Source organism: Streptococcus sp. Z554, assembly GCF_053010305.1.
In genome coordinates this window covers 1-48,863 of sequence record NZ_JBRKNV010000011.1, presented here as the reverse complement: position 1 = coordinate 48,863, position 48,863 = coordinate 1, and the positions used below count along the sequence as shown (strand labels likewise).

40 protein-coding genes, 1 tRNA gene and 1 pseudogene are annotated in these 48,863 nt (G+C 40.6%); 37 read left to right on the top strand and 5 right to left on the bottom strand.

Going from position 1 to position 48,863, the window contains the following annotated elements:
* The first annotated feature begins 1 nt into the window (after position 1).
* A tRNA-Pro gene (locus ACVC7R_RS08320) sits at positions 2–75 on the top strand.
* A gap of 77 nt (positions 76–152) precedes the next feature.
* Here the strand turns inward: ACVC7R_RS08320 and ACVC7R_RS08315 are convergent.
* Positions 153–1,214 (bottom strand): annotated as a pseudogene (locus ACVC7R_RS08315) (transposase).
* A 329-nt stretch (positions 1,215–1,543) separates the two neighbouring features.
* Here ACVC7R_RS08315 and ACVC7R_RS08310 point away from each other — a divergent pair.
* From ACVC7R_RS08310 to ACVC7R_RS08225, 18 genes are all read left to right on the top strand, one after another.
* Entirely contained in the window at positions 1,544–2,695 is a 1,152-nt protein-coding gene (locus tag ACVC7R_RS08310; RefSeq protein WP_447264322.1) for an iron-containing alcohol dehydrogenase, read from the top strand.
* A gap of 186 nt (positions 2,696–2,881) precedes the next feature.
* Positions 2,882–4,156, top strand: a complete 1,275-nt coding sequence (locus ACVC7R_RS08305; RefSeq protein ID WP_447264321.1) for a glycosyltransferase — start codon at positions 2,882–2,884, stop codon at positions 4,154–4,156.
* Positions 4,153–5,133, top strand: a complete 981-nt coding sequence (locus ACVC7R_RS08300) for an NAD-dependent epimerase/dehydratase family protein (protein ID WP_447264320.1) — start codon at positions 4,153–4,155, stop codon at positions 5,131–5,133. The genes ACVC7R_RS08305 and ACVC7R_RS08300 overlap by 4 nt, the downstream gene beginning before the upstream one ends.
* Positions 5,108–5,923: an MBL fold metallo-hydrolase gene (locus tag ACVC7R_RS08295; RefSeq protein ID WP_447264319.1), complete on the top strand. Its 816-nt coding sequence runs from the start codon at positions 5,108–5,110 to the stop codon at positions 5,921–5,923. Before ACVC7R_RS08300 ends, ACVC7R_RS08295 begins: the two co-directional genes overlap by 26 nt.
* The gene (locus tag ACVC7R_RS08290) at positions 5,901–7,163 is read left to right on the top strand and encodes a F390 synthetase-related protein (RefSeq protein WP_447264318.1); all 1,263 of its coding nucleotides are present in this window, start codon (positions 5,901–5,903) and stop codon (positions 7,161–7,163) included. Before ACVC7R_RS08295 ends, ACVC7R_RS08290 begins: the two co-directional genes overlap by 23 nt.
* A 14-nt stretch (positions 7,164–7,177) precedes the next feature.
* On the top strand, positions 7,178–8,122 hold the full coding sequence (locus ACVC7R_RS08285; RefSeq protein WP_447264317.1) for a 3-oxoacyl-[acyl-carrier-protein] synthase III C-terminal domain-containing protein: 945 nt from the start codon (positions 7,178–7,180) through the stop codon (positions 8,120–8,122).
* Between the two features lie 171 nt (positions 8,123–8,293).
* On the top strand, positions 8,294–9,826 hold the full coding sequence (cls, locus tag ACVC7R_RS08280) for a cardiolipin synthase (protein WP_447264316.1): 1,533 nt from the start codon (positions 8,294–8,296) through the stop codon (positions 9,824–9,826).
* Positions 9,827–10,270: 444 nt separating this feature from the next.
* Positions 10,271–10,561, top strand: a complete 291-nt coding sequence (locus tag ACVC7R_RS08275) for a thiamine-binding protein (protein WP_447264315.1) — start codon at positions 10,271–10,273, stop codon at positions 10,559–10,561.
* On the top strand, positions 10,524–11,282 hold the full coding sequence (locus tag ACVC7R_RS08270) for an ABC transporter permease (protein ID WP_447264314.1): 759 nt from the start codon (positions 10,524–10,526) through the stop codon (positions 11,280–11,282). Before ACVC7R_RS08275 ends, ACVC7R_RS08270 begins: the two co-directional genes overlap by 38 nt.
* A gap of 36 nt (positions 11,283–11,318) precedes the next feature.
* On the top strand, positions 11,319–12,326 hold the full coding sequence (locus ACVC7R_RS08265) for an ABC transporter substrate-binding protein (RefSeq protein WP_447264313.1): 1,008 nt from the start codon (positions 11,319–11,321) through the stop codon (positions 12,324–12,326).
* A complete protein-coding gene (locus ACVC7R_RS08260) occupies positions 12,326–13,054 on the top strand; it encodes an ABC transporter ATP-binding protein (RefSeq protein WP_447264312.1) in 729 nt (242 codons plus the stop codon). Before ACVC7R_RS08265 ends, ACVC7R_RS08260 begins: the two co-directional genes overlap by 1 nt.
* A gap of 103 nt (positions 13,055–13,157) precedes the next feature.
* Complete coding sequence (locus ACVC7R_RS08255) at positions 13,158–13,373, top strand: hypothetical protein (RefSeq protein ID WP_447264311.1); 216 nt, start codon at positions 13,158–13,160, stop codon at positions 13,371–13,373.
* A gap of 22 nt (positions 13,374–13,395) precedes the next feature.
* The gene (locus ACVC7R_RS08250; protein ID WP_447264310.1) at positions 13,396–13,623 is read left to right on the top strand and encodes a hypothetical protein; all 228 of its coding nucleotides are present in this window, start codon (positions 13,396–13,398) and stop codon (positions 13,621–13,623) included.
* Positions 13,624–13,667: 44 nt separating this feature from the next.
* Positions 13,668–13,907 (top strand): hypothetical protein, encoded by a 240-nt coding sequence (locus tag ACVC7R_RS08245; protein WP_036757984.1) that lies wholly within the window; start codon positions 13,668–13,670, stop codon positions 13,905–13,907.
* Between the two features lie 27 nt (positions 13,908–13,934).
* Positions 13,935–14,237, top strand: a complete 303-nt coding sequence (locus ACVC7R_RS08240) for a DUF7675 family protein (RefSeq protein ID WP_447264309.1) — start codon at positions 13,935–13,937, stop codon at positions 14,235–14,237.
* A 223-nt stretch (positions 14,238–14,460) separates the two neighbouring features.
* Positions 14,461–14,919, top strand: coding sequence for a CtsR family transcriptional regulator (locus tag ACVC7R_RS08235; RefSeq protein ID WP_447264308.1), 459 nt, complete (start codon positions 14,461–14,463; stop codon positions 14,917–14,919).
* A 6-nt stretch (positions 14,920–14,925) separates the two neighbouring features.
* Complete coding sequence (locus ACVC7R_RS08230; RefSeq protein ID WP_447264307.1) at positions 14,926–17,358, top strand: ATP-dependent Clp protease ATP-binding subunit; 2,433 nt, start codon at positions 14,926–14,928, stop codon at positions 17,356–17,358.
* Between the two features lie 73 nt (positions 17,359–17,431).
* Entirely contained in the window at positions 17,432–18,205 is a 774-nt protein-coding gene (locus ACVC7R_RS08225; RefSeq protein WP_447264306.1) for an NUDIX domain-containing protein, read from the top strand.
* 38 nt (positions 18,206–18,243) lie between these two features.
* Here the strand turns inward: ACVC7R_RS08225 and ACVC7R_RS08220 are convergent, their stop codons facing one another.
* Positions 18,244–18,474 carry a hypothetical protein gene (locus ACVC7R_RS08220; protein ID WP_447264305.1) on the bottom strand — a complete coding sequence of 77 codons (231 nt, stop codon included), beginning with the start codon at positions 18,472–18,474 and terminating at the stop codon, positions 18,244–18,246.
* Positions 18,475–18,743: 269 nt separating this feature from the next.
* On the opposite strand from ACVC7R_RS08220, the gene ACVC7R_RS08215 reads away from it, so the two are divergent.
* Positions 18,744–19,439 (top strand): hypothetical protein, encoded by a 696-nt coding sequence (locus tag ACVC7R_RS08215; protein ID WP_447264304.1) that lies wholly within the window; start codon positions 18,744–18,746, stop codon positions 19,437–19,439.
* A 75-nt stretch (positions 19,440–19,514) separates the two neighbouring features.
* Here ACVC7R_RS08215 and dusB read toward each other — a convergent pair whose 3' ends face one another.
* Both dusB and hslO read right to left on the bottom strand, forming a co-directional pair.
* Positions 19,515–20,495 carry a tRNA dihydrouridine synthase DusB gene (gene dusB, locus ACVC7R_RS08210; protein WP_447264303.1) on the bottom strand — a complete coding sequence of 327 codons (981 nt, stop codon included), beginning with the start codon at positions 20,493–20,495 and terminating at the stop codon, positions 19,515–19,517.
* Positions 20,482–21,354: an Hsp33 family molecular chaperone HslO gene (gene hslO / locus ACVC7R_RS08205; RefSeq protein ID WP_447264302.1), complete on the bottom strand. Its 873-nt coding sequence runs from the start codon at positions 21,352–21,354 to the stop codon at positions 20,482–20,484. The genes dusB and hslO overlap by 14 nt, the downstream gene beginning before the upstream one ends.
* Before the next feature lie 341 nt (positions 21,355–21,695).
* Between hslO and dltB (ACVC7R_RS08200) the strand changes: the two genes are divergently transcribed.
* The 14 genes from dltB (ACVC7R_RS08200) to ACVC7R_RS08135 all read left to right on the top strand — a co-directional run bounded on the left by dltB (ACVC7R_RS08200) (position 21,696) and on the right by ACVC7R_RS08135 (position 36,403).
* A complete protein-coding gene (gene dltB / locus ACVC7R_RS08200; protein ID WP_447264301.1) occupies positions 21,696–22,850 on the top strand; it encodes a D-alanyl-lipoteichoic acid biosynthesis protein DltB in 1,155 nt (384 codons plus the stop codon).
* Positions 22,851–22,895: 45 nt separating this feature from the next.
* Complete coding sequence (gene dltD / locus ACVC7R_RS08195) at positions 22,896–24,068, top strand: D-alanyl-lipoteichoic acid biosynthesis protein DltD (protein ID WP_447264300.1); 1,173 nt, start codon at positions 22,896–22,898, stop codon at positions 24,066–24,068.
* Between the two features lie 450 nt (positions 24,069–24,518).
* Entirely contained in the window at positions 24,519–24,650 is a 132-nt protein-coding gene (locus tag ACVC7R_RS08190) for a teichoic acid D-Ala incorporation-associated protein DltX (protein ID WP_000813667.1), read from the top strand.
* A 20-nt stretch (positions 24,651–24,670) separates the two neighbouring features.
* A complete protein-coding gene (gene dltA / locus ACVC7R_RS08185) occupies positions 24,671–26,221 on the top strand; it encodes a D-alanine--poly(phosphoribitol) ligase subunit DltA (protein WP_447264299.1) in 1,551 nt (516 codons plus the stop codon).
* Positions 26,218–27,462 carry a D-alanyl-lipoteichoic acid biosynthesis protein DltB gene (dltB, locus tag ACVC7R_RS08180; RefSeq protein WP_447264298.1) on the top strand — a complete coding sequence of 415 codons (1,245 nt, stop codon included), beginning with the start codon at positions 26,218–26,220 and terminating at the stop codon, positions 27,460–27,462. The genes dltA and dltB (ACVC7R_RS08180) overlap by 4 nt, the downstream gene beginning before the upstream one ends.
* A gap of 13 nt (positions 27,463–27,475) precedes the next feature.
* Positions 27,476–27,715, top strand: coding sequence for a D-alanine--poly(phosphoribitol) ligase subunit DltC (gene dltC, locus ACVC7R_RS08175; protein WP_006153996.1), 240 nt, complete (start codon positions 27,476–27,478; stop codon positions 27,713–27,715).
* Positions 27,708–28,976, top strand: a complete 1,269-nt coding sequence (dltD, locus tag ACVC7R_RS08170; protein ID WP_447264297.1) for a D-alanyl-lipoteichoic acid biosynthesis protein DltD — start codon at positions 27,708–27,710, stop codon at positions 28,974–28,976. The genes dltC and dltD (ACVC7R_RS08170) overlap by 8 nt, the downstream gene beginning before the upstream one ends.
* A gap of 295 nt (positions 28,977–29,271) precedes the next feature.
* A complete protein-coding gene (gene nt5e / locus ACVC7R_RS08165; RefSeq protein WP_447264296.1) occupies positions 29,272–31,332 on the top strand; it encodes a cell surface ecto-5'-nucleotidase Nt5e in 2,061 nt (686 codons plus the stop codon).
* Between the two features lie 138 nt (positions 31,333–31,470).
* On the top strand, positions 31,471–31,911 hold the full coding sequence (gene adcR / locus ACVC7R_RS08160) for a zinc-dependent transcriptional regulator AdcR (protein WP_447264295.1): 441 nt from the start codon (positions 31,471–31,473) through the stop codon (positions 31,909–31,911).
* Positions 31,911–32,615: a metal ABC transporter ATP-binding protein gene (locus ACVC7R_RS08155; protein WP_447264294.1), complete on the top strand. Its 705-nt coding sequence runs from the start codon at positions 31,911–31,913 to the stop codon at positions 32,613–32,615. Before adcR ends, ACVC7R_RS08155 begins: the two co-directional genes overlap by 1 nt.
* Entirely contained in the window at positions 32,608–33,414 is an 807-nt protein-coding gene (locus ACVC7R_RS08150; RefSeq protein WP_447264293.1) for a metal ABC transporter permease, read from the top strand. The genes ACVC7R_RS08155 and ACVC7R_RS08150 overlap by 8 nt, the downstream gene beginning before the upstream one ends.
* Positions 33,415–33,423: 9 nt before the next feature.
* Complete coding sequence (locus tag ACVC7R_RS08145; protein ID WP_447264292.1) at positions 33,424–34,926, top strand: zinc ABC transporter substrate-binding protein AdcA; 1,503 nt, start codon at positions 33,424–33,426, stop codon at positions 34,924–34,926.
* Positions 34,927–35,210: 284 nt separating this feature from the next.
* On the top strand, positions 35,211–36,065 hold the full coding sequence (locus tag ACVC7R_RS08140) for a VOC family protein (protein ID WP_447264291.1): 855 nt from the start codon (positions 35,211–35,213) through the stop codon (positions 36,063–36,065).
* 62 nt (positions 36,066–36,127) lie between these two features.
* Positions 36,128–36,403, top strand: coding sequence for a metal-sensitive transcriptional regulator (locus ACVC7R_RS08135; RefSeq protein ID WP_447264290.1), 276 nt, complete (start codon positions 36,128–36,130; stop codon positions 36,401–36,403).
* A 94-nt stretch (positions 36,404–36,497) separates the two neighbouring features.
* Here the strand turns inward: ACVC7R_RS08135 and ACVC7R_RS08130 are convergent, their stop codons facing one another.
* Complete coding sequence (locus ACVC7R_RS08130; RefSeq protein WP_447264289.1) at positions 36,498–36,803, bottom strand: rhodanese-like domain-containing protein; 306 nt, start codon at positions 36,801–36,803, stop codon at positions 36,498–36,500.
* 549 nt (positions 36,804–37,352) lie between these two features.
* On the opposite strand from ACVC7R_RS08130, the gene rpoB reads away from it, so the two are divergent.
* The 3 genes from rpoB to ACVC7R_RS08115 form a co-directional block, all read left to right on the top strand.
* On the top strand, positions 37,353–40,955 hold the full coding sequence (gene rpoB / locus ACVC7R_RS08125) for a DNA-directed RNA polymerase subunit beta (protein WP_447264288.1): 3,603 nt from the start codon (positions 37,353–37,355) through the stop codon (positions 40,953–40,955).
* Positions 40,956–40,987: 32 nt separating this feature from the next.
* Positions 40,988–44,635 (top strand): DNA-directed RNA polymerase subunit beta', encoded by a 3,648-nt coding sequence (rpoC, locus tag ACVC7R_RS08120; protein WP_447264287.1) that lies wholly within the window; start codon positions 40,988–40,990, stop codon positions 44,633–44,635.
* A gap of 257 nt (positions 44,636–44,892) precedes the next feature.
* Positions 44,893–48,863, top strand: a 3,971-nt coding sequence (locus tag ACVC7R_RS08115; protein ID WP_447264286.1) for a CshA/CshB family fibrillar adhesin-related protein, incomplete at its 3' end; no start/stop codon positions are given.

Below are 48,863 nucleotides of genomic sequence, written 5' to 3'. Positions count from 1 at the left end.
TCGGGAAGTAGCTCAGCTTGGTAGAGTACTTGGTTTGGGACCAAGGTGTCGCAGGTTCGAATCCTGTCTTCCCGATTGATATTACGAAAACAAGAACACTGGTTGTTCTTTTTTTGTTGGCTCTTTGTCAACTGTAGTGGGTTGAAGTAAAGCTAGGCTCGAGAAAAGACAAATTTCGTCCTTTCTTTTTTGATGTTCAGAGCGATGAAAATTCGTTTCTTAAAGTTATCAAAGTTTCGAAAACCTAAAGCATTTAGTTTGATAAGTTTGATGAGATTATTCGTAGCTTCCAGTTTTGCATTTGAATAGAGTATCTGAAGGAAGTTGACGATTTTCTATTTGTCCTTTAGAAAGGTCTTAAAGACAGTCTGAAAAAGCAAGAGCTGATAGAGATTATTGTGGTATTTCAAGTCTTCTGAATAGCTCAATAGTTTGTCTAGAATCTCTTTATTGGTTAAGTGCATACGAAAAGTAGGACGATAAAATCGCTTATCGCTTAGTTTACGACTATCCTGTTGGATTAGTTTCCAATAGCGCTTGATAGGCTTGTATTCAGGAGATTTTCGTTCAAATTGATTTATTACTTCAACATGAATGAGACTCATAGCACGGCTTAAGTGTTGGAGTAAAACAGTCCAGTGGAGTATTTTAGCCTGAGTTTAGAAATATAATAACGAAGGGTGAATGCGATCCAGAACGATTTTAGCTTTTGGGAGTGAAACAGTCTGAGAGACTGTTTCAACATCTCAGGACATAAGCACAGGAAGACGAGAAAAATTATGCTTAAAGTGAAAATCATTGAGCTTTCGAATGACAGTTGACGTTGAAATGGTTAGCTGTTGAGCAATGTCGGTCATAGACGTCTTTTCAACCAGCTCCTGAGCAATTTTTTGATGAATAATACGAGGAATTTGATGTTTCTTTTTGACGATAAAAATCTTAGCGACTGACATTTTCTAACAATGATAGCACTTGAAACGACGCTTTCTAAGGATGATTCTAGTAGGCATGCTAGTTGTTTCAAGGTAAGAAATGTTAGAAGGTTTTTGGAAGTCATATTTCCTCATCAGACGTCCACAATCAGTCCAAGCTGGGACCTCATAATCCAGCTTAGCGAGGATTTTCTTGTGTGTATCTCTATTGACAACATCCATAAATTGGATATTAAGGTCTTTAATGTCAATGAGTTTTGTAATAAAACGTAATGGTTCCATATGATTCTTTCTAATGATGGTTTGATCGCTTTTCATTATAGGTCTTATGGGATTTTTTTCTACAACAAAATAGGCTTCATAATATCCATAGGGGATTTACCCACTACAAATATTATTGAGCCTTTTTGTTTATCATGAAGTTTCTATGTAACCTCTCAATAAAATAATTTCTCTCAGTTTTGGCTGACTTTTATTTACTTATAAATCTTTGCTGAAATATTTAAAAAAATTATTATTTGTTAAAAAAATCACAAATATTTGAAAATATAGGAAATATATTATATAATTAACCTAAATATATAGCGTGAAAAACGCAAGGAGGAAAAAATATGGCAACATTTTACGTTCCAGCAGTCAACCTTATTGGTAAAGGTGTGGTAAATGAAGTTGGGCCTTATGTTAAGGAGTTAGGCTATACTAAGGCTCTTTTGGTGACAGATAAGTATATAGAATCAAGTGATATCTTGCCAAAAATTTTAAAACCTTTAGATGATGAAGGGATTGCTTACGTTATCTTTAGTGATGTTGAACCTAACCCTACTTGTAAAAATGTTATGGATGGGGTCGCTGCTTTGAAAGAGCATAACTGTGACTTTATCATCTCTGTCGGTGGTGGCTCTCCACAGGATGCAGCTAGCTGTATTTCTATAATCGCTACTAATGGCGGTAAGCCACAGGATTATGAAGGTTTGCATAAGTCTGCTCAAAAAGGCCTTCCTGTTGTAGCTATCAATACTACTGCAGGTACATCAGCAGAAATTACCATCAACTACGTTATCACTGATGAAGAGCGTAAGGTTAAAATGGTAATGGTTGATAAGAACAGTCTTGCTCTTATCTCTGTTAATGACCCTGAATTGATGATTTCAAAACCTCAAGCTTTGACTGCTGCTACTGGTATGGATGCTCTTACTCACGCTGTTGAAGCTTTGGTAACACCAGGTGCTTATGATGTGACCAAGAAACTCTCTATCGGAGCTATCGAGTTGATCAAAGAATATCTTCCACGTGCAGTAGAAAACGGACACGACATCGAAGCTCGTGAAGGTATGGTTAATGCTATCTTCCTTGGAGGAATGAGCTTTAACAATGCTGGACTTGGCTATGTTCACTCAATGGCTCACCAATTGGGTGCTGTCTATAACTTGCCTCATGGCGTTTGCTGTGCTATGCTTTTGCCAGTCGTTGAGCGTGAAAATGCCAAACGTGTACCTGTAGCCTTCCGTAATGTTGCTAAGGCCTTGGGTATGCAAATCGAAGGAAAATCAGATGAAGAATGTGCGGCTTATGCTATTTCTGAAATTGAAAAACTTTCTGAAACTGTCGGTATTCCTAAGAAATTGACAGAACTTGGTATCGAAGAAAAAGACTTTGACTTTGAATACCTTTCTAAGAATGCCTTGATTGATGCTTGTGCACCAGGTAATCCATTCATGCCAACTTTGGAAGAAACTATTGCTTTCTATAAGGAATTGTTCTAAGCAAAGCTCATTTGGAAAATCTTTTAGGGATTGTAAATTTAAGATTCTTACATTAGGAATTCCTCCCGAATATTCAATTAATGTATTAGGAAACCAAATACTATTCCTATGATTTAAAACCAATAATATTTAAGAAGAACTATCCTTGTGATAGTTCTTTTTTGGAAAATTTGATATGCTAGGGTTATGAAGAAAATCAAAATCGATGTAGTGGCTGTTCCCTTAAGTGGGCATCTCTATCCTACTTTGAATTTACTTGCACCACTATTACAAAATCCTCAGTATGAGATTCGTTTATTCACTGGTCCTCAGAAAAAGGCTGTTGCAGAGGCGGTTGGTTTTCAGGTTCTTCCCATTTTAGAGGGACACGTAAAGGAATTTGAAAAAGCTGCCAACAATAAGGAGCAGTTAGGAATTATTTCAGCCTATCGGCAGTTGTCTGCTAGTCTTGATTTAATAAACCTAGTTTCGGACCAATTAATCCAAGAATGGACAAATCACCGTCCGGATATTGTCATAGTGGACTTTATCACACTATCTGGCGGACTTGTAGCTGAGCAGATGGGGATTCCGTGGATAACAACTATGGCGACCCAGTTTGCGATTGAAACGACAGAGGGACCTCCTTGTTTCTTTGGAGGAATGGGGTCTCCCCGGAATAACTGGCAAGTTTTACAACAGTTTCTTGGAAGAAAAATAACTCATTTGGGAAAACGGATAGTAACTTTTTTATTACGAGACCGCTTAAGGCGTTATCATTTTAAACTTTACAATCAGAAAGGCCAAGAAACTATTTATTCTCCCTATTCTATCTTAGGTGTTGGGATGAAAGAAGTGGAGTTGAAGAAAGGGTTTCCTAAGCATTTTCGTTGGGTGGGCCCATCAGGGGCTTCAGTTGAGGCTGGAGAGGATTATCCTTTAGATTTAACTCCTTTTATAGAGCGAAAGAAAGTTTTGGTAACTTGTGGGACACAGCTAGCTTGGGCTAAAGAGAACCTTATCTATCAAGCTAAGCAACTTGCGAAAGCTCATCCGGAATGTCACTTTTTTGTGACTCGTGGAGTTGGTGGGGAAGCTTTTCAATGTGAGAATCTCATGGAGAATCTGTCCCTTGTTTCTTATCTCCCTTATAAGGAGTACATCCCTCAGATGGATTATGTCATTCATCATGGTGGAGCTGGGATTTTTTATCAATGTATTATTTATGGTAAACCAGCTTTGATTCTGCCTCATGATTATGACCAATTTGATTATGCTGTTCGTGGGGTTGAAGCCGGTGTTGCTTTCTCAGCTAAAAGAGATAATAGCAAGGCCATTGGACAAGCCTTTGAGGAGCTGTTAGCTAAAGAAAATTGGCCAGAATTAGAGACTTTGCGCCAAGCAGCACAGTCTTATCATCCGACGGAAATTTTAGAGAACGAAATTCATCGTCTGCTAGCAAATAAGGAGAAAGAAAAATGAAAACAGTCTTAGTAACTGGAGCGACAGGTTTCTTGGGTAAATATGTAGTCGAAGAATTAGTCGAGCATGGTTATCAGGTCCGAGCTTTTGGTAGAAATAGAAAAGTTGGTCACTCCTTAGAGAATTCTTCGGTCAGTTTTTTTCAAGGGGACCTAACCAAAGCTGAGGATGTGGGAGAAGCTTGTAAGGGGATGGATATGGTCGTTCATGCGGGAGCTCTGTCAACAGTTTGGGGTCCGTGGGAAGATTTTTATCAGGCCAATGTTTTAGGGACTAAAACGGTTCTCGAAGCTTGTCGCCAAGCTGGGATTCAGCGCTTAGTCTATGTATCTTCACCAAGTATCTATGCTGCTCCTAAGGATCAGCTGGCTATCAAAGAAAGTGATGCTCCAGAGGAAAACAATCTCAATAATTATATTCGTAGTAAATTAGCTTCGGAGAAACTCTTTAAAGATTATCCAGATGTTCCTAGTATCATCTTGAGACCTCGGGGGCTTTTTGGGATTGGAGATACCAGTATTTTGCCACGGGTGATCAATCTTAGTCAAAAAATAGGAATTCCTTTGATTGGAGATGGGCGTCAGCTCATGGACATGACCTGTGTGGAAAATGTAGCTTTGGCAATTCGTTTAGCTTTAGAAGTTCCAGAAGCAAAAGGTGATATCTATAACATCACTAATGGCGAGCCAAGAGCTTTTAGGGATTTGCTAGAAGAAAGTTTGACAGGTTTGGGTTATCCAATCAAATATAGAAAAATTCCAGCATCTCTCTTATCGGGAATTGCCAGTAGTTTAGAATTTCTATACAAAACTCTGAATCTTAAAGGGGAGCCAGCCCTGACACGCTATACCTATTACCTGCTTCGCTATAGTCAGACTCTTGATATTAGTAAGGCTGAGAAGGAGCTGGGTTATCATCCAAAAATAAGTATTTCAGAAGGGATAGAGCAATATGTCCAAGATTATCGAAAGCATTGAGTATTTCCCAGCAGGATATTGTACTAGTTATACCGGCTTACTCTTTAAGGGTGTCAAGAATAGAAAGATGACTTTTCCAGCAGGTGTCTTTTTAATCAAGCATAGGGAAAAGGGGTATCTGCTTTATGATACTGGCTATCACTATGATATTAAGAGGAAACTTCGCTATGGCTTTTATCGTCTAGGAACGCCAGTTCAAATGACGGAAAAGGATCAGATTTCACATTTGCTGAAAGCTAAAGGAATTAAGCCAGAAGACATTAACTATGTCTTGCTTTCTCATTTACATCCAGATCATCTGGGAGGGGCTAGTTTCTTTCCTTATGCAAACTTTATCCTGACTCAGGAAGTGTATGATGTTTATAAGAAACCAAAACTAAAAGATTTAATTTTTAAAGAATTTTTGCCGACTACTTTTGAGGAAAAGTTGACAGTTATTAAGGCAGATCAGCAGAATGCTAACTTTAACTATCGGCCTACCAAGGATCTGTTTGGAGACGGAAGTATCCTTGTAGCTTCGATAGATGGGCATGCCAAGGGGCAAGCTTGTCTCTTTATTCCAGACTATCATCTTTTTATCGCGGCGGATCTTTGTTGGGGAATAGACCTCTTGCCTTATACCAAGCAGATGCACCTGATTCCTTCCTTGGTTCAAGATAGCAAGGCTGACTATATTAAGGGAACAGAGTTACTGGAAGAAGTCTTGATAGACGGTATTGAGGTAGTTGTCAGCCACGACCCTGTAGAAAGGATTGAGCGGATTTTGTATGAAAAAAATAACCTTTCTTAAAACGTTTATCCAAACTCGGTGGCTTCATCATTTTAAGTCTCGAGAAGCTTTAGAAAACTATCAGAAAAAGCAACTGGCTAGCTATATGGCCTTTCTAAGACGTGAGTCACCTTATTTTAAAAATGGTGTACCTAGCGACTTTGACCATATGGACAAGACTTTTATGATGACCCATTTCAATGAGCTCAACACCCAAGGAGTGGATCGAGACGAGGCCTTGGCGTTGGCTATCGAAAGTGAAAAGACTCGAAATTTTACAGAGCTCAAAGGAGAAATAGCTGTTGGGTTGTCTTCTGGAACATCTGGACACCGGGGGCTCTTTATCACGACTGAAAAAGAGCGAAGCATGTGGGCGGCAGCTATCTTGGCAAAAATGTTGCCTAAAGGTCAACTTTTTGGACACCGCATCGCCTTTTTCCTCAGAGCGGATAATGAACTCTATCAGGCAATCAATACGGCGCTCATTCGTTTAGAATACTTTGATATTTTCAAGAATACAGACGAGCATATCGATCGACTGAATAGCTACCAACCGACCATTGTGGTGGCACCTGCTTCTATGTTGATTGAATTGAGCAAGCGCCTAAAAGCAGGAGAGCTAAAGATTCATCCGCAAAAAATCGTCTCAGTGGCAGAAATATTAGAAGATAGTGATCGAGAACGGATTGCTGATGCTTTTTCTCTATCCATGATTGACCAAGTCTACCAAGCAACCGAAGGTTTCCTAGCCTGTACGTGCTCTGCTGGAAATCTTCATCTCAATGAAGATATCATATTTGTAGAAAAACACTATCTGGATGAACGACGGTTTTATCCAGTCATAACGGACTTTAAACGAAGCAGTCAGCCTGTTTATCGCTACCAGCTCAACGATATCTTGGTTGAAAATCCTGAACCTTGCCCATGTGGCTCTCATTACACAAGGATTGACAAGGTAGAAGGTCGATCTGATGATATCTTCTACTTTGAAGGGTTGGATGGAAGTCAAGTAACGATTTATCCTGACTTTATCAGACGTTGTATTCTCTTTGTGGAAAATGTTGGAGATTATCAAGTCAAACAACATTCTGAGAAGTTAGTGGAAGTTTGTCTGAGTCGGAGGGACGAGCAAGTTGAAACAGCGATTACAGAGCAGTTTCGACTCTTGGCGCAACAAAAAGGGTTTAAAACACCTGAAATACAATTTTCAGATTATCATTGGGATACAAGTCGTAAACTCAAACGTATCCAACGTTTATGAAAGGACAAAAAGTTATGACAGAAGTAAAAAGACATGTAGAAATCGCAGGCTATGGAGTCTGCCTTCCAAAAAATACAGTGCAATTTAAAGACCAGACTCGTCATCGTGTGGTTGAAAATGAAGAAACGCAACTAGATTTAGCAGAAGCGGCTATCCAAGCTGCACTTGAAAATGCAAATTTGAATATGAAAGACATTGATTGCCTTGTGTCAGCTAGTGCGGTTGGTGTTCAGCCTATTCCTTGTACGGCAGCTTTGATTCATGAACGTGTGGCAAAGGGGCTCTCTATCCCAGCTATGGATATCAATACGACTTGTACAAGTTTTATCTCTGCTCTATCAACCATGTCCCATTTGATTGAAGCAGGAGAATATGGTCGCGTTTTAATTGTATCTAGTGAAGTTGGTAGCCTGGGGCTTAATCCAAAGCAAAAAGAAAGTTTTGAACTCTTTAGTGACGGGGCAGCAGCCTTTATTTTCCAAAAAAGTAATCAGGACAAAGGAGTTATCGCTAGTCTCCAACGCACTTGGTCAGAGGGGGCTCACGACACAGAGATTCGTGGAGGTTTGACTTCTTATCAACCAAAAGAATACTCTGAAGCGACTAAGACAAATTTCATGTTTGACATGAAAGGTAAAAAAATCCTCTTACTTTCTGCTCGTGTCATTCCAGAAATGTTCCAAGAATTCCAAGAAAAATCAGGGATTTCTAAAGATGCTGTAGACTATATTATTCCACACCAAGCTAGTCGTGCTCTTCCTTTGGTTATGGGAAAACTGGGAGTAGCTGAAGATAAGTACCTGAATCTCGTTACTGACTATGGGAATATGGTTTCAGTTGCGGTACCTTTTGGGTTAGCCTATGCACTTGATCATGGCTATGTCAAAGAAGGAGATACCATTTTCTTGATGGGAACTGCAGCTGGTATGACGGTCAATATGTTGGCTTTGAAATTATAAAATGAGAGCAGGCTCAGATACGAGGCCTGCTCTTTTAATTGATTTTATAGATAGAACCATCGGTCTATACAGAAAAAACTTGATAAGTTTTATGAAACTAAGTATACTAGAAGGTAACAAGCGTTTTCAGACAGTATATTAGGGAGTATACATAGAAATTGAGAGGGAGATATGGGAATAAGAAAATTTCGCTTATTAATGTCCAAGTATGGCTTTAGTATTGCGATTATCCTGATAGAATTAGTTCTTATTTTCGGAATTATTCTTTACATGAGTCAGATTGCTCCGATTATTTGGGTGACTCTTGTATTTTTGATCAGCGTAGCAACCGTTATAGCGATTGTCAATCGTTCGATGTCACCTGAAAGCAAAGTGACTTGGTTGATTGTGACTTTTGTACCGGTGTTTGGTCCACTGCTTTATCTCATGTTCGGTGAGAGAAGACTATCAAAAAAAGAACTGAAACAACTCCAGGAATTGAATTCTATTGCATTTCATGAGAATAATGGGCACCAACTCCATCTGCAGTTACAGGAAACAGATAAGCCTGCCTATGGGATTATCAATGCCTTGCTACATATGGATAGTAATGCAGAAGTCTATGACCAGACAGATTCACAATTTTTCGCAAGTGGTGAGGAAATGTGGCAACAGATGCTGGAGGATCTTAAAAGAGCAGAAAAGTTTATTTTTCTAGAATACTACATTGTCGATGAAGGTTTGATGTGGGATAGCATACTCGGAGTTCTGGAAGAAAAGGCAGCTCAGGGAGTCGAGGTCAAGATGCTCTATGACGACATCGGTTGTATGGTGACTTTGCCTGGGGATTATACTGTTTATTTGCGTTCTAAAGGGATTGATGCTCATAAATTTAATAAGGTGATTCCTCGTATGACAGTAGCCTATAATAACCGTGACCACCGGAAAATCTTGGTCATTGATGGACAAATTTCCTATACTGGGGGAATCAACCTTGCAGATGAATATATCAATCATATTGAACGTTTTGGACACTGGAAAGATAGTGGGATTCGGATTGATGGTCCGGCGACTCAAGCATTTACCAGACTATTTCTCATGAACTGGTACATCAACCGTGGGGAAATTAGTGACTTTGATCAGTATCATTTGGAAAATCAGACACGATCTGGTAGCGGTCTTTGTATCCCATATGGCAGTGGACCAAAACCGATTTACCAGATGAAGGTGGGTAAAAATGTCTATCAAAATCTGATTAATCAAGCGGAGGATTTTGTCTATATTACAACGCCTTATCTCATTATCGATTATGATTTGACAGAGGATATCAAAAATGCGGCTATGCGAGGCGTAGATGTGAGAATAGTCACACCCTATGTTCCTGACAAGAAGATCATTCAACTTGTAACACGAGGTGCTTATCCAGATCTTCTATCAGCTGGTGTTCGTATTTTTGAATACACACCCGGTTTTATTCATAGTAAGCAAATGATTGTTGATGATCGATTTGCGGCTGTCGGGACTATTAACTTGGATTATCGTAGTTTGGTTCACCACTATGAAAATGCAGTATTGCTTTACAAAACAGAGTCAATAGCAGATATTCGCAAAGATTTTGAAGATATTTTTGAAGTGTCACAAGAAATTTTCTCAGATACCATAAATCCTACTTGGTATCAAATGATGATTAAAGAAGTCACGCAGTTATTTGCACCTATGCTTTAATTGAAAGAATTAACTGAGAATAGATGATTAGAGGAGAGGTTGGGACAAAAGTCCTAGCCTCTCAATTTTCTTTGGATTGTCGAGCACAAGACGCAGTGGTTGAGTGGGCTTTACTACGCTGATTTCATCAGCTTTTACAGCCCTACTCAACTGTGCGGAGGTGGGACGACGAAATCGAATTCTAACGAATTACCGATTTCTGTCCCACTCTCTTTTCTGTAAGCAGTTTCCTTGACATCTTATTTTTTTTACGTTATCATATTCCATATAATATATGGGAGTCTGTGTACAGTCTGAGAGGAAGTGTTAAACTTCGACCGCACCTGATCTGGGTAATGCCAGCGTAGGGAACGAATACTTGGCCTAATTTTGCACCTTTTTCATATATGAAGAAGGTTTTTTCTTTTACTAGAAAGAAGAACCGCAAATTAGAAGGAGGTTTTAATGAAGGCAAGCATTGCTTTACAAGTCTTGCCCTTGTCACAGGGGATTGACCGAATTTCAGTAATCGATAAGGTCATTGCTTATCTACAAACTCAGGGAGTGACCATGGTGGTGACACCCTTTGAAACAGTTTTAGAGGGGGAGTTTGATGAACTCATGAGCATTCTTAAAGAAGCCTTGGAGGTAGCTGGTCAGGGAGCAGACAATATTTTTGCCAATGTGAAAATAAATGTAGGAGAGATTTTAAGCATCGATGAGAAACTTGAAAAGTATAGTGAGACGGCATATTAGCCTACTAGGATTTTTGGGTGTCTTATCCGTTTGGCAAGTCGCCGGATTCTTAAAACTCTTACCAAAGTTTATCCTGCCAACACCACTTGAAATCCTCCAGTCTTTTGTTCGTGACAGAGAATTTCTTTGGTATCATAGTTGGGCAACCTTGAGAGTAGCCTTGTTAGGTTTGGTCTTGGGTGTTTTGATAGCCTGTATTATGGCCGTCCTTATGGATAGTTTGAGTTGGCTCAATGACTTGATTTACCCCATGATGGTGGTTGTTCAGACTATCCCGACCATTGCCATAGCTCCTATTCTGGTTTTATGGTTGGGTTATGGGATTCTGCCAAAGATTGTCTTGATCATCTTGACGACTACTTTTCCTATCATCGTTAGTATATTGGATGGTTTTAGGCATTGTGACAAGGATATGCTGACCTTGTTTAGTTTGATGCGGGCGAATCCTTGGCAAATTCTCTGGCATTTTAAAATCCCTGTCAGCCTGCCCTACTTTTATGCAGGTCTGAGGGTCAGTGTCTCCTATGCCTTTATCACAACAGTGGTATCTGAGTGGTTGGGAGGCTTTGAAGGTCTAGGTGTCTACATGATTCAGTCAAAGAAACTGTTTCAGTATGACACTATGTTCGCGATTATTATTCTGGTATCACTGATCAGTCTTCTAGGTATGAAGCTGGTCGATATCAGTGAAAAATATGTGATTAAATGGAAACGTACTTAAAATAGAGCGTTTTGAAAAAGAAAAGAGGAAATAAAAATGAAGAAAACATGGAAAGTGTTTTTAACGATTGGAACAGCTCTTCTAGCTGTCGTGCTTGTGGCTTGTGGCCAAGGAACTGCTTCTAAGGACAACAAAGAAGCAGAACTAAAGAAGATTGACTTTATCCTAGACTGGACACCAAATACCAACCATACAGGTCTTTATGTAGCCAAAGAAAAAGGATATTTCAAGGAAGCAGGAGTAGATGTTGATTTGAAATTGCCACCAGAAGAAAGTTCATCTGACTTGGTTATCAATGGCAAGGCACCATTTGCTATCTATTTCCAGGACTACATGGCTAAGAAATTGGAAAAAGGGGCAGGCATTACTGCCGTTGCAGCGATCGTTGAGCACAATACATCAGGGATCATCTCTCGTAAATCTGATAATGTAACTAGCCCTAAAGACTTGGTAGGGAAGAAATACGGAACCTGGAATGACCCAACTGAGCTTGCTATGTTGAAAACCTTGGTAGAATCTCAAGGTGGAGACTTTGAGAAGGTTGAAAAAGTACCAAACAACGACTCGAACTCGATCACACCGATTGCCAATGGAGTTTTTGACGCTGCTTGGATTTATTATGGTTGGGACGGTATTCTTGCTAAATCTCAAGGTGTGGATGCCAACTTCATGTATTTGAAAGACTACGTCAAAGAGTTTGACTACTACTCACCAGTTATCATCGCTAACAATGATTATTTGAAAGATAATAAGGAAGAAGCTCGTAAAGTCATCCAAGCTATTAAAAAAGGTTACCAATACGCTATGGATCACCCAGAAGAAGCGGCTGATATCTTGATCAAGAATGCCCCTGAACTCAATGAAAAACGTGATTTTGTCATCGAATCTCAAAAATACTTGTCAAAAGAATATGCTAGCGACAAGGACAAATGGGGACAATTTGATGCTGATCGCTGGAATGCCTTCTACAAATGGGATAAAGAAAATGGAATCCTCAAGGAAGACTTGACTGATAAAGGATTTACCAACGAATTTGTAAAATAATGACAGAAATTAGACTAGAACACGTAAGCTATGCCTACGACAATGAAAAGATTTTAGAGGATATTAACCTACAGGTAACTTCAGGTGAAGTGGTCTCTATCCTAGGCCCCAGTGGTGTAGGAAAGACTACCCTCTTTAACCTGATTGCAGGCATTTTAGAAGTCCAGTCAGGTAGAATTGTGCTTGATGGCGAGGAAAATCCCAAGGGGCGCGTGAGCTATATGCTACAAAAGGATTTACTTTTGGAACACAAGACTGTCCTTGGCAATATCATTTTGCCCCTCTTGATCCAAAAGGTGGACAAGGCAGAAGCCATTGCCAAAGCAGATGAAATTCTTGCTACCTTTCAGTTGACGGGTGTAAGGGATAAGTACCCTCATGAACTCAGTGGTGGGATGCGTCAGCGTGTTGCTCTACTTCGTACCTATCTTTTCGGGCATAAGCTCTTTCTTCTAGACGAGGCCTTTAGCGCTTTGGATGAGATGACTAAGATGGAACTTCATGCTTGGTATCTGGAGATTCACAAACAGCTGGAGTTGACGACACTCATCATTACGCATAGTATCGAAGAGGCCCTTAATCTCAGTGATCGCATCTATATCTTGAAAAATCGCCCTGGTCAGATTGTTTCTGAAATCAAACTCGACTGGTCTGAAGGCGAAGACAAGGAAGTTCAAAAAATTGCTTATAAACGCCAGATTTTAGCGGAATTGGGCTTAAATAATTAGAAATGAAGAGAGTTGGTGAAGTTTATTCTTTGCCAGCTCTTTTTTGTCTATAAATGGAAATCCTGATAGATAAAAAGTGATATAATTGACGTATGGTGATGTGATGAAAAAAGAAGAAATTAAAAAGTATTTAGACACAGATCTGGAATTCAATGTTAATGGCCGAGGTGCTTGTTTCTTATCCAGCATTTGTGTAGCTGGTTATGATTATGAAGGTCATCAGTTTGATACAATTGATCAAGCAATGGAAGCTAAAGTTTTTGACGGGAAAAGCTTAGTGGATATATGGGATGATATTTTCCAGCAAATAAAAATATAATTTATATTGGACAGAGAAAATAATGGTAAAATTTAATTTGATTGAAGTTGTGAATGGTTTTTATCGTTACGAGATTTTTCCTGAAGGTGATGAGAGCAGAAGGGAGATTTTTGAATTTAATCCTTCTACCCGTGAGCTAAAGCGAAATGATCCCTCAAAATATGGTTTTGATTATATGTCAAAATGTATTATAAATCTAAAAAATGAAGACGGCAGCTTGAAAGAATCAGGGCAAGTTGTGTGGTACTAAATGACTTGAACTTCTTTGGAAAATATAGTATATAGGAAAAAGCAATGTTGAAACTAATTAAAATTTTCAATTCTAGTATTTTAGGATATTGGTACATTCCAGAAAATCGTGACCCAGGTTTGATTGAGATTGATGAGCAAACTGGTGAAGTTACAGTTGCTATCGAGTCAAATTATGATAAAGAACTTGGGGCACCCTATTATGCAAACAAGGCTCGTGGAGCGGTGAAGCAGATGTGGGATAGAGGAGAATTACCAAGCGAGAAATCATTTACCTGGTGGTAATTTTAAGAGATAACAAAAAGTGATTAAATGATGTTAAATAACGACTTAATGGAATGCGATAAACCAAGTTCATCCGATGCACTGGATGAAGTTCTTATTTTAGAGTCTAACCTAGAAGGTTACAGTGATTTTTATAAAGAATCTGAGACATCAAAAGTTTGGTGGATTGATAAGATAGATGTTAAAGGAGAGTTTCTGTTCAGCTTTGATCAGAAAAAAATGTATAACCTTTTTCTTGACTATCCTCACAATATGACGGAAGAAGAAGTAAGAATTTTTGATAGAGAAAATCCGTTTTGGAGTGATTATTTCTCGGATAGAAAGTTGTGAACTATTTGTTTCGATTGGGAATTTTTTGCTTTCAAGGCCCTTTTTAGGGCTCTTTTTGTGGACTTTTTAAGGAACTGTAAAGAAAAACCAAGGTGTCTTAATTCCATTGTATTGTTAAGAAAATCAGTATTTTCAAGGTCTTAGCCCTAAAAATTTGACTTATAGAGTCTTAAATGATAGTATAGTCAAAGATGGTCAAAGTTGAAGAAGGAGGTAGCAAGCTATGAAATTTAAAAATACATCGGACCATATTGAAGCCTATATCAAGGCAATTTTAGAACAATCTGGCATCGTAGAATTGCAACGAAGCCAGCTAGCGGATACCTTTCAAGTTGTACCTAGCCAGATTAACTATGTGATTAAGACTCGTTTTACAGAGAGTAGAGGATATCTAGTTGAGAGTAAACGAGGTGGTGGGGGCTATATTCGCATTGGTCGAATTGAATTCTCGAACCATCATGATATGCTGCGTGATTTGTTGTATTCTGTGGATGATGAGGTTAACCAAGTATTCTTTGAAGATGTCTTAAGACTCTTAGTCGAACAAGAACTCTTGACTCGCCAAGAGATGAATCTATTATTAGCTACGGGGACAGACCGAATTCTAGGTGAGGAAGCTGATCATATTCGTGCCAATATGCTTCGTCAGTTGTTGCATGAAGTAGATAGAAAAGGAAAATAAAACTACATGAAATATTCAAAAGCATTGAGAGAATGTATCGATAGCGCCTTTCTGGTAGCGAGTCGCTTTGGTGCAGACTACCTAGAGTCATGGCACCTACTGATTGCCATGGCCAATCATAGCTACAGTGTTGCCGGAGCAACTCTCAACGAATTCCCTTATGAGATTGATCGTTTAGAGGAAGTCGCTGTAGAATTAACAGAGGCAAACTATAACCACAAGGAAGATTACCAGGAACTTCCCTTCTCATATCGCTTAAATGTCTTACTATTAGAAGCGGAACATATTGCTTCAGTTGTTCATGCCAAAGCATTGGGTACTGAGCACCTTCTTTACGCTATCTTGCATGATGGTAATGCCCTAGCAACTCGCATTCTAGAAAAAGCAGGTTTCTCCTATGAAGACCAGAAGGACCAAGTCAAGATTGCTGGGCTTCGTCGTAGTCTTGAGGCGCGTGCTGGTTGGACAAAAGAAGATTTAAAGGCTCTTCGTCAGCGCCATCGCTCAGTTGCAGATAAGCAAAATTCTATGGCAAATATGATGGGGATGCCTCAAACTCCAAGTGGTGGTTTGGAAGATTACACTCATGATCTTACAGAACAAGCCCGTTCAGGGAAATTAGAGCCAGTCATCGGCCGTGACCAAGAAATCTCTCGTATGATTCAAATCTTGAGTCGAAAAACAAAAAACAATCCAGTTCTAGTTGGAGATGCAGGTGTCGGTAAAACAGCTCTGGCACTTGGCCTTGCGCAACGTATTGCCAACGGAAATGTACCTGATGAAATGGCTAAGATGCGAGTATTAGAGCTTGATTTGATGAATGTGGTTGCGGGAACTCGTTTCCGTGGAGACTTTGAGGAACGTATGAACAATATCATCAAAGATATTGAGGAAGACGGCAAGGTGATCCTCTTTATCGATGAGCTTCATACTATTATGGGGTCTGGAAGTGGGATTGATTCGACCTTGGATGCGGCCAATATTCTGAAACCTGCCTTGGCACGTGGAACTCTGAGAACTGTCGGAGCGACTACTCAGGAAGAATACCAAAAACACATCGAAAAAGATGCTGCCCTGTCTCGTCGCTTTGCAAAAGTGATGATTGAAGAGCCGAGCGTGGCTGATAGTATGGCTATTTTGCAGGGCTTGAAAGCAACTTATGAGAAACACCACCATGTTCAAATTACAGATGAAGCAGTAGAAACAGCTGTCAAAATGGCCCATCGCTATTTGACTAGTCGTCACTTGCCAGACTCAGCGATTGATCTTTTGGATGAAGCAGCAGCAACTGTTCAAAATCAGTCGAAACACGCTAAAAAAGATGAGTCAGGCTTAACAGCTGCAGATAAGGCCTTGATGGATGGCAAATGGAAGCAAGCTACTCAACTCATTGCAAAAGAGCAGGAAGTTCCAGTCTATAAAGATTTGGTGACAGAATCAGACATTTTGACCACCTTGAGTCGCTTGTCAGGTATTCCAGTTCAAAAATTGACACAAACGGATGCCAAGAAGTATCTCAATCTTGAAGCTGAACTGCATAAACGTGTTATCGGGCAGGAACAAGCGGTATCAAGTATCAGTCGTGCCATTCGTCGAAATCAATCTGGTATTCGTAATAACAAACGTCCAATTGGTTCCTTTATGTTCCTAGGACCGACAGGTGTTGGTAAAACTGAACTAGCCAAGGCTTTGGCAGAAGTTCTTTTTGATGATGAATCTGCTCTTATCCGCTTTGACATGAGTGAATACATGGAGAAATTTGCGGCTAGTCGCCTCAATGGAGCTCCTCCAGGTTATGTAGGTTACGAAGAAGGTGGGGAGTTGACCGAGAAGGTTCGTAACAAACCATACTCTGTCTTGCTCTTTGACGAGGTAGAAAAGGCCCACCCAGATATCTTTAATGTTCTCTTGCAGGTCTTGGACGATGGGGTTCTGACAGACAGTAAAGGTCGCAAGGTTGATTTCTCCAATACCATTATCATCATGACTTCAAACCTAGGTGCGACAGCTCTTCGTGATGACAAGACAGTCGGCTTTGGAGCCAAGGATATTCGTTTTGACCAGGAAAATATGGAAAAACGGATGTTTGAAGAGTTGAAAAAGGCTTACCGTCCAGAGTTCATCAACCGTATTGATGAAAAAGTTGTCTTCCATAGCCTATCAAGTCAAGATATGCAAGAAGTGGTTAAGATTATGGTCAAACCATTGATTGCAAGCCTCGCAGAAAAAGGAATTGACTTGAAACTTCAAGCTTCTGCCCTTAAACTTCTAGCTCAAAAGGGTTATGATCCAGAGATGGGAGCTCGCCCACTGCGCAGAACTCTGCAAACAGAAGTAGAAGACAAACTTGCAGAGCTCCTTCTTACAGGTGAACTGAAAGAAGGTAAGACACTTAAAATTGGTGTCAAAGCAGGTCAATTGAAATTCGACATTGTATAAAACAAGAACTATGAATCTATAATTTGTAGATCCGCCCTCTTTATTGCCATCAATTGCAGAAAGGAAGTAGAAGATGATGAATCAGACAATTCCAACCGGGATGACAGAAAAAGAGTACTTTGAAGTTCACGCTAGTCAAGCTGAATTTTTAGACTGGTATCACCAGCAAGAACTCCCTCAGTATGAAAAGCCAAGTGTGACTGTGGATATGGTAGCCTATTGCTTTGTAGAAGGGAAAATGAAGCTCTTTCTGATTCGTCGGAAGGCACATCCTTTTCAAAATTGTTTAGCGCTAGTTGGTGGATTTATGGATAAAGGGGAAGATGCTGCCCATGCTTGTCAACGTGAGGTAAAAGAAGAAATTAATCTTGAACTTCCACTGGAAAAGATTGAACAACTTGTGACAGTATCGACTCCTGGCCGTGATCCCAGAGGGTGGACAGTTACTATTGCCCACTTGGTTTACCTACCTGGTCGAGCGTTTGACCTGGCTAAGGCAGGAGATGATGCCAAGGAAGTCCTTCTTGTTGATGTTGATTTTCATACAGGTAAGTGTTATTTGGATGGCAAAGAACTGGAAGAGAAGGACTTTGCATTTGACCACTTATCCATTATTCAAACATCCATCCAGAAGATTCAAAAAGCTATCGACTATGACCCTCGTTTCCTTTATCTACTAGAGGATGAGTTCACAGTGGATGATGGGTTAGCCCTCATTGAGACTCTATGCCCAGAGAAATCCTGTACAAGTGATAGTTTCTTATCGAAATATGGAGACAGCTTAGAGGAAGTTGGATTTAAACGGATTCCTCAGAAGGAAGTTATCACTATTTATCGATTAAAATAAAAAAGTGAGGTCGGGATTTTGTCCCGACCTCTTTTTGTTTAAGGATGTTTATCTTTATTAGAATTGCTCATGATTCGAATGAATAAATCTTTGTATTTATATTTTAAATAATGTTCGTGTAAGTACATTAGAGCCACGTAGACAATCATGAAAATGGCAGTTAGGTAGAACAAATCAAATGTTGTTTGAGCGTAATGAGTAGCAACCCCATAAGAAGAGAAAGCACCAATAATCAACCAAGGAAGATATTTGTAATATTTCTTTGACATAAACCTATACCTCCAATATTCTATTTCAATTTTATTATAGCCCTTCAAGAAAAAAATGCAAGCGATTACACTTGTAAAATATAGTATTTTTAGTAGGAAAAATTTCCTGTTTTTTAAATTTTTAACGAATAATAGAGATAGGAGGATTAAAAAGAACAAATAAAAACCAAAACCATATATAAATAGTTGACAAACCCTAAAACAAATATTACAATAACATTACATAAGTATTTCACAACATTTCAAAAAGATTACACAGGAGGCGCATCATGAAAACAAAACATTCAATTCGTTTACTAGCAGTAGCCGTATTGGCTTCAACTTTGCTTTTAGGAGCATGCGGCAATAAAAAAGAAGAAGCTAAAAACGACAATGCAAATAAAACAACACAAACCACGTCAAGTTCAAAGGCAAGTTCTTCAAACAAAGAAAGTAAAACTCAAGCTTCAACAAGCACCACTACTTCAGAAAAAGCTAAAGCTTCCTCTGAACAAGCTTCAAGTCCTACAACTCAGAGTCAAGAATCCAACCAAGCTGCACCAACTCCCCAAGCTCCTCAGCAACAGGAAACTCCATCTCAACCATCTTCTAATCAGCAAGCTTCACAAAATCAATCTAATCAAGCGAGTCAGTCAACGTATGACCCGACTACTGACCGCAAATTACAAGATCAGCAAGCAGAACACAACAAACGTTACAAAGGCGTTTTAACCATGGTCGATGGTGATTTTTCAGCAGCAGCAGGAAGCTGGAAGGGTGCCAATGGCGAGACTATCACTGTCTCATCAGGAGGTCAATTTACAGTAGAATCTGTTGATGGCAAGAAAGAAAACTATTCTATCCAAGGCTATGCCTATACTCTTGATGATGGTAAATATAATGCCAAAATTGGTGGTGGAAAAATCATCCAAATTACAACAGGAGCAGATGGAACAGTTTCTAGTGTTGTCTTGATTCAACCATAGAATCTGGCGATAAAACTTTTCTCAAAACAAATGCAAACCCGTAACTCAGTTGAAGTTACGGGTTTTTGTAGTCTTTTATACCTTCTCTAACTGCAAGAGTGCTTCAATCTCTGCCAGAGTACTTGCTTGTGAAATGGCTCCCCGGAGTTTAGCGGCGCCAGATGTTCCACGGAGATAGTGAGGAGCTAGGCCACGGAATTCACGGACAGCAACCTTTTCTCCCTTGAGATCAATCAAGCGTTTCAAGTGCTCGTAGGCGATGTTCATCTTGTCTTCGAAGGTCAAATCAGGCAGGATTTCTCCTGTTTCAAAGTAGTGATTGATTTGATTAAAGAGGTAAGGATTTCCCATAGCTGCGCGTCCAATCATAACGGCGTCAGCACCGACTTCTTCGATACGCTGTTTAGCTTCTTGGACAGTGCGGATGTCACCGTTAGCGATAAATGGAATCTTGGTTAGAGCTTGCGCAACCTTATGAAGGGTCTCTAGGTCAGCGTGACCAGTGTACATTTGCTCACGTGTACGACCATGCATGGCAAGGGCAGAGACACCTGCAGCTTCAGCTGCGAGGGCATTCTCAACTGCTAGGGATGGGTCAGACCAGCCTGTACGCATTTTGACAGTGAGAGGGATATCAAGGACTGATTGAACTTTGTTAATAATAGAGTAAATCTTATCAGGATCCTTGAGCCACATGGCACCGGCTTCGTTCTTCACGATTTTGTTAACAGGGCAACCCATGTTGATATCTACGATATCGGTCTTGGTATTTTCTTGGATAAATTCTGCTGCGCGAGCCAGACTATCTTCGTCACTACCAAAGAGTTGGATAGAAACTGGATTTTCTCCTTCATCAATATGAAGCATATGAAGGGTTTTTTCGTTGTTGTACTGGATACCTTTGTCAGAGACCATTTCCATAACAACGAGGCCTGCGCCAAGTTCTTTTGCGATAGTACGAAAGGCTGAGTTGGTTACTCCTGCCATGGGCGCTAAAACGGTACGATTGGGAATCTCAACATTACCAATCATAAAAGGTGTATTAAGATTTGTCACGAATGAGTTCCTCCAGGTCGTTTTCATCAAAGTTATAAGTCGTTTGGCAGAATTGACAAGTGATTTCCGCCCCGTGGTCTTCCTCCTTCATTTCCTGAAGATCGGAAACTGGAAGGCTAGAAAGAGCATCCATGAAGCGTTCTTTACTACAGTCACATTGGAAACGAATTTCTTCTTCGGACAGACGTTTGTAGGATTCATCGCCGTAGATAGCTTTGAGAAGAGCTTCGATGTGGTCATCGCTTTCCAGAAGTGTAGAGATAGGAGGCATTTCCTGGATGCGTTTTTCAAAACGAGCAATTTCTTCTTCCTTTGCTCCTGGTAAAACTTGGAGCAAGAAACCACCTGCAACTTCGACCTTATCGTCTTCGTCTAAAAGGACATTAAGCCCTACAGCTGAAGGGGTTTGTTGACTTTCTGTAAGATAGAAAGCTAGGTCTTCACCGATTTCTCCAGAGATAAGAGGCGTCATGGAATTATAGGGATTTCCAGTGCCATAGTCTGTAATCACTAGAAATTGACCGTTTCCGACAAAAGGACCTACTAGAACTTCGCCAGTTGCAGTCTTTTTGATGTCAACGCCAGGATTTTGAACGTAGCCTTTGACGTTCCCCTTGGTATCGGCGACGGTGATAATGGCCCCGAGGGAGCTCGTTCCAAGAACCTTGACAGTTAGCTTGGTATTTCCTTTTTCATTGGCAGCGAGAATTTGACTGGCAATTAAAGTACGACCAAGCGCTACAGTTGAACTAGCTTGGGTTTGATGTTTTTCTTGAGCAGTACGGACCGTTTCCGTGCTGTCTAGAACAAAAGCACGAAAAGATCCACTTTCTGATATTGTTTTAATAATTTTATCCATAGCTACTATTTTAGCATAAAAATGCCCAAAGGGGGAGTGGTGTGTTTGATGATTCTGAGGATTACTTGAATCAAAAGGACAGAATACTTCACTAGTTCATTCATCGATCTTTTAGATTTTGAATTATAGTTATTGTGTGACTAATGATATCTCATCATTGGGATTTAGTACTAAGAGATATCTGTACCTTTTCAGGGAATTAAATAGATAATAGAGGTATTTTTATAGTTTTTAAATTATGATATAATAGAAAAAATTAACTCGCCCTGGGGATCTGATAGGAGCTAATTCTAAAAAGATAAACCGTGAGATGAGAAAAAGTAAAAAGGAGTTCATCTGGTATGAATTATTTTGAGGGGAATGAGTTTTTCCTTCTCTTGTTTGTAGTTTTACTGATTGGTTTTGTGGTAAACTTTTTTGAGAAACGTAAGGACTACTATATTTTGGCGCTCTCCCTCTTATTTGCAGGAGCTATTTATGGCAAGAGTCGAGCGATGATAGTCTATTTACTTGCCTTTATCGTTTACCAATATTTTCTAGTATTTCTTGCACAGAGGGTAGAAGCAAAGCGACTGAAACCACTGATTTTTCTTTCCATTCTTCCTTTGGTGATTAATAAAGTCTTTGCCCTGACTTCTCTCCATTTGTTGGCCTTTATTGGAATTTCTTACATGTCCTTTAAGACCATTCAAATCATGCTAGAAATATCAGATGGTTTGATCAAAGAAAAGATTAGCATAAAAGACTACCTGCAATTTTTACTTTTTTTCCCTACGGTTAGTGCAGGACCAATTGATCGAAGCAGGAGATTCCTAAAAGAGATAAACGAGGTCATGCCTCGAAAAGAGTATCTAGAGTTGGCAGGAGATGGTGTTTATCGTATCGTTTTAGGCCTACTTTATAAGGTTGTTTTGTCAACCTATGTGTATCAGATGTTGCTCTCTCTAAGCAATTCGGGTACAGTCGTCTACTCAATTAAATATATGTACCTCTATACCTTGTATCTATTCTTCGACTTTGCAGGCTATAGTCTAATGGCTGTTGGAAGTAGTAACATCCTAGGCATTCAGACACCCATGAACTTTAACAAACCTTTCCTGAGTGTCGATATTAAGGATTTCTGGACCAGATGGCATATCACCTTGTCGACTTGGTTGAGAGATTTTGTGTTTTCAAGAGTTTTGATGCAGGTTATCCGGAAAAAATGGTTTAAAAACAGGCTACACAATGCAACCTATGCCTATATGGTCAATATGTTGGTCATGGGGTTTTGGCATGGTCTTAGCGTTAGCTACATTGTTTATGGTTTTTATCATGGTGTCTTGATGGCTGGATTTGAAGTGTATCAAAAGAAAAGTAATTTTTATAAGAAAAATAAAAACAAAAACTGGTATAAACTACTGAGTTGGTTTGTGACCATGAATTTGGTCATGATTGGTTTCTTTATCTTTTCAGGTGAACCCTATAAAATCTTAATTACGATTTTAAAGAGATAAGAAATGGAAAAGAGAGGACGGATCGAAGGGATAGGATAAAACGAGATGATTAAACTAAAAGCATTTTTACTATCGCTTGTGCTCGTAATTGCGACGCTTGCTCTTTTAAATGTGACGTATGTCAAGAAGATTGATGATTATTATAAAGTCAAGGATAATAGTATTCGTTATAGCACCTCGTATGAAAAGTATAAAAGTAGAGATATTCTGACAAGCAATATTACTCCTAATACACTGGTTTTAATGGGTTCCTCAGAGTTGGTTGCGACGATAAATGAAGACTATCATCCCAATAAAATTTTTAACTACGACGATTTTAATATCATGCAGATTGGGACTAGTTATTCTCAAAACATCATTCAGGCTACGACCTTGGGCTCGATTGAGGGATCTATGAGTAAGCGAAAAGTAGCTATAGTAGAGTCTGTTCAGTGGTTTGAAAAGGATGGAACTCATCAAGATGCCTTTTTGAACAAGGCTTCTCAGGAACATATTTTTTACATGCTAGATAATGACAAGATTAGTAAGGAAACGAAAGAAAAACTAATCAATCGTATTATTGAGATTACCAAGGGGAACAAGCAACAAAATGACATCTACAAAAAATACAAAAATTATTTCATAGATGGAAAAGGAACCATTGTTGATAAAAAACTATTAGAGTTTGATAACGCGATGTATTCCTTTAAGCTCAAACAGACTTTTTATCAAAAACATGCCAAATTAGATTATCCTTCACTAGGCGATAAAACTCCGGACTACAATTGGGAGCAACTGACGAATCAGTTTGTAGAAGAGGTTAAAAAGAGAACAGACAACAATGACTATGCTGTTGATAATAACTACTACAATACCTACTTGAGAGACCGCTATGCTTCGTTGAAAGATTCTAACAAAGACTTGAGCTACCTGGAGTCACCAGAGTATTCAGATATGGAACTCTTCTTGACAGTTGCCAAAGAATTGGGCATTGAAGTTGAAGTCATTATTTTCCCAGTAAACGGGAAGTGGAACAATTACACAGGTGTCTCAAGAGAGATGCGAGAGAAAACTTACAAAAAAATAGAAGATGTCGCAAAAAGCCATGGTGCAACGGTACTAAACTATGGAAACAGAGAGTATGATGATTACTTTTTATTTGACGTGATGCACGTTGGAGTGAAAGGATGGATGGAAGTTGAAAAAGAACTTTACAAATTTGCAAACCAAGCTAACTAATACACACCGTTTAATCTTGTGGACTCTATTTTTCTATACGGTTATCTTAAGCATTGTGATTTATTGTTTTGTAACTGATTTTTCGAACATTCAAGAATTTATCTATAGTGAATTCTAGGATTACAGACTATAAAAATCTCTAGATAACTGGAACTGCACCGATAAAGTGAGACACAAAATAAGGCTCTATAATAGTTATAGTGGAGAAATCTTCTATAGCTAGTATGGAGCCTACTTTGTTGTAGTTCCTTATATAATCTATACTGAAAAGCATTCAAACTATCATTAGAAAGAATCATACGGAACAATTTAATGTAGTTGAAACCTAGTGTAAATAGACGGCAAACAATTGAAAATATAGTCTATAATGTGGTATAATAGCAGAAAAATAAATGAGTAAGAAATTGATTTTATTTTAGTGAAAAATTACAGAAATGAATGGTTTTCTTGATGAAACAGAGAAAAGAATTGTACCTATTTCTTGGTCGGACAGCTTTGTATTTTCTTATCTTTCTAGGGCTACTTTACTTCTTTAGCTATCTTGGTCAGGGTCAAGGAAGCTTTATTTATAATGAATTTTAACTTGAAGGAGAATCCTTATTATGTCAAATAAACCAATCGTAGATATGATTGAAACCATTGAGCATTTTGCTCAGACCCAACCTACTTATCCTGTTTATAATATTTTGGGAGAAGAGCATACCTATGGCCAATTGAAGGCAGACTCAGATAGCTTAGCAGCTCACATTGACCAAATGGGACTTCCTGAAAAGTCACCTGTTGTGGTCTTTGGTGGACAAGAATATGAAATGTTGGCAACCTTTGTGGCCCTGACAAAGTCTGGCCATGCCTATATTCCAATTGACAGCCATTCTGCCTTGGAGCGCGTGTCTGCTATTGTTGAAGTGGCTGAGCCAAGCTTAATTATCGCCATCAATGAGTTCCCAATTGAAAACCCAGCTGCTCCAATCTTGAACTTGGAGCAAGTGCGTGAAGCTTATGCGGCTCAGAATGCGTATGATTTGCAACATCCGGTCAAGGGGGATGATAACTACTACATCATCTTTACCTCAGGGACAACTGGAAAACCAAAAGGGGTGCAAATTTCACACAACAACTTGCTCAGCTTCACCAACTGGATGATTACGGACAAGGAATTTGCGACGCCAGAGCGTCCGCAAATGTTGGCGCAACCACCCTATTCCTTTGACTTGTCAGTTATGTACTGGGCACCGACCTTAGCTCTTGGAGGGACCCTTTTTGCCCTTCCATCAGCCATTACGCAAGACTTTAAACAACTCTTTGCGACCATCTTTTCTCTTCCGATTGCTATCTGGACTTCAACGCCATCTTTTGCAGATATGGCCATGTTGTCTGAAGATTTCAATGCTGAAAAGATGCCAGGCATTACCCATTTCTACTTTGATGGGGAAGAGTTAACGGTTAAAACGGCTCAAAAACTACGCGAGCGTTTCCCAAATGCGCGCATCATCAACGCCTACGGTCCAACAGAAGCGACGGTAGCTTTGTCGGCAGTTGCTATCACAGATGAGATGCTAGCGACTCTTAAACGCTTGCCAATTGGTTATACTAAAGAAGATTCTCCAACCTTCATCATTGATGAGGAAGGAAACAAATTGCCAAATGGAGAGCAAGGAGAGATCATCGTGTCTGGACCGGCTGTTTCAAAAGGTTATATGAATAATCCAGAGAAAACAGCAGAAGCCTTCTTCGAATTTGAAGGACTTCCAGCCTACCATACGGGAGATGTTGGAACCATGACAGACGAAGGTCTTCTTCTCTATGGTGGTCGGATGGACTTCCAGATCAAGTTTAACGGCTATCGTATTGAACTAGAAGATGTTTCTCAAAACTTGAACAAATCTCAGTACATCGACTCGGCTGTTGCAGTGCCACGCTACAACAAGGATCACAAGGTTCAAAATCTTTTGGCCTATGTCATCTTAAAAGATGGCGTCAAAGAGCAATTTGAACGCGAAATCGATATCACGAAAGCCATCAAGGAAGACTTGGAAGATATTATGATGTCTTATATGATGCCTTCAAAATTCCTTTACCGTGATAGTTTACCGCTAACTCCAAACGGGAAAATCGACATCAAAGGGTTGATTAGCGAGGTAAACAATAGATGATGGATTTCCTGAAACAGCTCCCTCATATTGAGCCGTATGGGAATCCTCAGTACTTTTTGTACGTGATTACTGCTACCTTGCCAATCTTTATCGGTCTTTTTTTCAAAAAACGCTTTGCCTGGTATGAAATATTGGTTAGTCTCTTCTTTATCGTCACTATGTTAACGGGTGGCAAGACCAATCAATTGGCTGCCCTAGGGTTTTATCTGATATGGCAAATTGTATTGGTTCTTTTTTACAAGCAGTATCGAAAAACTAAAGACGGGAAATGGACTTTCTATCTCGTTAGTCTGTTATCTTTGCTTCCTATCATCTTTGTGAAGGTACAGCCAGCTATTAATGGAACACAGTCCTTGTTAGGCTTTATCGGAATTTCTTATCTGACTTTTCGTTCGGTGGGAGTCATTATCGAACTCAGAGATGGAGTCATTAAGGAATTGAAGATGAGAGAATACTTGCGTTTTCTCCTCTTTATGCCGACATTTTCAAGTGGTCCAATTGATCGCTTCAAACGTTTTAATGAAAATTACAAGACGATTCCAGAGCGCGATGAGTTGATGGATATGTTAGCTGAGTCCGTTCGGTATATCATGTGGGGATTTCTGTATAAATTTATCCTAGCTCATCTTTTAGGTGAGATTTTGTTACCTCCTCTAAAGAATCTAGCTTTACAGGAAGGGGGCGTCTTTAATTATTATGTGCTGGCTGTCATGTACACATTTGGTTTGGAGCTCTTTTTTGACTTTGCGGGTTATTCCATGTTTGCTATAGCTATTTCAAATCTGATGGGGATTCGTAGTCCGATCAACTTCAACAGACCCTTCTTATCAAGGGATTTGAAAGAATTTTGGAATCGCTGGCATATGAGTTTATCTTTCTGGTTTCGTGACTTTGTTTTTATGCGGATGGTTATGGTGTTGACCAGAAAGAAGGTCTTTAAAAATCGGAATGTGACCTCAAGTGTTGCCTATATCCTGAACATGCTCCTTATGGGATTCTGGCATGGGATAACATGGTTTTACGTCGCTTACGGACTTTTTCATGGGATTGGGCTGGTCATTAATGATGCCTGGGTTCGTAAGAAAAAAACACTCAATAAGGAACGAAAGAAAGCAGGGCAAGCTCCCTTGCCTGAGAATCGCTGGGTTCAGTTGCTTGGCATGGTAATCACCTTCCATGTCGTGATGGTTTCATTCTTAATCTTCTCTGGATTTTTGAATGATTTATGGTTTAAAAAATAAAAGGAATTAAAAAATGGATATCAAATCAGAAGTTATTGAAATTATTGATGAATTGTTTATGGAAGATGTTTCTGGCATGATGGATGAGGATCTTTTTGATGCAGGCGTCTTGGATAGTATGGGAACAGTTGAATTAATCGTGGAAATCGAAAACCGCTTTGATATACGTGTCCCGGTTACAGAATTTGGTCGTGATGATTGGAATACAGCCAATAAAATCGTGGCAGGGATTACGGAGTTAAAGAATGCTTAAACGCCTGTGGTTAATCTTCGGGCCGATTCTTATTGCAGGTTTATTGGTTCTTCTACTCATTTTTTTCTATCCTAGTAGTAAGAGTCATAATCTAATGGAGGAAAAATACTCTGCAGCCTCAGTAAGTGCAGAAAGTTTTAAAGAGAGAAGTCAAAAAGTGAGAGCTCTCACGGATCCTAATATACGTTTTATACCCTTTTTGGGTTCGAGTGAATGGATTCGTTTTGATAACATGCATCCAGGAGTGTTGGCTGAAAAGTATAACCGCTCCTACCGTCCTTATTTTATGGGGCAGGCAGGAGCCGCTTCTCTTAGTCAGTATTTTGGGATGCAACAAATCACATCTGAGCTTGAAAACAAACAAGCTGTATTTGTAATCTCTCCACAGTGGTTTACAAAAGAGGATCATGACTCAACTATTTTTCAAACTTATTTTAACAATGATCAGTTGACTGCCTTTTTGGAAAATCAATCTGGAGATGTGGCCACTCAGTATGCGGCCAATAGACTCTTGAAGCAGAATCCAAGCGTACCGCTGAAGGGTATTATTGAGAAGTTAGCTAAGAACGAGCAATTGTCGGACTTTGATCATTCAATCATCACAGCTTCTGCAGAGTTCAATGAAAAACAAGCTGCTCTTTTTGGCCAATTCTCGATTCGAGGTCGATTAAAGTATAAAGAACATGTTGAAAAATATTTGAGCAGTCTCCCAGATCAATTTTCTTATGAAGAATTGGAAAATATCGCTCGAAAAGAGGGTGAAGAAAATACAACCAATAATGATTTGGGAATGGAGAACCATTTTTACAATACTCAGTTAAAGAAAGATTTGAAAAAGTGGGAAGGATATCAAAAAAATTACAACTTTCTCAAGTCATCTGAGTACAATGATTTGCAGCTAGTACTCGATCAATTTGCCAAGTCCAAGGTGAATGTGCTCTTTGTTTTTCAACCTGTCAATAAAAAATGGATGGATTATACTGGACTGAGTGAGGAAATGTATCAACATTCTGTCGAAAAAATTCGTTACCAGTTGGAAAGCCAAGGTTTCACCAATATTGCTGATTTCTCAAAAAATGGAGGAGAACCTTACTTTGTTAAGGATACGATTCATATTGGATGGTTAGGCTGGTTGGCCTTTGATAAGGTTGTAAATCCTTTTTTGAGCAATCCAACAACAGCCCCTAATTACCAAATGAATGACCGATTCTTTAGCCAGGATTGGGCTAATTACGACGGGAATATCAAAGATTTTCAATAATATAGAAAAAGAGAGAGTGGGACAGAAATCGGTCATTCGTCAGAATTCGATTTCGTCGTCCCACCTCCGCACAGTTGAGTAGGGCTGTAAAAGCTGATGAAATCAGCGTAGTAGAGCCCACTCAACCACTGCGTCTTGCTCGATAATTCAAAGACAATTGAGAGGCTAGGACTTTTGTCCCAGCCTCTTTTTTATGAAATATCGAATCTTTTACCCTAAAAAAGGCTAAAAGTTTCAAAAAAATGTTAAATAGCGTATAATAGTTAAAGAACTATGAAGAGAAAGAGGTTTCAAAATGAAGAAACAATTCTTACTACCCATCCTGTCAACAGCTTTATTAGCTCCTGCGTTTTTGGCAAGTCATGCCTATGCTGAGGAGAGTCCGGCTCCTATAGAAACTACGGAAGTTCTTGCGACTACAGCGACTTCGTCAGTAACAGAAGAGCCCGTAACTACTGAAGAAGCACCAAGTGTTACAAGTAGACCAGAAGTTTCTGAAGCGGTGTCAACAACTTCTGAAAAAGAAGAACAGGATACTGTTATCTTACACACCAATGATGTCCATGGTCGTATTGTAGAGGAAAAGGGAGTCATTGGAGATGCTAAACTTGCTACTGTAATTGAGCAAGAGCGTGCCAAAAAAGATCAAACAACCTTGGTTGTAGATGCTGGTGATGCCTTCCAAGGGCTACCTATCTCAAACTCATCAAAAGGTGAGGAACGTGCTAAAATTCTCAACGAGATGGATTATGATGCCATGGCTGTAGGAAATCATGAGTTTGATTTCGGTCTTGATGAAGCTAAAAAATACAAAGAAATTTTGAAATTTCCCTTGTTAAGCTCAAATACCTATGTAGATGGTGTTCGTCTCTTTGAAGCTGCTACTATCGTTGACAAGGACAAAAATCGTGAAGGTGATGAGTTTGTTGTCATCGGTGTAACAACACCTGAAACAGCTACTAAAACTCACCCTAAAAATGTCAAAGGGGTAACCTTTACAGAGCCTATTGCAGAGGTTAACAAGGTTATCGAAGAAATTCAAGCTAAAGCCCTGGCAGAAGGCAAAGACTACAAACACTATGTTGTCCTAGCTCACTTAGGTGTTGACACAACAACACCTGTAGAATGGCGCGGTTCAACACTTGCAGAGGCACTTTCGAAAAATCCTCGTTTGAAGGGTAAGCGTGTTACAGTGATTGATGGTCACTCCCATACTGTAGAATCAACTACATATGGCGACAATGTAACCTATAACCAGACTGGAAGCTATCTTCATAATGTTGGAAGAATCACTTATAAATCACGTCAATTATTAGGAAATCCAAGCCAGATACCTGCTGCAGATGCTAAGAAACTAGAAGCCAATCCAAAGATTGCTGCCATGGTTAAAGAAATTAAAGAAAAGTATGATGCTGAAAATGCAGTAGAAGTGGTTTCGAAGAGTCCAGTTGAGCTTAATGGCGATCGTGAAAATGTTCGTGTCCGTGAAACCAACCTAGGAAACGTTGTGGCAGATGCTCTCTATCAATACGGACAGACTGGTTTTAGCCATCCAACAGATATCGCTGTGACCAACGGTGGTGGATTGCGTGAAACGATTGCCAAAGATAAACCAATCACTAAGGGAAATGTTATCGCCGTTTTACCGTTCGGAAATACCATCACACAAATCCAGGTGACAGGCCAACAAGTCCTTGATATGTTTGAAAAATCACTTGGTTCCATCTTACAAGTCGATAAGGACGGCAAAACTGTCTTAGATGAGAATAGTCAACCATTGCTAGAGCCAAGCGGAGGTTTCTTACAAGTTTCAGGTGTCAAGGTTTACTATGATACAAACCTACCTTCAGGTAAACGTGTCTTGGCTGTTCAGGTTAAGAATCATACAAACGGTGCCTATGAAAAGCTAGAACTATCAAAAACTTACTACCTAACAACCAATGACTTCTTGGCTGCAGGTGGAGATGGCTATAGCATGCTTGGTGGTGTTCGAGAAGAAGGACCGTCAATGGATGCGGCCTTTGAAGACTACCTCAAGACGGCTGACTTGTTGCAATATGAGAAAGTAAATCCAAACTCAAGAACCATTTCTGTAGATTCTAAGACCTTCAAGCTTGACGCAGATCCAAGCAGAGAGCAGGAGCCGAGAGAGACTGCTAAAGATGAAAAAAGTCAACCATCTCAAACCAATACTGTTAAGGTTGCTTATCAATCAGGAGACCAATACACCAACAAGGCTACAGTTTCAGAAAAACTACTTCCAAATACAGGTAGTGAGCAGTCTATTTTCATGATGCTATTCGGAATGCTTCTGGGTGGAGGGGCCCTTTGGAGCACTCGTAAAAAAGAGAATTAATTTCTTAAGATGAAAACACATTAAGTGTTTTCATCTTTTTTCTTGACACTTTTCTTGGATGTGATATACTTAACTAGTAAACAAATAGACTAAAAGTCCTGTAATAATGGAAAAACTGTTCGAAGAAAGGGGCAAATCATGAGAGAATTAGCAACGGAAATTGATCATTTTTTAAATGAAGTTATTTTGAAAGCCGAAAATCAACATGAAATTTTGATTGGTCATTGCACGAGTGAAGTGGCTTTGACCAATACCCAGGAGCATATCCTCATGCTCTTATCAGAAGAATCATTGACCAATTCTGAGTTGGCACGTCGCCTTAATGTCAGTCAAGCGGCTGTTACCAAGGCTATTAAGTCTTTGATTAAAGAGGGGATGCTGGAAACGTCTAAGGATCCTAAGGATGCTCGAGTGATTTTTTATCAATTGACAGACCTCGCTCGACCGATTGCTGAGGAACATCACCATCATCATGAACATACCCTCTCGACGTATGAGCAAGTTGCAAGTCAATTTTCAGCTGAGGAGCAAAAAATTATCCAGCGGTTTTTAACTGCTTTAGTAGGAGAAATCAAGTAATGAGATACATCACAGTAGAGGATTTGTCCTTCTATTATGACAAGGAACCTGTGCTTGAGCATATTAATTACAGTATTGATAGTGGGGAATTTGTCACCCTTACTGGAGAAAATGGAGCAGCCAAGACAACGCTAATTAAGGCTAGTCTGGGTATTCTACAACCAAGATTTGGTAAAGTGACCATTTCAAAGACCAACACTCGTGGGACAAAATTAAGAATCGCCTACCTTCCTCAACAGATTGCAAGTTTTAATGCAGGCTTTCCGAGCACTGTTTATGAATTTGTCAAATCAGGTCGTTATCCAAGAAAGGGCTGGTTCCGTCGTTTAAATGCTCACGATGAGGAACATATCAAGGCTAGTTTGAACTCGGTTGGCATGTGGGAACATCGGGATAAACGCATTGGCTCTCTCTCTGGTGGGCAAAAGCAGAGGGCTGTTATCGCACGTATGTTTGCTTCAGATCCAGATATCTTTATCTTGGATGAGCCGACGACAGGGATGGATGCGGGAACCAAGGATGAGTTTTATGAACTCATGCACCACAGTGCCCACCATCATGGCAAGGCTGTTTTGATGATTACTCACGATCCTGAAGAAGTAAAAGACTACGCAGATCGCAATATTCACCTTGTCCGAGACCAAGATTCGCCATGGCGTTGCTTCAATGTCCATGAAAGTGACCAGGAGGTGGAGCATGCTTAATCTACTGTCTTATGATTTTATGCAGCGAGCCTTTTTGGCAGTTATTGCCATGAGTCTCTTTTCACCAGTTCTGGGGACCTTCCTTATCTTGCGTCGTCAGAGTCTCATGAGTGATACTTTGAGTCACGTCTCGCTTTCAGGGGTTGCCTTTGGCTTGGTTTTAGGGATTTCTCCGACCATTTCAACCATTGCCATTGTCTTGATTGCGGCGGTCTTCCTTGAATACCTACGTACGGTTTATAAAAGCTTTATGGAGATTGGGACAGCCATTCTCATGTCTACAGGACTTGCAGTTTCACTTATTGTCATGAGTAAGGGGAAGAGCTCTAGTTCTATGAGTCTGGACCAATACCTTTTTGGTTCTATCGTGACTATTAGTCAAGAGCAGGTCATTGGGCTCTTTGTCATTGCGGCAGTTGTTTTAATCCTAACCTTCCTCTTTTTAAGACCCATGTATATTCTAACTTTTGACGAGGATACAGCTTTTGTCGATGGTCTTCCAGTGCGTACCATGTCTATTCTCTTTAACATGGTAACGGGTGTTGCTATTGCCCTCATGATACCAGCTGCGGGAGCACTTTTGGTATCGACTATCATGGTCTTACCAGCAAGTATTGCTTTGCGTCTAGGTAAAAACTTTAGTTCTGTGATGATTCTTGCCAGTGTTATTGGCTTTCTAGGTATGGTTGCGGGACTATATATTTCCTATTATGCAGAGACACCACCGAGTGCAAGTATCACCATTATCTTTGTAGTTGTCTTTTTAGTAGTCAGCTTATTCAAACGTTTTATCAAATAGGAGAAGTAAATGAAAAAACTAAGCCTACTTTTGGCAAGTCTTGTGACCTTATTCTTAGTTGCTTGTTCCAATCAAAAACAAGCAGACGGGAAATTAAATATCGTTACAACTTTCTACCCTGTCTACGAATTTACTAAGCAAGTAGCAGGCGACACAGCCAATGTCGAACTCTTAATTGGGGCTGGAACAGAGCCACATGATTATGAACCATCACCTAAGGCGGTCGCTAAAATCCAAGATGCGGATGCCTTTGTTTATGAAAATGAAAACATGGAAACTTGGGTTCCTAAACTTTTAGAATCTCTAGATGCAAAAAAAGTAAAAACCATTAAAGCTACTGGAGATATGCTGCTCCTTCCAGGAAGTGAAGAAGAGGAAGACCATGACCATGGTGAAGAAGGTCATCATCACGAGTATGACCCTCATGTATGGTTGTCTCCTGCGCGTGCAATCAAACTTGTAGAACATATCCGTGATAGTCTTTCAGCTGACTATCCGGATAAGAAGGCGACTTTTGAACAAAATGCAGCAGCCTATATCGAAAAACTGCAAGCCTTGGACAAGGCCTATACTGAAGGACTTTCTAGTGCAAAACAAAAGAGTTTTGTGACTCAACACGCAGCCTTCCGTTATCTAGCCTTGGACTACGGACTCAATCAAGTCTCTATCTCAGGTCTTTCACCAGATGCGGAGCCTTCAGCAAGTCGTTTGGCAGAATTGACCGAGTACATCAAGAAAAATAAAATCTCTTATATCTACTTTGAAGAAAATGCTTCTCAAGCCCTAGCGAATACCCTCTCAAAAGAAACAGGAGTGAAGTTAGATGTTCTGAATCCTCTTGAAAGCTTGACCGAAGAGGACATGAAGGCTGGAGAAAACTATGTCTCTGTCATGGAGAAAAACCTCAAGTCTCTCAAGCAGACAACTGATCAGGCAGGAGCAGAGATTGAACCAGAAAAGGCAGAGGAAACTAAAACCGTTCAAAATGGCTACTTTGAGGATGCAGATGTTAAGGACCGTACCCTAAGTGATTATGCTGGCAACTGGCAGTCTGTCTATCCTTTCCTTGAGGATGGGACTCTTGACCAAGTCTTTGACTACAAGGCTAAGTTGACTGGTAAGATGACTAAGGATGAATACAAAGCCTACTATCAAAAAGGTTACCAAACAGATGTAGCCAAGATTAATATTACAGATAACACTATGGAATTCATCCAAGGTGGCCAAAGTAAGAAATATACTTACAAGTATGTCGGCAAGAAAATCTTGACTTATAAGAAAGGGAATCGTGGAGTACGCTTCCTCTTTGAAGCGACTGATGCAGACGCTGGACAATTTAAGTATGTTCAGTTTAGCGACCACAATATCGCTCCAGTCAAAGCAGAGCATTTCCATATTTTCTTTGGAGGTACTAGCCAAGAAGCTCTCTTTGAAGAGATGGACAACTGGCCAACCTACTACCCGGATAACCTATCTGGTCAGGAAATTGCCCAAGAAATGTTGGCTCATTAAATCGAAAAAGAGGCTGGGACAAAAGTCCTAGCCTCTTAATTGTCTATGGATTATCGAGCAAGACGCAGTGGTTGAGTGGGCTCTACTACGCTGATTTCATCAGCTTTTACAGCCCTGCTCAACTGTGCGGAGGTGGGACGACGAAATCGAATTCTAACGAATTACCGATTTCTGTCCCACTCTCTTTTCTTGTGTTTATCATCACTAAGCATCTAGATTGACATTGACAGATAAGGTTGTATAATAGGTGTAACAAAAAACATTACAACAAAGAAGGGTTTTCTATGGTTTACGAATATAATAGTCAGATTCATTTGGCTGAAGTGGCTTTAAATGTCAAGGATTTAGAAAGTCAGACAGCATTTTATCATCAGTTGCTTGGCTTGGAGATATTGCGTCAGTCGGAAGGAGAGGCTCTTTTGGGCGCTGGGGACAAGGCTCTTGTGAAACTGATAAAGACAGATGATACTAGCAATCCCAAGCAGACTTACGGTCTTTATCATATGGCTCTCCTTTTGCCAAGTCGAGAAGATCTTGCAGATGTTTTTAAACACTTGTTAGACTTAAAGATTCCACTAGTTGGTGGAGCTGATCATGGCTATAGTGAGGCTATCTATCTAGAAGATTTAGAGGGCAATGGTATTGAGCTCTATAGAGACAAGCCTGTGACCGAGTGGGATATTCGAGAGGACGGGCGAATTATTGGGGTGACAGAAGAGCTGTCCGCCCAAGATATCTATGAACTAGGACAAGACGTAGAACCTTTTGTCATTGCAAGTGGGACTCGTATGGGGCATGTTCACCTATCTGTTAAGAATAGCCGAGAAGCGAGTGCATTCTATCAAGAATCTCTAGGTCTTGAGGATAAATTCATGATTCCACATGCCAGTTGGATAGCATCAGGAAACTACCATCATCATTTAGCAGTCAATGAATGGGGAGGAAAAAGGTTAGCCCCTCGTGAGCATGGAATGGCAGGCCTTGCCTACTATGTTGTTGAAGTTGAGAATAAAGAGTTTTTGGTCAATTTGTTTAGGCAAGCACAGGATCAGCAAGGTCAGCTTCAATGGATTTTTTCTTCTGAATTCTCCATTACAGATAAAGATGGAATTGTTACTCGAGTGAGGGTGGAGGGCTAAAAGGCTTTAAGGGAAGAGATCCTTTTGACAAAGGTTTTCATTAGAGATATAATGTAGAAAAATTGTTCAAGGAAAAAGAGACGACAAAATCGAAGTACATTACTCGTCTCAAACGTTCAGAAGGCCAATTGCGGGGCATTCAAAAAATGATGGAGGAAGACCGTGATTGTGTTGATATCATTACCCAATTAACAGCTGTTCGCTCCAGTGTCGACCGGATTATTGAGTTGATGATTACGGAAAATCTCACGACCTGCATTAACCAACCGCTGGATGACCCTGAGGCTCAAAAAGCACGATTGGAAAAGGCAGTTAAATACTTGATTAAACGCAAGTAATAAAAAAATAGACGTTTCTTCTAAAAGTGAGTAAATGATTAAAAGAGCAGTTGGTTTTCTTGGAATTAGACCAATTGCTCTTTTTTAATTCTATTTATTCTACATCACCAGGCCAGTGGTTCATGCCACCTCGAACATTGATGACATCATAGCCTTTTTTCTTTAGTTTTTTTGCAGCCATCTTACTACGAACACCAGACTGACAAATGACATAAAGTGTTTCTTTTGTCGCTGGTTCATAAGAACCGATTTCGGTTAGAGGAACATTTTTAGCTTCCTGGATATGGCTTCTACGGAATTCCGTGGGAGTCCGAACATCCAGTAGCTGAATGGGTTCCTTGAGTTTAGCTTTTAGCTCTCCGGTAGAAATACTATCAATTTTTGTAAATAAGTGAAACATAGACACCTCCCAATATACCCTTATGGGGTATATTAAACTACTAAGCAAGGCTTTTGTCAAGAGAGTTGAATTGAGCAGTATTGTCTATTTTTCGGTAGACAAGATGCCAGCTTACAAACTAAAGAGAGATTTTTTTAATTGGTTGCTAGGTTAGTGAATGGAACCTATCCTACTTTATTCAACAATAACTATATTTCTAGAAAACTACCTTTTCAGAAAACAAGCCACATCTATACTAAAGTAAGAAAAAACAAGCAAAGCCCTTGAAAAATTAGACAAAATCAAGTATAATATGAGTAATCATTTGTCGTAGGTTTTGTCTGAAATATTGTCCGGACAAGGCTCACAGCAGTTAAATCTCCTGAAAAAAGTCGGATTTAACTGCTCTTTTTGTGCTTTTTTTCGGTATTTTTTGCATCTGTAACAGACATTTAAAGATTCTGAAAATTAGTCAAGGGGGATGAGTTGATAGGGGTTTTAGAACCATTAAACGATAATTATTAGCTTAGGTGACTAAGCTTGGAACTTTATTTACAAAGGAGAATCATCTTGGCAGGACATGACGTTCAATACGGGAAACATCGTACCCGTCGTAGTTTTTCAAGAATTAAAGAAGTTCTTGACTTACCAAATTTGATTGAAATTCAAACTGATTCATTCAAAGATTTCCTAGACCATGGTCTGAAGGAAGTGTTTGAAGATGTATTGCCAATTTCAAACTTCACAGAAACAATGGAGTTGGAGTTTGTCGGCTACGAAATCAAAGAACCAAAATATACGCTTGAAGAAGCTCGTATCCATGATGCTAGCTACTCTGCGCCAATCTTTGTAACTTTCCGCTTGATTAACAAAGAAACTGGCGAAATCAAAACTCAAGAAGTCTTCTTTGGAGATTTCCCAATCATGACTGAGATGGGTACCTTCATCATCAACGGTGGTGAGCGTATTATTGTATCACAGTTGGTGCGTTCACCAGGTGTTTACTTTAATGATAAAGTAGACAAAAACGGTAAAGTGGGCTACGGTTCGACTGTTATCCCTAACCGTGGAGCTTGGTTGGAACTTGAAAGCGACTCAAAAGACATCGCCTATACTCGTATCGACCGTACTCGTAAAATTCCATTTACGACTTTGGTTCGTGCGCTTGGTTTCTCAGGTGATGATGAAATCTTTGATATCTTTGGTGATAGCGAATTGGTTCGCAACACTGTTGAAAAAGATATCCATAAAAACCCAATGGACTCTCGTACAGACGAAGCCTTGAAAGAAATTTATGAGCGCCTTCGTCCAGGGGAACCAAAAACTGCTGAGAGTTCACGTACTTTGCTTGTAGCTCGTTTCTTTGACCCACGTCGTTATGACTTGGCAGCCGTTGGACGCTACAAGATTAACAAGAAATTAAATATTAAAACTCGTTTGCTCAACCAAACAATCGCTGAACCATTGGTAGACCCAGAAACTGGTGAAATCTTAGTTGAAAAGGGTACTGTTATGACTCGTGATGTCATTGAAAGTATCGAAAGTCACTTGGATGGCGATTTGAACAAGATTGTTTACACTCCAAATGACTCAGCAGTATTGACAGAACCAGTCGTGCTTCAGAAATTCAAGGTTGTAGCACCAACTGATCCAGATCGTGTTGTAACAATTATCGGTAATGCAAATCCAGATGATAAAGTTCGCACAATCACTCCAGCAGATATCCTTGCTGAAATGAGCTACTTCCTTAACTTGGCTGAAGGCATCGGTCGCGTCGATGATATCGACCACCTCGGAAACCGTCGTATCCGTGCCGTTGGTGAATTGCTTGCCAACCAAGTACGTCTTGGACTTTCACGTATGGAACGTAATGTTCGTGAACGTATGTCTGTTCAAGATAACGAAGTATTAACACCTCAACAAATCATTAACATTCGTCCAGTAACTGCAGCAATCAAAGAATTTTTTGGTTCTTCACAATTGTCACAGTTCATGGACCAACACAACCCGCTATCTGAGTTGTCTCACAAACGTCGTTTGTCTGCCTTAGGACCTGGTGGTTTGACACGTGACCGTGCCGGATATGAAGTTCGTGACGTGCACTACACTCACTATGGTCGTATGTGTCCAATCGAAACACCTGAAGGGCCAAACATCGGGTTGATCAATAACTTGTCTTCATACGGACACCTCAACAAGTATGGTTTCATTCAAACACCATACCGTAAGGTTGACCGTGCGACTGGTAAAGTAACCAACGAAATCGTTTGGTTGACTGCCGATGAAGAAGATGAATACACAGTTGCTCAGGCTAACTCTAAATTGAACGCAGATGGAACTTTTGCTGAAAAGACAGTCATGGGACGTCACCAAGGGGTTAACCAAGAATATCCAGCATCTAGTGTCGATTACATGGATGTTTCTCCTAAACAGGTAGTTGCTGTTGCGACAGCATGTATTCCGTTCTTGGAAAACGATGACTCCAACCGTGCCCTCATGGGTGCCAACATGCAACGTCAAGCTGTTCCATTGATTGATCCTAAAGCGCCTTTCGTTGGTACTGGTATGGAATACCAAGCAGCCCATGATTCGGGAGCTGCAGTTATTGCACAACATGGTGGTAAGGTTACCTATGCGGATGCGGACAAGGTAGAAGTTCGTCGTGAAGATGGATCCCTTGATGTTTACCACATCCAAAAATTCCGTCGTTCAAACTCAGGTACTGCTTATAACCAACGTACTCTTGTTCGAGTTGGTGATGTCATCGAAAAAGGTGACTTTATCGCGGATGGACCTTCTATGGAAAAAGGTGAAATGGCGCTTGGACAAAACCCAATCGTTGCCTACATGACATGGGAAGGTTACAACTTCGAGGATGCCGTTATCATGAGCGAACGTTTGGTCAAAGACGATGTCTATACATCTGTCCACCTTGAAGAATACGAATCAGAAACACGTGATACAAAGCTTGGACCTGAAGAAATCACTCGTGAAATTCCAAACGTTGGTGAAGACGCCCTTAAAGACCTTGACGAAATGGGTATTATCCGTATCGGTGCTGAGGTTAAAGAAGGGGATATCCTTGTCGGTAAAGTAACACCTAAGGGTGAAAAAGATCTTTCTGCTGAAGAACGTCTCTTGCACGCGATCTTTGGTGACAAATCTCGTGAGGTTCGTGACACTTCTCTTCGTGTACCACACGGTGCCGACGGTGTCGTTCGTGATGTTAAAATCTTTACACGTGCAAACGGTGATGAATTGCAATCTGGCGTGAATATGCTGGTTCGTGTCTACATCGCTCAAAAACGTAAGATCAAGGTTGGAGATAAGATGGCCGGACGTCACGGAAACAAAGGGGTTGTCTCTCGCATCGTTCCTGTAGAAGACATGCCTTACCTTCCAGATGGAACTCCAGTCGATATCATGTTGAACCCACTTGGGGTACCATCACGTATGAATATCGGTCAGGTTATGGAACTTCACCTTGGTATGGCAGCTCGTACTCTTGGTATCCACATCGCAACGCCTGTCTTTGACGGAGCAAGTTCAGAAGATCTTTGGGACACTGTTAAAGAAGCAGGTATGGATAGTGATGCTAAGACGATCCTATACGACGGGCGTACTGGTGAACCATTTGACAACCGTGTGTCAGTTGGTGTCATGTACATGATCAAACTCCACCACATGGTTGATGATAAATTGCACGCTCGTTCAGTCGGACCATACTCAACTGTTACGCAACAACCACTCGGAGGTAAAGCTCAGTTTGGTGGACAACGTTTCGGTGAGATGGAGGTTTGGGCGCTTGAAGCCTACGGTGCGTCAAATGTTCTTCAAGAAATCTTGACTTACAAGTCTGACGATATCAATGGACGTTTGAAAGCATATGAAGCTATTACAAAAGGAAAACCAATTCCAAAACCAGGTGTTCCAGAATCATTCCGAGTTCTTGTAAAAGAATTGCAGTCTCTTGGTCTTGACATGCGTGTCCTTGACGAAGACGATCAAGAAGTGGAACTTCGTGACCTTGATGAAGGAATGGACGAAGATGTCATCCACGTAGATGACCTTGAAAAAGCCCGCGAAAGAGCAGCTCTAGAGGCTAAAGCAGCCTTTGAAGCAGAAGAAAATGCAAAAGCGGAAGCAACAGAAGAAGCTGCTGAACAAGAATAAGCAGTTCACTTATAATAGAAAGGGAAGAAATAGTGGTTGATGTAAATCGTTTTAAAAGTATGCAAATCACACTAGCTTCTCCAAGTAAAGTCCGTTCATGGTCTTATGGAGAAGTCAAAAAACCTGAAACAATCAATTACCGTACGTTGAAACCAGAACGTGAAGGACTCTTTGACGAAGTAATCTTTGGTCCTACAAAAGACTGGGAATGTGCTTGTGGTAAATACAAACGCATTCGTTACAGAGGGATTGTTTGTGACCGTTGTGGTGTTGAAGTAACGCGTACAAAAGTTCGTCGTGAACGTATGGGACACATCGAGTTGAAAGCTCCTGTATCTCATATCTGGTATTTCAAGGGGATTCCGAGTCGTATGGGCTTGACCCTTGACATGAGCCCTCGTGCCCTCGAGGAAGTTATCTACTTTGCTGCTTATGTGGTTATTGATCCAAAAGATACACCACTTGAGCACAAATCTATCATGACAGAGCGTGAATACCGTGAACGCTTGCGTGAATATGGTCATGGTTCATTCGTTGCCAAAATGGGTGCCGAAGCTATCCAAGACCTTTTGAAACAAGTAGATCTTGAAAAAGAAATTGCTGAACTCAAAGAAGAGTTGAAAACAGCTACTGGACAAAAACGTGTGAAAGCTATCCGTCGTTTGGATGTTTTGGACGCTTTCCACAAGTCTGGAAACAAGCCTGAATGGATGATTCTCAATATCCTTCCAGTTATTCCACCAGATCTTCGTCCAATGTTGCAGTTGGATGGTGGCCGTTTTGCCTCATCTGACTTGAACGACCTTTACCGTCGTGTGATCAACCGTAACAATCGTTTGGCTCGTTTGCTTGAGTTGAACGCGCCAGGTATCATCGTTCAAAATGAGAAGCGTATGCTTCAAGAAGCGGTTGACGCTTTGATTGACAATGGCCGTCGTGGTCGTCCAATTACAGGACCAGGTAGCCGTCCACTTAAATCATTGAGTCACATGCTCAAAGGGAAACAAGGACGCTTCCGTCAAAACTTGCTCGGTAAACGTGTTGACTTCTCAGGACGTTCCGTTATCGCCGTTGGTCCAACTCTTAAGATGTACCAATGTGGTGTGCCACGTGAAATGGCAATCGAGCTCTTTAAACCATTCGTTATGCGTGAAATCGTTGCGCGCGATATCGTTCAAAACGTTAAAGCGGCTAAACGCTTGGTAGAACGTGGAGATGAACGTATCTGGGATATCCTCGAAGAAGTGATCAAAGAACACCCAGTGCTTTTGAACCGCGCACCTACCCTTCACCGTTTGGGTATCCAAGCCTTTGAACCTGTCTTGATTGACGGTAAAGCCCTTCGCTTGCACCCGCTTGTCTGTGAAGCCTACAATGCCGACTTTGACGGGGACCAAATGGCCATCCACGTACCTCTTTCAGAAGAAGCCCAAGCAGAAGCTCGTATCTTGATGTTGGCTGCTGAGCATATCTTGAATCCGAAAGATGGTAAACCAGTTGTTACTCCATCTCAGGACATGGTTTTGGGTAACTACTACTTAACCATGGAAGAAGCTGGCCGTGAAGGCGAAGGTATGGTCTTCAAGGACCGTGACGAAGCTGTTATGGCTTACCGCAATGGCTATGTTCACCTCCACTCACGTGTTGGTATCGCAACAGACAGCCTTAACAAACCATGGACAGAAGATCAAAAACACAAAATCTTGCTTACAACTGTAGGTAAAATCCTCTTCAACGATATCATGCCAGAAGGTTTGCCATACTTGCAAGAACCAACTAACACAAACTTGACAGAAGGTGTTCCGGCTAAGTACTTCTTGCCACTAGGTGGAAATATCAAGGAAGCTATTGATAAACTTGAACTCAACCCACCATTCAAGAAGAAAAACCTTGGAAATATCATCGCTGAAATCTTCAAACGTTTCCGTACGACAGAAACATCTGCCCTACTTGACCGTATGAAGAACCTCGGCTACCACCATTCAACTCTTGCAGGTTTAACAGTGGGTATCGCCGATATTCCAGTCGTTGAAGACAAGGCTGAAATCATCGAAGAATCACACAAACGTGTAGAACAAATCACCAAACAATTCCGTCGTGGTATGATCACAGAGGATGAACGCTACAACGCTGTTACAGCTGAATGGCGTGCTGCCCGTGAAAAACTCGAGAAACGTTTGGTTGCCAACCAAGATCCTAAGAACCCTATCGTTATGATGATGGACTCTGGAGCCCGTGGTAACATCTCAAACTTCTCACAGCTTGCCGGTATGCGTGGTCTGATGGCTGCTCCGAACGGACGTATCATGGAATTGCCAATCCTTTCAAACTTCCGCGAAGGTTTGTCAGTACTCGAAATGTTCTTCTCAACTCACGGTGCCCGTAAAGGTATGACCGATACGGCCCTTAAGACAGCCGACTCAGGTTACTTGACTCGTCGTTTGGTTGACGTTGCCCAAGATGTTATCATCCGTGAGGACGACTGTGGAACTGACCGTGGTCTCTTGATCCGTTCTATCACAGAAGGTAAAGAGATGATCGAGTCTCTTGAAGAGCGTCTCAATGGTCGTTACACTAAGAAAACTGTTAAACATCCAGAAACTGGTGCAGTTATCATCGGTCCAAATGAATTGATTACAGAAGATAAGGCACGTGAAATTGTGAATGCCGGTGTTGAAGAAGTAACGATTCGCTCAGTATTTACATGTAACACTCGTCATGGTGTCTGCCGTCACTGTTACGGTATCAACTTGGCGACTGGTGATGCGGTTGAAGTTGGGGAAGCAGTTGGTACCATCGCTGCCCAATCTATCGGGGAACCTGGTACACAGCTTACCATGCGTACCTTCCACACGGGTGGGGTTGCCTCAAATACCGATATCACTCAGGGTCTTCCTCGTGTCCAAGAAATCTTTGAAGCCCGCAATCCTAAAGGGGAAGCGGTCATCACAGAAGTCAAGGGTGAGGTTACAGCTATCGAAGAAGATGCTTCAACTCGTACCAAGAAAGTCTTCGTTAAAGGTGAAACTGGAGAAGGCGAATACGTGGTACCATTTACAGCCCGTATGCGTGTCCAAGTTGGGGACCAAGTCTCTCGTGGTGCAGCTCTTACAGAAGGTTCTATCCAACCAAAACGTCTCCTTGCTGTACGTGATGTTTTGTCAGTTGAGACTTACCTCCTCGGTGAAGTACAAAAAGTTTACCGTAGCCAAGGGGTAGAAATCGGTGACAAACACATCGAGGTAATGGTTCGTCAAATGATCCGTAAAGTTCGTGTCATGGATCCAGGGGATACAGACCTTCTCATGGGTACTCTCATGGATATCAACGACTTTACAGATGCTAACAAGGATGTCCTTATCTCAGGCGGAGTTCCAGCAACTGGTCGTCCAGTCCTTATGGGAATCACCAAAGCCTCGCTTGAAACAAATAGTTTCTTGTCAGCGGCTTCCTTCCAGGAAACAACTCGTGTCCTTACAGACGCAGCTATCCGTGGTAAGAAGGACCATCTCCTTGGTCTCAAGGAAAATGTCATCATCGGTAAGATCATCCCAGCTGGTACTGGTATGGCTCGCTACCGTAACCTTGAACCAAAAGCAGTCAATGAAGAGTCATTCCTTGCAGATTCACAAGAAGAGCAAGTGGATACCCAAGTCGAGACTGTTGAAGTAAGTGAATAAAATAATACTTAAACAAAAAGAGGGTCTTCCCTCTTTTTTGTATTAAATATATAGAAAAGGTATATTGATTTTTATATGATTTACTAAATAATTTGAGCTATAAAAGTAGAAAAAATTTTTTTCAAAAAATTGAGCAAAATGCTTGGTATTCAAGGACTGGCATGATAAAATATAATAGCGGGTAGTTTACGAAAAATAATGAATAGTAAATACATATTTATTCTAAACTAAGTTAAATTTTATGCAACTTGGAGGTAATGTTAGTGAAAAATGATTTGTTTAATGACCGTATTAGTCGATTTTCGATTCGTAAGTTAAATGTAGGAGTTTGCTCGGTTTTGCTCGGAACGTTGGTAATGCTCGGAACTGCCACAGGTGTCGGAGCTGATGAAGTAACTGAAGAAAAACAAGCTGATGGAGTTGTAGCTACAACAGAAGTTGACAAGGCAGAAATTCCTGAAATTACAGAAGTAGCACCTGCTAAAGAAGTAACTTACCAAGCAGAAACAGCGCCTGCAGTTTCAACTGAAGTAAAACCTGAGCTTAATAAGGAAAAGTTGTCAGCCTATGTTGCTGAAATTGAAGCAAACTTGGCAAATGGGAAGTACGGCAATAAGACAGATGAGAGTATAGAAGTTCTCAAAGCAAGTCTTGCTAACGCCCAGAATGTTCTGACATCTGCTACAAGTCAAGCTGAGTTGGATGCGACTTATCAATCACTTGTAACAACTGTCAATGCTAAGCTTAAAAGCAAAGAAAAAGTTGTAGCTGAAGAAAAAGTAGCAACTCCTGATACAACAGAAGCAACTACAGGAAAACCTGCAGAAAACACAAAACCAGCTGAAGGTACAAACGCAATCGCGAATACAGGTAAAAACGACCCTCGTAATGGTAAAGAGATTGATAAGAATACTGCCTTCCGTGCAGATACTGCAACAGCTACTGGAATCGGTGCAGACGTTGAAGACGCAACTTCAACTCCAAAAGTTGAAAAACCAGGATTTACAACAGATATAAAAGCAGCGGATTTGGCGAGTCAAATCTCATGGTTGGACTTTGGGGATAAGGCTAACTGGACAGGTACAACGACAACGTCAGATGGCAAACTTGCACTCCAAGTTGGTGCTACCTATACTAAGGAAATAATGCCAGGCTATGTAGTTACCATCAAGGTTAAGTCTTTGAAACCATTCCAAGCAACTGAACTCTATAAAAAACGTCTTGAAGAGCGAGGAGCAACAGAAGCAGAAAAAGCAACCTATGATCCAAACGCTAAAAATGGCTACATTGGTACTATCGGAGACCCTAAGACTAAAGCAGCCTTTGCCAACAATGAGGAGGCACTAGTAGTAGCAGACGCTCAAAACCGATGGACTGAAATTCGTAAAGAAGGAATTGATACTGGTTCGAAACGAACAACAATATCATCAGATTATAATGGTGGGAATATCGGTGTTCAATTTGAGATTTCTGCAACATTCCGTGGTAAGTCAGTAAAACCAGCAGTAGTAGCTGCTGATGGTGAGTCAGCTAACCCAGGTGAATTAGTATTGTTCACAACGAATGGTACTGGTTGGAAGCATATCGGAGAATGGAAAAAATTTCCTTATGGGGAAGCGTATGTAGTTCAAGACACAAACAACTATTTTGATCCAGCCAATGATTATGGTATAAGTAGAAATAAATGGATTGATGTAGATGGAGTTAAAATAACCGGACAAAACTTGCAATTACTTCGTGATGCAAAAGAAGTTGGTCCTGATAAGAAACCAGTTGCATGGAAATACTTTGGTAGTCCTGACCAAGTGACTGGTGGTCTAGGTACAGGAGTTTTTGGCCCCAACGTATCTGCTAATAAATTCTCTGTTCCTTTGGTTATGACACGCGGGGCATCTGAGATTGGCTTGTATATTGCATCTTCAGGGAAACAGTCAGCAATGCTTGGTTTCTTCCCACTTGATGAAGGAGATGCTCCTGAATCATATGGCAAGGCTGTTCATTCGATTGCAACGGTAGATGGTATTACTGGTAAGAAAGTAAACCAACCATACTTTGGTAGCGTTAGCCCTGATATGGATGAAAATACAACTCTTGACTGGTTCGGTGATGATAACTCAACGACAGCCGATGAAGGAATCAACCAATTGCTTCCAGATGATCTCAAAGGCACAACCAATGAGATGATCAAGATGGACCGTACACGCCCAGGTAACTACAAGATGTCAGTTCAAGCTCATTTAGATGGAGCTAAAGAAGCTTATATCTATGGTTGGGTTGACTTCAACCAAAACGGTACTTTTGATGAAGATGAGCGCTCTGATCTTGCAACAGTGACCCAAGATGGTACAGTTGAGTTGACTTTCGCACACAGCAAGACTTATATCGACCCAAGCGTCAACGAACTAGGTGCTCGTGTTCGTATTGCCAAGAAAGCTACTGAGATTGAAAGCCCAACTGGTATGGCCTTCTCAGGGGAAGTGGAAGACTTCAAGACTCAAATTACTCACCCACCAAAAGGGGAATTTAAGGAAACAACTGGCCTTCAAGGAGCTAAACAAACAGCAACTGTAGCCTTTACTGCTCGTGGAGAACAAAAATATATTCGTAACTCTACTGCCGTCATCGACGAATCTGTAGAGCCTTACATCGTTGATAAAGATGGCAATCGCGCAACTCTTGATGCAGAAGGATATTATGTAGTTCCTGGTCAAGGGAAGTACAAGATTACTGCGAACGGTAAAGATGTGAATGTGGAATTTATCCCAGAAGATAACTTCCTAGGAACAGCTGATGGGATCTCTATCCGTCGTACAGACAGCAATGGATATGACACTGGCTGGTCAACAAAATTCCCAGCTGATGAAGCTAACGTAGATACTGTTTTGAATACTATGGATGGTCTCTACATTCCAACAGTCACACCAATAGAGATTGAAGGGGTGGATAAGACTTCTACAGATGTTCAAGGTGCAACTCAAACTGGAACACCAGCCTTTAATACTACAGAAACAAATGCTAATGGAGATAAGATTTCCATTGCCCCTAGTGCAGAGTATCCAGCTAAGTTAGTAGATCCAGCAACAGGTCTTAGCACTGATGCTACATCAGTAACAGTAGCAGGTGAAGGAACATATACGATCAATCCTTCAACAGGTGAAGTGTCGTTTGTGCCTGAACCAAGCTTTGTCGGAACAGCTAAAGGCATTGAAGTTACATTGTCAGCACCAGTTGGTCGAAACAAAGATGGTAAGGTTCAAGCGGAGTACATCAAGACAGCGACAGCTAAGTACACTCCAACTGTCACACCAATCACAGTGACTCCTACAGATAAAGTTTCTGCAGATGTTCAGAACGTTCCTCAAACACAAACACCAACCTTTGATTTGAGTAACGACAAGACTGCGAAAATCACAAGCAAGAAATTGGTGGATCCCGCGACTGGTCAACCAACAGATGAGACAACTGTGACTGTAGCAGGTGAAGGTAGCTATACAATCGATCCAACAACTGGAGCGGTTACTTTCACTCCTGAAAAAGACTTTGTTGGTACTGCTAAAGGAGTAACCGTTCAGGCAACTGTTACGATTACAAATGAAGATGGTAAGACAACAACCATCACTTCAGATGCGACCTACACTCCAACTGTAGTGCCAGCTGTTCCAACTGCAAGCCCTGCAACTTCAAAAGATATCCAAGGTGCGACTCAAACCGGTACACCAACCTTTGCAGGAGCTACTGTTCAAGTAAATGGTGAAGATAAAGCGATCACGATTAAGGGTAATAGCTACACATTGCTAGATAAAGATGGTAACGAAGTTTCAACGACACCAGCTTATGCTGAAGATGGAACAACACCAATCGGTACCTTCACGATCGACCCAGCAACTGGTGCTGTAACATTCACACCAACTGATAAGTCTTACACAGGTAAAGTAACTCCTGTTAAGGTTCAAGCTGAAAGCTCAAACGGTATCAAGGTTGATACAACTTACACTCCAGAAATCGTTCCAGTGACTCCAACTGCAACACCAGCAGAAACAACCGACATTCAAGGTGCCACTCAAACAGGTAAACCTGAATTCAAGGGTGGAACTGTAACGGTTGATGGTGTTGAGAAGACTGTTGAAATCAACGAAGCTGTTCCAGCAACCTTTGATGATGGCTCAACAACTAAGACAGTTGAAGGTGTTGGTACTTACACAGTAGCAGCTGACGGAACAGTAACATT

Bases quoted from the DNA above. Each gene is read 5' to 3' on its own strand.
- ACVC7R_RS08310 (WP_447264322.1), top strand. From the start codon at position 1,544: ATGGCAACATTTTACGTTCCAGCAGTCAACCTTATTGGTAAAGGTGTG.
- ACVC7R_RS08305 (WP_447264321.1), top strand. From the start codon at position 2,882: ATGAAGAAAATCAAAATCGATGTAGTGGCTGTTCCCTTAAGTGGGCAT.
- ACVC7R_RS08300 (WP_447264320.1), top strand. From the start codon at position 4,153: ATGAAAACAGTCTTAGTAACTGGAGCGACAGGTTTCTTGGGTAAATAT.
- ACVC7R_RS08295 (WP_447264319.1), top strand. From the start codon at position 5,108: ATGTCCAAGATTATCGAAAGCATTGAGTATTTCCCAGCAGGATATTGT.
- ACVC7R_RS08290 (WP_447264318.1), top strand. From the start codon at position 5,901: ATGAAAAAAATAACCTTTCTTAAAACGTTTATCCAAACTCGGTGGCTT.
- ACVC7R_RS08285 (WP_447264317.1), top strand. From the start codon at position 7,178: ATGACAGAAGTAAAAAGACATGTAGAAATCGCAGGCTATGGAGTCTGC.
- cls (WP_447264316.1), top strand. From the start codon at position 8,294: ATGGGAATAAGAAAATTTCGCTTATTAATGTCCAAGTATGGCTTTAGT.
- ACVC7R_RS08275 (WP_447264315.1), top strand. From the start codon at position 10,271: ATGAAGGCAAGCATTGCTTTACAAGTCTTGCCCTTGTCACAGGGGATT.
- ACVC7R_RS08270 (WP_447264314.1), top strand. From the start codon at position 10,524: ATGAGAAACTTGAAAAGTATAGTGAGACGGCATATTAGCCTACTAGGA.
- ACVC7R_RS08265 (WP_447264313.1), top strand. From the start codon at position 11,319: ATGAAGAAAACATGGAAAGTGTTTTTAACGATTGGAACAGCTCTTCTA.
- ACVC7R_RS08260 (WP_447264312.1), top strand. From the start codon at position 12,326: ATGACAGAAATTAGACTAGAACACGTAAGCTATGCCTACGACAATGAA.
- ACVC7R_RS08255 (WP_447264311.1), top strand. From the start codon at position 13,158: ATGAAAAAAGAAGAAATTAAAAAGTATTTAGACACAGATCTGGAATTC.
- ACVC7R_RS08250 (WP_447264310.1), top strand. From the start codon at position 13,396: ATGGTAAAATTTAATTTGATTGAAGTTGTGAATGGTTTTTATCGTTAC.
- ACVC7R_RS08245 (WP_036757984.1), top strand. From the start codon at position 13,668: ATGTTGAAACTAATTAAAATTTTCAATTCTAGTATTTTAGGATATTGG.
- ACVC7R_RS08240 (WP_447264309.1), top strand. From the start codon at position 13,935: ATGATGTTAAATAACGACTTAATGGAATGCGATAAACCAAGTTCATCC.
- ACVC7R_RS08235 (WP_447264308.1), top strand. From the start codon at position 14,461: ATGAAATTTAAAAATACATCGGACCATATTGAAGCCTATATCAAGGCA.
- ACVC7R_RS08230 (WP_447264307.1), top strand. From the start codon at position 14,926: ATGAAATATTCAAAAGCATTGAGAGAATGTATCGATAGCGCCTTTCTG.
- ACVC7R_RS08225 (WP_447264306.1), top strand. From the start codon at position 17,432: ATGATGAATCAGACAATTCCAACCGGGATGACAGAAAAAGAGTACTTT.
- ACVC7R_RS08220 (WP_447264305.1), bottom strand. From the start codon at position 18,474: ATGTCAAAGAAATATTACAAATATCTTCCTTGGTTGATTATTGGTGCT.
- ACVC7R_RS08215 (WP_447264304.1), top strand. From the start codon at position 18,744: ATGAAAACAAAACATTCAATTCGTTTACTAGCAGTAGCCGTATTGGCT.
- hslO (WP_447264302.1), bottom strand. From the start codon at position 21,354: ATGGATAAAATTATTAAAACAATATCAGAAAGTGGATCTTTTCGTGCT.
- dltB (WP_447264301.1), top strand. From the start codon at position 21,696: ATGAATTATTTTGAGGGGAATGAGTTTTTCCTTCTCTTGTTTGTAGTT.
- dltD (WP_447264300.1), top strand. From the start codon at position 22,896: ATGATTAAACTAAAAGCATTTTTACTATCGCTTGTGCTCGTAATTGCG.
- ACVC7R_RS08190 (WP_000813667.1), top strand. From the start codon at position 24,519: ATGAAACAGAGAAAAGAATTGTACCTATTTCTTGGTCGGACAGCTTTG.
- dltA (WP_447264299.1), top strand. From the start codon at position 24,671: ATGTCAAATAAACCAATCGTAGATATGATTGAAACCATTGAGCATTTT.
- dltB (WP_447264298.1), top strand. From the start codon at position 26,218: ATGATGGATTTCCTGAAACAGCTCCCTCATATTGAGCCGTATGGGAAT.
- dltC (WP_006153996.1), top strand. From the start codon at position 27,476: ATGGATATCAAATCAGAAGTTATTGAAATTATTGATGAATTGTTTATG.
- dltD (WP_447264297.1), top strand. From the start codon at position 27,708: ATGCTTAAACGCCTGTGGTTAATCTTCGGGCCGATTCTTATTGCAGGT.
- nt5e (WP_447264296.1), top strand. From the start codon at position 29,272: ATGAAGAAACAATTCTTACTACCCATCCTGTCAACAGCTTTATTAGCT.
- adcR (WP_447264295.1), top strand. From the start codon at position 31,471: ATGAGAGAATTAGCAACGGAAATTGATCATTTTTTAAATGAAGTTATT.
- ACVC7R_RS08155 (WP_447264294.1), top strand. From the start codon at position 31,911: ATGAGATACATCACAGTAGAGGATTTGTCCTTCTATTATGACAAGGAA.
- ACVC7R_RS08150 (WP_447264293.1), top strand. From the start codon at position 32,608: ATGCTTAATCTACTGTCTTATGATTTTATGCAGCGAGCCTTTTTGGCA.
- ACVC7R_RS08145 (WP_447264292.1), top strand. From the start codon at position 33,424: ATGAAAAAACTAAGCCTACTTTTGGCAAGTCTTGTGACCTTATTCTTA.
- ACVC7R_RS08140 (WP_447264291.1), top strand. From the start codon at position 35,211: ATGGTTTACGAATATAATAGTCAGATTCATTTGGCTGAAGTGGCTTTA.
- ACVC7R_RS08130 (WP_447264289.1), bottom strand. From the start codon at position 36,803: ATGTTTCACTTATTTACAAAAATTGATAGTATTTCTACCGGAGAGCTA.